We start from the raw sequence: 57,671 nt of genomic DNA, 5'->3' as shown, positions 1-57,671 counted from the left end.
TCTCTTTCGACAGCGAAAAATGCTGATATAGAAATCACTGATGAATCTGCATTTTCTGATTTTGTTGAGATGCTTGCCAGCCAATTTAAACAACATAAATTGGTGCTGCCGGGTGCAACGATTTCTCTGGATAAACTCACTCCCGCAACGGTTCGCTCTACAGAAGATAAGGTGCAGCTCAAAGAACAGATCCATGCGTTAGAGCATAGCTTGGAAGAGCTGGAGCAACTGGAAATCGTTTCTTTGAATATGGAAGAAAAAACCAAAGAAAAAGAATCCCTATACCAAGAGCTACTGAGCGCAGAGTCGGATATTTCTTCCTTCAAACGCTATCAAATCATGCTGGAAGACAAAGACACAAAGCTTGGATTGCACGAAGCACTGGAAGAAGAAGAGCAAACGCTCAATGCGTCACTGGAAGAGCTGCAAGCCAACATTGCGCGTATTGCCGATCAACGCAATACATTGCATGCCAAACAAGAACAGTTAAAACGTCAAGTAGAACGACTTGAGCAAGTGAAGTCCGAGCGCCTAGACGACCAAATTGATTATGTGTCCGGTAAAGTGACGCCTTATTTTATGGATATCAATGTTGAATACGACACACTGCCAGAAACCTTGCATCAGTACAATCGTGACTGCCAGGAACTGCGTAACTTCGATATCAACATCAAAAATACCTACTTACACATCTATAATGCCGGGATCACGAAATACGAGGCAGAAACTGACGAAGATGTGAAATACCAAAAGCTGGTCTCGGCTTATCATCATTTAGATCAAGAGCGTGACGCAGTTGAAAAACAAGCCAGAGTTGCCTTAACCGATGTCGCCGCCACCATCAAAGGTCTACGTGAAGATTTAGAGCGACTCAAGCGGGAAATGAACAGCTTTAACCGCGGCATTTGGCAGCATCAAATCTCAAACCTCAAATCCTTTAAAATCGAGGTGATTGAGCGTAAGCAACTGGTCTCTCACATCGACCAGATTATCGCGACTTCTGATTTATATGAGAATGGCGATACTTTTGATTTGCTCTCCTCAGAAGCATCAAAAGACGAAAGTCGCGTAAACGAAGCAAAAGACTACCTCATCACAATTGCCCAGGAAAAAGGTGGCCTCACACTCTCAGACCTCTTCGACATTCGTTTCCAAGTCGTCAATCGCAACGATGAAACCGAGTATTATGAAAAAATCGACTCCGCTGGTTCGAACGGGACACGTATCACCATTAAGCTCTTGTGTGGTATGCTGTTTATCCGTCATCTCATGGCAGAGAAAGAGCGAGATATCTATCGTATTCCGATTTATATCGACGAAGCAGCCGATATTGATCCATCCAACCAGCAAGCGTTGATCCGCATGGCCACCAGCTTTGGGTTTATTCCAATTTTTGCTTCGGTAAAACCGCAAACATCCTGTGACTATATCGTCCCCATCAGGACTGTGAATGCAGGGGCACAAAACTGGGTGGATGAAAAAGACTGGATCGAAGTCAGTCGAGATGAAGAAAATCAAGAAGAAAGCTTAGCGACGCCAGAAGTCGCCTAAGCTATGCTACAAGAGTATGAATTTAAAGATTTAAGGAGAAAATAATGGCAGGACTCAGCTACGCCGTCATTATCTTGGTTGTTGTTGCAATCATTGTGATTGTAAAGGCCATTCAACTTGTGCCACAAGGATATAACTATACCGTTCAGCGCTTTGGAAAATTTACCAAAACACTGACACCGGGTTTTAATTTCATCATCCCAATCATGGACTCAATTGGCCATAAACAAAATATGATGGAACAGGTCCTCGACATTCCTCCTCAGGAAGTGATCTCTTCTGATAATGCACAGGTTACTACGGATGCAGTCTGCTTCTTCCAAGTGATTGATGCGGTGAAAGCCTCCTACGAAGTCAATGACCTGTTCCGTGCCATGGAAAACTTGGTCATGACCAATATCCGGGCTGTCCTTGGCTCAATGGAATTGGATGAAATGCTGTCCAACCGAGATAAAATCAACATGATGTTGCTGGCAAAGGTCGATGAAGCCACCGACCCTTGGGGGATTAAAGTCACTCGTATTGAGATTTTAGATATTTCACCACCACGCGATCTCGTTGACTCAATGGCGCGTCAAATGAAAGCCGAGCGTGAAAAACGTGCACAAATTTTAGAAGCTGAAGGGGAAAGAGAAGCTGCGATCAAAGTTGCAGAAGGTGATAAACAGTCTCAAATCCTTAAAGCAGAAGGCCAGCTTGAAGCAGCAAAACGCGAAGCAGAAGCCAGAGAGCGTTTAGCACAGGCGGAAGCAAATGCTACCCGCGAAGTCTCTATCGCTATTCGCGAAGGCGACACACAAGCAATCAACTACTTTGTTGCAACCAAGTACGTCGAAGCGCTTGGTAAACTTGCGGAGTCAGAGAATAACAAAGTGATGATGATCCCACTTGAAGCAACGAGTGTGATTGGCTCGATTGCAGGCATTGCAGAAATCGCCAAACAAAGCTTTGGTGAGGATAAGAAGTAACGCGGAGGTATCGAGATGTTTGATACATTACATGCTTGGCACTGGCTCGTTCTCGGACTCGTCCTTATCGGCGCGGAAGCATTGGGGACAGGTGGCGTCTTCATTGGCACTGCCATGGCCGCATTTATTTCAGCCATTTTGAAATGGATTGTGCCGGATCTAGCCTGGGAAATGCAGTTGATTATCTTCAGTATCCTTGCTGTGATCTTCAGTGCAACTTACTACAAGCTATTTCGAAAACTCCCCAAAGATGCAGAAGATCACCCTAACCTGAATAATCGTTCTGCACAAATGGTGGGGAAAACCACAACACTGACTGAGGCACTACTAGCGACTGGTGGAAAAATTCATTTTGGCGACACTCTCTGGAGCGTTCAACCTGATCAAGCGTATGAAGCAGAGACCATCGTTCGCGTTGTTCGTGCCGATGGGATGACTTTGTTTGTCGAAAAAGCAGAGTAAATCGTTATCAAATTCTGACTTCTCAAAGCCGCTTTCACCCACCCTGGTGCAAGCGGCTTTTCATTCACTGAACTTCAATTATGACCTTGCTTAATACCGGACAACTACATCCCTTCTAAAACGCCCTTCACCGCTCGAAGTGCATCTTGCCAGCTGGTCGGTGTTTCATCCGACAGTGCGATAATGGTACCAAGTTGAATGATCATCTCCGGGCTATCTTCTAGGAAGACGTGAACGAGATCCTGGGCATCAGCCCACGTTTGCTCATACTTCAGCGCCACATCAATCGCTTGCATTGCCAGATTTTTATCAATAGCACTGAGTCTCTGAGCCCATTTAGGTGCTTGCTCAGAATAATCAACTTTTGTCCCTTTTGTCATTAAAGGGCTTGGTGATATATCTTCTTGTTCCTGAACTGACGGACGAATGATCTCACGTTTACCTGTCACATGGATCGCCTCAGAACTCCCAAAAGGAAGCTTTGCTTCATAGCCCATCAAATTGCGATAATTCGTTACAAGAATATCTTGAATACTGCGATCAAACTTATTATTTAAATTGATATTCCAGTTCACTGTTCTTAAGTCTTCGGTATCTGCATCAGGTGTCGCATCGTATTGTATCGTCACTTTAAATTGATGCGGATCATCCTTTGGCGTGACTTCAACGGAGGCAAGGTTTGGATGCGCCATAATTAATGTATCTTTGATCACCTGCTGCATCGCACGGGAATTATTTACCATCGTTGCTTCGAACAACTCCTCAGCAATATCATGACGCGACATCCCATTTGAGAACTTGTGATTTTCTAATGTCTGCCGTATTTCTGGAATATGCTTAAATACAGGCATATGTTTTGCACGATCGGATGCAATTGTTGTATCTGTCGAATCGCCATGATGGGAAGATAACCACTCTACTTTTCGAGCCATCATTGGGGCATTATCATCATGCGGTGTTTCATTCGCGCCATGCTTAGCCAAGGCCATCATGGCAGAGCGATCAAGATATGAAACATCTGAGATAAATTTTTCTTCCGAAGCACTAAGGCCTAAACTCGATAAGTCACCAAGCAACGCACCCATCGTCTGGATCTCAGTATTTCCGGATAGTTTTCCTTGGATAAACTCCCAAGGAATTGTCGGCGCTTTTACTGCTTTTGTATCACCAAGCCAGTTATCAAGCTGTTCTTTTGACTCTATATCTTCTGATATACCTCCGCGCAGTAGATCAACTGGGTGGATCTTCGCTTCCGAATAGCCATCAGCATTACCACGGCCATAAGCATTCATGCTATGACCACTTGTAGACCAAGCATCAACTGTAAAAGCGCGTGACTCAGAAGAAATCGTCGTAATATTGTGATCCGCGCCTTGTCCAGAATCTTCTTGGTGCGCCACAATATTTTCTGCATATTCTCTTAATGTTGCCAATGTGTCTTCATCACGAAGTTCACCGAGCTGTTCATCAGACATTTCAGCAACCAGCGGTAAGGCCTCTTTTAACTGCTCATTACTCAAATCAGATTCAAGCAGCTCAATCGCATTGTTCATAAAGCTTGTCATCATTACACTGGCTAATTCACTGATTGGGCCACATGTTCCAATCCCTTCACCATTGAGCATTTCGCTAAGTGCCAACACTGAACTAGTCTCTTTTTTCAGTTGTTTGTCACTCACACCTAATGCATTTAAGTTGTCTGCAATTTTTTGAGAGATACTCAATGCCTGCCCCATGACACCATTTTCTCTGACATCCAAAACACTGTTACGGCAACCTGTTTGAGAACAACCCAAAAAGGTATTGATTTTAACGGTCATTGAGTTGGTCAAATTCCCCGTATATTCACCAGCAACCATGGTAAACTTGTCAGCGATACTAAGCGGCTTTGCATCTGCAAATGTCGAAAACTGTTTATCTGTGATCTGTCCTAATCGATCATCACTTAAGTTCTGTGCAGCATTACGTAATATCGTCGCGTTGAGGTGTGCAATTCGGCGTTCTGCGGATGTACCAAAACTTTCAGCTGAGGTCCGTACCGTTTGCTCACGGATGGTTTTCGTTAATTTTCTCAAAGCAGGTGTTTGTGAGACCCCACCATACTTTTTCTTTTTTACCGTTTCCATTGCTGCAGCATCACGCTGTTTCAGTTGTTCTGCCGCTTCTAAGTTTCGTTTCTGCCCGATATTCTCCCGTTGCCCTAAATCTAATAAACGTTGTGAGCCTCTTTTACTCATCTGTTTTTTTAACAATTTTGTTTTTGGTGTCAATGGAGCAGGATCATCAACATTTTCTGCTGCAGATGAATCTCTCGGTGCAAATGAAACGCGCTTTGCGTCACTCTCTGTGGCTGGAGCAAATTGGTGTTGGCTTGGGCTTGCACTACTCATCGACGCAAAGTGCTGATCTGCGGGTAAAACTTTGTATGCTTTCGCGGCGTTTGCGCCCAAGTCTTTTAGAGCATTAATTGCAGCATCTTTTGACTCGAATGTCTTAAAGTTATTGTCATCAAATTTAGAAACAACAACATGTTGGACTGAGGAACTTGAAACTGTCATAAGGACTCCATTTTAATCTTCGTTCAATTAGCTCATGAGTAACAGCAACTTTTATTTAGTTTTGTAAAGATTTGAAAATAAAGATTATTTGATCTTTTTGTACACAAAATGCGAACAACTTCTCAGCAATTCGCATTCGTTTGTTTTTTTACCCTAAAAAAGAACCATCTTTTATTTCAACAGACAATGGTTCTCCATGTGGTAATGGTTCCACTTGTCGATACGGACCAGATAAATCACTGACATAAAAACGTAATTCTCCTGGTTTTTGTTGGAACTGTATCCCTTCAAACGGCCGTTCCCCGCAGTATGAAATCCGATCATACGGCACATGGATCACATGCTGGAATTCAGGGTTCTGATCTACAAGAGCAATCGATTGCTCTCCTGTCGCAATGACCCCAAGACTCTTGATTTCATTTGAGCCTTGTATCCGCTGCATTGCATGATGCAACAGTTCAGCATATGACGGTTCCCCAGCTTTTTTCGCACCCATGGCACCATATGCCATCGGAAAAATAGGCTCTTTGAAGTGTCTGGTCGCATGGTGCAAACGCCGGATCACCATCGCCTCAGTTTCAAACACAAGTCGTAAAACATGCCTGTCCCATATTGCGCTTAATTGAAGAGGTACCATCGGAATATCAGCCTCTTGAATGACTTTGACACAACAGACACTCACAATTTCACCCATTTCATCCAGTTGGTCTGAGGCAATTTTGAGCGTGACCATACTCAAACCACTATCAATGTATTCTTCAACAAGTCGCCCGAAAAGATCATCCAGGGTTTCACGAGTCAACCGCTCGCCATATCGAGTATTCTGGCGCAGCCAACTGATCATTTGTTCTCTTTCGCTGAACTGCTCCGCCACCAGTGATTTCGCTTCTTGAATTTGACGAGCGGTCAGTGCTTGACGACTGAATGGCCGATGACGATATTCAATCGTTGATGTCTGATTGATTCTTGCCAGGTAGTTTCGAGGGAAACGAGAAGCTATCGACTTTGGCAGAGCCAGATTATGAAAAGTTGGTAGTAACTTCGCACCTTGCCAGTTAAAATCGCCACTGTTATCCATATAAGCGGATAGACCGAGTCGTAATACAATGGTCTCTTGTGAGTACTTACCGAGATCTGGCAGCATCAGACGCAACCATTCTCCATTCACCTTTGGATTGAGTACGTCTGTTGAATCACAGCTTCGGCCATAAACCAGTGTTGGGATCACATATTCAGACTGAGGTAATTGTTCAGAGTGGCCACTTTCATTCACGACCCAAACTTCAGGATATAAAGTTAAATGACGCAGAATGCCGAAGTTCCAATTTCCACCATTCGTGACAATACGTTGTTCTTGTTCTGCGTAAATTGTTTTATAGCGGTGAGACCAAAGGACAGCCCCCCCAGGCAATGGAACGGAAATTTTGAGTTGTCGGTCTGGGTTTTCCCGCATTTCTTGATGTTCTACACGAATAAATGCCGAACCTGCGTTTCCGACATAGCCTTGCCCAATTTCTGACCAAACAGCAAAGTGATGCTGAAACCTTGCTTTTAATTGACGAAGACCTATCCCTAGGCGCTTTATTTGCTCATCAATTTGTAAAGTTCCTAAATACCTTAATCCAGTTTCACTCATGTCAAAGCCACCGCCAATATTCACGATATCTGGATAACATCCAAGAATTGAGTGACTCATCTGAAAAGCTTGATCGATCGCCAGGAAAATATTGTCATAGGCAGCAAAAAATTTTGCCCCCAAGCCAACATGAAAGGAGACACCAACAATAGGGATGTTTGCGACCTTCGCTTGCTCATAAATCGCCTGGATCATCCGAGGGTTCTTCAATACATCAATCCCAAATCTTCCCATCGATACACCAGCACCACCGAATGGCGTTGCAAGACGAATGATCAACCGCAGGCTGGATGAATCAAGATGATGTTTTTGACAAAATCCAATAATCCGAGTCAATTTTTGTAAATGATCAAAGCAAAATGCCGTCACTCCCAGATGATAAGCACCAAGAAATTCTCGTTCATTCATCGTTGGGTTTGCAAAGACAATATTCTCTGGTAAAAAACCAAGTGCGATTGCTTCTACTGCTTCAGGCAAAGAGGCTACTTCAAGGCCCGCATTTTCTTTTGAGTTCAATCGAGCATATTGCAAAGGTAAATTGTGGTTTGATTTGAATGCTGACATTTGACGAAATGAAACCGACTCGCCAATTTCCTGTCGCATTGCAGATTCAATCGCTTGTTCATTATCCAGCGCTGTTGCGATATTCAGATAGAAAAACCCAGGATAGTGTTTTGTAAATGGCGAATGCATCTCGGCCAGTTTTTGCGAGATATATTTCTCTTCTTCCTGCACCACAATTTCCGGGTGCTTCATATTGGCTGATAACGCTTCACTCGGAAAATGAAAACCTTCCAAACCGATTGCATGTAATTTCTGTTTTGTTTCTTGTCGCTTTTCTTGGGTCAGTGACCAAAAGTTTTCTAGCTGATGTGTTCGTTCTTGATCATTATCTTGCATCAGGTACTCCTAAGATTGAGCAGATATCGGGACGCGGTAAAATAGTGGAAATGTCTTGAAAAGTCGATGAAAAAGGGTTGAATATTAAGAATTCAACGACGTGAAATCATCTAAGGGCTTCCATTGGCCCAGCTTGCGGCATGGCCTGATGAAATCCCGAGACGATCCTTACCTGCATCAACATCAGGTGAAACTCAATCAGCGATTGCTTCAGGCTGGTACTCCCTTGCTGGGAAACTCAACCAGACTTTCGAGCATAAAAACGCTGCTAACCTAGCCTGATTTTTTGCGTTTATGCTGGAAAGAATATAGTGTTAAATCATAAAATAATGGGCGAATAACATGACGATTCATCAATGACCGCGTCTGGTAAAGAAACGATCAAACAGATAAAAAAGCAACTGCATGACTCGATTTCTGCCCGCCAAGATATTGAGCGAACTCACGCAGCTCAGTTCAAATTATTATTTCAATTGATTTCAAAACTCACCTTATTAAGCAAAGGTCTGGATAGTGATTTAGATAACAAACTTGCGGCTTTTCGAAAGTCCCTCTCTGCAGCAAAAGATATGGACAAAATTGAACCTTTAGTTCAAGAAATCAATGGACTGCTTAAGGAACAAGACAACAAGATATCTTCATCCATTCAATCCACCCAAAAAACGCTAAAAGTCGCAGGTAAACAACTTCAAATTCGTCCAGGCCTATCCGAAAAACTCAAACGGGATTTAAAAGGATGGATTGGCGAGGTTTCGGAAGTCCAAGGACCCATTCAATCCTATATTCCTCACTTTGATCGATTGGTTCATCTATATCAACAAGCGCTCGATACCTCAGAGCAACAAGGTAACGGTGACTCGGAAAGCTCGGCCATCCAACAGATTTCCCAAGAAGTATTGAACTTAATGAGCGAACTGACTTTTGAAGGGAAGCAAGGCCAGCAACTCGAGAAGCTCCGTAAAAACCTTCTCTCCTGCAATTCTCATTCTGATCTGATTGAAATTTGCCTGACCGTTCTCAAGATGATCATTGATCATATTACGCAGGAGCGCTCTTCTGCACAAAAGTTCATGTTATCAATTAATGATGCGCTCAATACTGTTCACCAAGCGGTCTCCACCTCGATTAATACATCAGAAACCATTAATAACGAGCTGCATGAAGTGAATCATGATATCGCAAAGCAAATGGCACAACTGACTCGGGAAGCACAAGAAGCCACTTCATTAGAAGTCTTAAAGCAGCATTTGACAGAGCAATTAATTGAACTCGGCGGTTCTATCCAAAAGAAAAATGGACTTGAGCAACAGGAATATGATGAGCTGCTTGCTAGCCTCACCGAAATGGAAGAGCGACTCACTGAACTAGAAGATGAAGCATCAAAGTACCGAAAACGAATGACAGAACAGAAGTTCAAAAGCCTACAAGACGAACTCACCAAATTACCCAATCGCGCAGCGTTCGAAGAACGGTTTTCATTTGAATACAAACGATGGCAACGATATGAAAACCAATTATCCATCGCGGTGATTGATATCGATTTTTTTAAGCGAATCAATGATACCTATGGGCATAGTGCAGGAGACAAAACCCTTCAAGCCATCGCAAAAATCCTGAAGCAAAATATACGAGAAACTGATTTTATTTCTCGCTATGGTGGAGAAGAGTTTGTTGTCATCTTTCCAGATCTCGGCTTGAGAGAATTAGGACAACCCCTTGAAAAACTTCGCCATGCGGTAGAAGATAAGCCGTTTATGTTCCGTGATAAGAATGTTCAAATCACCATTTCTATTGGCGCAACATCGATTCTTTCTTCCGATTCAAAGCAAGGCATTTTTGACCGAGCTGATGCCGCTTTGTATGAGTCAAAAAATAAGGGCAGAAACCGCGTCACAATTTGGTCCGAATAACTTTCCAATTTGACATTCCTCATTCATAATTACCCATCTAGCTCTGTCAAAAACATGTGATTATTCACTGTGTTAGCAGAGAACATGTTCCGAAGGAGAAACACATGCTGGTACAACTGAATCCGATAGGCGCAATGGACCTTCTTTCCCAGCTTGAAGTTGACAGCTTGAAGCAATCCTCCACCAGTGATTTATATCGTATATTTCGCAACTGCTCTTTGGCAGTTTTAAACGTTGGCAGCCATACGGATAGCTCAACCGAAATTTATGAAAAGTATAAAAGCTTTGACATAAACCTCTTGCGCCGAGAACGCGGGATTAAAATAGAACTCATGAATCCGCCAGAAACCGCCTTTGTTGATGACCAGATCATCAAAGGAATACACGAACATTTATTTGCCGTGATCCGAGATATTTTATATTTAAATGATCGCTATCAAAGCTCTGATAGCATCAACCTCACAAACTCCTCACACATCACCCATGTTGTTTTTGATATTCTACGCAATGCAAAAGCCATTAAGCCTACACGCGGTGCAGATATGGTGGTCTGTTGGGGCGGTCATTCCATTAATGATATCGAATATAAATATACCAAAGACGTTGGTTATCAGCTGGGGATCCGCGGCCTCAATATCTGTACCGGCTGTGGTCCAGGCGCAATGAAAGGCCCGATGAAAGGTGCCACGATTGGTCATGCCAAGCAAAGGATATCAACCGGACGATACCTTGGTTTGACGGAACCCAGTATTATCGCTGCAGAACCACCAAACCCCATTGTCAATGAACTCGTGATCCTGCCAGACATCGAAAAACGTCTAGAGGCATTTGTCCGCGTCGCACACGGGATTTTAATATTCCCAGGTGGCGTCGGGACTGCTGAAGAATTACTCTACATTATCGGGATCATGTCCCACCCGGAGAATGCGCGACAACAACTGCCCATCATCTTAACTGGCCCGAAAGAGAGCGAAAATTACTTTTACGAATTGAAAGACTTTATTGGTAGTATTTTGGGTGAGAAAGCAACGGATATGTTCCAAATCATCATTCAGGATGCACCGGAAGTTGCCCGCGTCCTCAAAGCATCGATGCCGGAAGTTCGCGATTATAGAAAAACTATTGGCGATGCGTATCACTTTAATTGGACTCTTAAAATAGAACCAGAGTTTCAGCTCCCTTTCATCCCGACCCATGAAAACATGGCCAAGTTGAATTTACATATGGACCAAAGTCTGGCACAGTTAGCAGCAAATCTAAGAAAGGCATTTTCAGGTATCGTTGCTGGCAATGTAAAAGACGAGGGTATTCAAGCAATTGCACGTCAAGGACCTTTCAAGTTAACTGGTGATGCAATACTGATGAAGCGAATGGACAAGCTACTCAAAGCATTTGTCAAACAAGGCCGAATGAAACTACCTGGTACTGAATATATCCCCTGTTATGAAATTGTCAGTTGAGTCACCTCCTTACCATTTACTCCTTGTTGATGCGCTGAACCTGATCCGGCGCATCTACGCGATCGCAGAACGTCCTTTTCAGCCGATCCGTGGTGAACTGTCTGATCAGACTCGCCATCAGCTGATCCACAATACGGCAACATCCACAGCATCAGCAATCAAAAAGCTGCTACAGCAGTTCTCGCCAAGCCACGCTTTAATGGTGTTTGATGCATCCAACACCAGTTGGCGTAAGACGCTTTTCCCAGAATACAAAGAAGGTCGCTCACCAATGCCAGAAGCGCTTGCCTATGGCATGGGACAAATTCAAGATCATTTACTGGATGTCGGCATTGATTCACTGTTACCTGAAGAAGATGAAGCCGATGATGTCATTGCGACTTTAGCGCTAAAAACAGCTGCCAAACAGATTCCCGTGACAATCATCTCCACTGATAAAGGCTTTAATCAACTCCTTCATCACGAACATATTCATGTTTACGACTACTTCCACCGGAAGTTCATTCAAAATGAAGATGTCATTGAAAAGTTCGGTATTCATAGCCATCAATTTTCCGACTTTTTAAGTTTGGCTGGAGATGCCACAAATAATATTCCTGGTGTGAGCGGAATTGGGCCAAAGTCAGCTTTAGAGATCCTATCCATCTGCCCGAAGCTGGACCATCTCGATTTGCACCGATTACCACCAAAATACAAGTGCAAAATGGAGGAAGAATGGGATAGCTGGCAGGTCTTCCGTCAAATCAGTCAACTTAAAACCGATATTGAGCTCGGTATCAACCTAAAACAACTCAGACTCCAACGAGATTAGTTCTTATGCAAAAAACAATTTTACTCACCGGAACCAACCGTGGTATCGGGTTAGGTTTCGTGGAACATTTTACTGCCCTCGGAGCAAATGTCATCGCAACACACCGCCCGGGCCACGCATCTGATCAACTTTTATCCTTGAATGAAACAAACGCAAACCTGACACTTCATGCACTGGATGTGTCTGATGTCGCTTCAATCGACAATTTTGCTCAGGCCCTACAAGGGCAAAATATCGATATTTTCATCAATAATGCGGGTGTTTATGGCTCTAAAGGACAGCAGTCTTTTCACAGTGTGGATTTGGATGAGTGGAAAGACGTGCTGATGGTCAACACGCTTGCTCCTTTACTTCTCACTAGAGCTTTGCACTCAAACTTAAAAATGAATAACGGCGCCATTTGTGGGTACATCAGCTCAAAAATGGGAAGTATTGATGATAATTCTTCAGGTGGACAATATATTTATCGTAGTTCTAAATCATCACTAAATTCGGTTGTTCGTAGTCTTTCGGTTGACTTAGCCGACGATCAGATCCAAAGTGTAGCACTGCATCCTGGGTGGGTGAAAACTGATATGGGCGGCCCAAATGCCTTGATTGATGTCAAAACATCTGTCAATGGGTTAGCGGATATTTTGCTTAATTTCAAACAAGCGTATAATGGTTCGTTTTTAAACTATGATGGTCAAACGATCCCTTGGTAAGGCCGTATGAATGGGTGAATACATGAATGAATGGGTAGATACAGATGTAAGACAGAAACAGGATCGTCGATCCATCATGACTTTATTGAAAGTTTTTCTGCTGGGCTCTGTAATGTATTTACTCATGACATTTCTTGTCAAAACATTCTATCAAGACAACCCGGATCAAATGGAGTGGCAGGTTCGGGAAGTCTACAACCAGAAATTCATTCAATCCCTTATCGATAGCAACAACACTTATCGACAGCAGGTGCTCTCAAAGCTCGGTGGACCAGATATCACTGAAGCAAAAAAGGTGAATGGCCATATCTGGCAAGTCTTTTTTTATCGAACGCAGCTCAAAGAGTCAGATGGATTTACTACCCGAGAGGAGTGTACTGCCCTACTATTTAAAGATGATAACTTGGTCTCCGTCGGCCCAATTGCCTACGAACAATATAACGAGATCTTATGAATGAAAACGCCGCGTTAAAAGCACTGATACAGTTTTGGTCTCAGATCAGCCAAAGATGTCCCAGTGTTTTAATTGCTGCTGAAGATATTCATGAAGAGCTGAATAGCGCCATTCAACGAACACGGCAGTTTTGCGAAGAAGAACCCTACACTGCTGCGTTTCTTCTTCACTTTCCGATTGCTGAGTTAAAACCACACAAAAATTTGATCCTGAGAACTTTTCTTCTCGCTTGTATTCTCATTCATCGTAGTGAGTTAACGCCACAAGCAAAAACAACACACCTGCATTGCTTAATGTTGTTTTTGATGTCTCACAGAGAACAAGACTGGGCAAAGCCAGATTGGAAGCATATTAAACTGGCCTTGGTAACCACCATTAAAAAAAACAAGACCATTACATGGGAAGATAAAAAACAGCTTCTCGGACTCATCAAAAGTAAGCCCTATTACCCCGGCTATTGGATGGGTTGCGTTTGTCATGTCCAGATTCTTTCAGCTACTTACCACTTGATCAATTTCCATCAAAAGCATCCCAAATTGACACTCTATGAAGCATGTCGAAAGCTCTCTGCAAAAATTCTCAATCCGGTTTTTCATGAAGCTTTATCTCATATCATCGCGCTGCTACAAGAACTACAAATCGGCAGTCCACTCAAAAAACCCAAAGACACCGTTTTACTCTTTCAGGATCACCCTTTATCCCTGGCTGTCGCAATGAGCCAACAAGGCAAATTTGGCTTAAAAAAAACCAAATCCGTCAGGCTGGATACATTTTCTGAGCACCAAGTCTTCCAGTTATCGACAAAGAATCTGCATTCTCTCAGTGTTGAATATATCCATAAGGCTTGCCAAAACATTCAAAACGAGAACCCCCGAAAACTTAAATTGATCCCCGAAGTTACATCACCACTTGATAAACAAGAATTCCAGCAGGATATGATGAATATCACGGAAGAAGCGCTTTATCCATTTTTAAAAGAAAACCCATCCTATCGCCATGCACTTACAGATAATGCAACCCAGCGAAGTAAAGAGAAACTTCCCATTGTGACTGCATTCCATGCCATCCGATTTTTAGGGATCATGAATGCACAATCCATTTTAGCCAATCACCAAAAGACACGAGTCTTATGTTGTGCTGCAACCACAGAAAAACAGCGCCATGCAATTTGGTTATTGGGCCACATTGCTGAACAACTCTCCCGACAAGTAAAGACAAAACACCTACCTACCCGGTTTAGCTATCTCATGACTGCATTCATTGCGCCCGTTTTGATGGCACAAAGTAAATCAATGGTATCGGAAAGTAGCGCAGCACCCCTTCAATCCAAGCCAATTCAGAATTTCTTCAAAGCGCTGTTTGATCTGCATAGCGATTTAACCCAATCCGCTTATCAGGAAGGCCAAAAAGCGTTGAAGTTACCCGGGACTTTACGAGTGGCCCTTCGTTCAAACTTCTGGCCAACGGATGATAAAATTCCAAACTCCCAGCAACAGGCCAACCAAATCCTGATGGCAGCATTGTTGATCGCCATTCCAATGCTCACATCAGAAAAAGACACCAAAGAATACCAAAAAGCTCTCAATTCTTCATTACGCCCCCTAAAAATCAACCCAGAAACGGTGCAACAGATTTCAGATCAACTTTTAAATTCAGGGCAACTTTGGTTACCGATCGGATAAATAAAGCGCATTAAGAACAAATATCGTTCAAAAACAATTCTTAAGAATGAAAGTTCCTGCACAATAGATAGATAATTGGGCGAAAAAATGACATAATCGCCCGCCATATTTTCCAGCTTCTACTACTCTGGATAGTAAAAATAGTCATTTAAGGGTAATTTCATGGCGGCACAAACAATTACAGTCATCAAGGGCGATGGCATTGGTCCGAGTATTATTGAATCTGCAATCGAAATCCTGAATAAGGTCGGTTGTGACTTTAACTACGAATATGTAGATGCGGGCTTAACTGCACTAGAAAACAGCGGTGAGCTACTGCCACAAGAAACACTAGACGCAATTGCGCGTAACAAGATCACATTGAAGGGCCCATTAACAACACCTGTTGGTGAAGGATTCACTTCAATCAATGTGACACTTCGCAAAAAGTTTAACCTATACGCAAACGTTCGTCCGGTCATTTCATTCAAAGGCACGAAATCTCGTTACGAAGACGTTGATATCATCACTATCCGTGAAAATACACAGGGGATGTATTCTGGCCTGGGCCAAACGGTGGCAGAAGATGGTAGCGAAGCAGAAGCACTATCCAAGATCACGCGTGAAGGCGCTGAGCGTATCGTTGAGTTCGCTTATGAGCTAGCACGTCGTGAAGGCCGTAAACGTGTGACTGCGGTTCACAAAGCGAACATCTTGAAGTCTACCTCAGGCCTATTTTTGAAAACTGCACGTGAAGTTGGTGAGCGCTACGCGGATATCGAATCTCACGAAATGATCGTAGATGCAACGTGTATGAAACTTGTGATGAACCCAGCTGAGTTCGACGTCATCGTCACAACGAACCTATTTGGCGACATCGTTTCTGACTTGTGTGCAGGTCTTGTCGGTGGTCTTGGCATGGCGCCAGGCGCAAATATCGGTAAAGACTGTGCAATTTTCGAAGCCGTCCACGGTTCTGCTCCAGACATCGCTGGTAAAAACCTCGCGAACCCATCTTCTGTCATCCTTGCATCAATTCAGATGCTTGAATATCTAGAGATGAATGACAAAGCAGAGCGCATCCGTAGTGCACTACGCGACGTGATCGAATCTGGCGACCGCACCACACAAGATTTAGGTGGCACAAGCGGCACAACAGACTTCACACAAGCTGTGATTGAACGTCTGTAAGACTGATTTATCTTAATAATGATTCTGATATGGGAGCTGTTGCTCCCTTTTTTATCCTCCGAAAACATATCGAAATGCGACACAGAGAAGACGACGTATAAAAATTGTTTTGCATCACACTGTGTACATGCCAGAAAATTCTAGCAACAATAAGTCGAAGCTGATCCGTACTAAACTTTACATAGTCATCAACAATAGACTCAAATTGAATGAAATCCATTATTGGTTTAATTTTCTGCATATGTGTCTTTTCTAGCACGGCTTGTTTTGCGGCCCAAAGACATTACCATTTTGCTTCCATAGAAAAACTCGTCGAGCAACAAGTAGGCAAAATCGTACTTCCAAAAGTGTACGCCAAACTCAATATCAATATCACTATTTCCCCGCTACCAGGGAAAAGAGCGCAACTTGATGCTGTCTCTGGACGTAAAGATGGTGAGATCATGCGGATATGGTCATATGGTGAAGAAAACCCGAATATGGTCCGGGTTCCAACTGCATACTATTCTCTAGAAACGATGCCTTTTTTTCTTAAAAACAGAGGGATCCAGATCCAGTCAAGGCAAGACCTTCTCAATTACAGCCTTGTCAAAGTCAGAGGTGTGAAACATACAAATAATATCACTGAGGGCATGAAAAATGTTTCTGATGTGAATAATACAGAAGAAATGTTTTTACTGATCACTCAGGGCCTAGCAGATATTGCATTGACCAATACACTGGATGGTAAACTTCGACTCAGCCGACTCGAAAACCATCAAATCATTTATCCGAAAAATCCGCTTGTTGTTTTAAAGCTTTATCACTATCTCAACCCAAAACATAAGCAGCTCGCATCAAGCATCGATGAGGAAATTCAAAAGATGTTCGCAAGTGGAGAGATGAAGGCCATCATTCAAAAAGCAGAGCAATCGGTGATCCAATCTTACAGTCAACAATAAGGCCAACACTGCACTGGCCTTCATCAATTTATCGAGGCAAAGCTCACCGATTTACTCAAGGTGCTCCGAAACTTGGGTCGGGATCACAGTCAACAATGCACGCTGTCCAATAGCAACATTGGCATTGGGGAAGATGATCGCTTCACCATCTACCTCAGCTATATGTTGAATATCCCCGTCTTCTGCGAGTACAAAGCCTTTTGAGTAGCCCGTGAAGTTATCCACATCATCCGCAAAATTTAAGCGGAAATCTTCGGTCTCTTTGTTAATCGTTCGATAGACTTCGAAGATCTCAAAATCTTGTGCATCGAATGGTTTCGCCTGAATCGATGACTCACCAATGAGCTGAGTCAGTGTTTGCTTCACTTGGACAAAGCGCGACATGTCGTTTTCACCAAATGGACGGACTTTACCAAGTTCTACAGTAAAAGAGTCCGCGCCAAAACTGTTGGATGAGAAATAGCTAAAAGTTGTTGCTGGAGCTTTCATCAATAAGATTGTATTCACCCCACATGCACCCATGAATTCAAATTGGCTTTTCTTCCATGGCTTACCATGAAGGAATGGGTAGACCGCAAACTTTTCGTTCTTCGAGCCACGGATCGCTGTATGTAAGTCGTAATGACAACGATAGCGCCCTTTTGGCACCGACTCAAAAAATCGCGCAACATAGCCTTCTAATTTTTTCGCACGTTCCCGCTCTGAGTTGTTCAAACCAGGTCCTTCTGAGTGTTGACCACTAAAAAGTCGGTTCATATTTTCTTCGACAAAACGCTGTCCAATATTGATCGAGGCAGGGTTACCGAAAATAAATAGCACCCGTTGTTTGAGTTTTATCTCACCCAAAATTGCTTTTTGAACAAGCTCAGAGACAATTTCAATCGGTGCGGTTTCATTTCCATGGACCGCGCATGATAGAACAATATCTTTCTTCAGGTCTTCCTCAGGCTCAATACAAATCACGCCTGTATCCCAAATTGAGACCTGACACCTGTCTTTCGTATGAAAAGAAAATGGGTCCAAGTGCCATTCGTGCGCACGTGTGATCGTGAGAAAATCTCCAGTCTCTCGGAGCTGTTGTTCAATCATGGTATTACCTTACTTCAGTCGTCTGAAACAGACGGTCTACAAACTGCTGCGCAGCAACCGTTAGCTCTTGAAGGTGCTCAGCACTCACAAAGCTTTCCAAGTAAATCTTATAGATATCTTCCGTCCCAGAAGGTCTTGCCGCAAACCACCCCTGTTTCGTCACAACTTTCAAACCGCCGATCGATTCATCATTCCCTGGCGCTTGTGTATGAATGCCTAGAATCGGCTCCCCAGCAAGCATCTTCTCGGATATCTCTTTTGCTTGGATTGATTTGAGCCGCGCTTTCTGTGCTGGTTGCACAGGTGCATCAATCCGCTGATAGTGAGGCTCGCCTAATGTCTTTACCAGCGCTTGATAATATTCACCAGGATCTTTTTGAGTCACGACATAAATTTCTGCTGCAAGCAAACCTAGGATGATGCCATCTTTATCTGTCGACCATGCTTTGCCGTCTTTTTGTAAAAATGAAGCACCTGCACTTTCTTCGCCACCAAAAGCCAACTGACCTGCTGCCATTTTCTCTACAAACCATTTAAAGCCAACCGGGACTTCGAAGAGGTCTCGCTGATTCGCAACGACAACGCGCTCAATCAGCCCACTTGACACAATCGTCTTACCAATTTGCAAGGTCTCAGCCCAATTTGGGCGATTTTTAAGCAAATAGTCAATCGCAACAGCAAGATAGTGGTTTGGATTCATTAATCCGCAGCTTTGGGTCACAATCCCATGACGGTCCACATCTGGGTCATTGCCGATAGCGATATGAAAGTCACCTTTTTGCTTCAACAAATCAGACATGACGAAAGGGGAAGAACAATCCATGCGAATGACGCCATCTTTATCAAGCGGCACAAAAGCGAATCTTGGATCAACTTCTTCATTCACAATCGTGAGATCAAGGCCATAGGTTTGTTTGATTTTTTGCCAGACACCGATGCCTGCCCCACCCATTGGATCGACTGCAATTTTTACCTTCCCTTGTTGAATAGCTTGAATATCAATGACACGTTCCAAGTGGTCGACGTATATTTGCTCTAAATCAAGCTGCTGGACATTCGAAGAAACAAGCGCTTTTTCATAAGGAACTCTTGGGGTTTGTTGCCAATCTCCCAGCAATATCTCATTTGCACGATCTTCTACCCACTGCGTTACAGTTTGGTCTGCTGGGCCGCCATTGGGTGTGTTGTATTTGATCCCACCGTCCGCAGGTGGATTATGGGAAGGCGTGATAATGATCCCATCAGCGTTGCAACTTTCATCGTTTAAAATACAGTGAGAAATTACAGGTGTCGGTGTATACCCAAACCCTTCCTGTATAATCACCTGAACATCATGGGCGACCAGTACCTCCAGCGCAACCATAAACGCGGGTTCAGATAAAGCATGCGTATCTTTACCCAGATAAAGTGGGCCTTGAATCGAGTTTGCTTGACGGTATTCAACGATTGCCAGCGTGATGGCTCGAATATGCGCTTCGTTAAATGTGCATTTCGTTGAACTTCCTCGATGACCAGAAGTGCCAAAACTGACTTTTTTTGAAAGGTCCTGATTGAGATCAGGTTGTTGCATATAAAACTGGCTGACGAGCTTTGGGATATTTTCCAAGCTCGTCACCGGCGGCTTTTGCCCTGAAAGTGGAGACAAGGGTTACTCCTTACAGCATTTCGCGGATTTTCTCGACCTCAGCAGGGGTATAGCCAAGAGCAATGGCAACATCCGTCAACATACTTTTTTTCTTTGTTGTATTCGAATTCGTGATCACCCAGTATTTTGAATCTGGGATTTGCTTTGGGTTTGTACTTGAGCCAGATTCCAACAAAGTGGCTTCGTTTGCAGCGAAATACAAACGATTGCGGCCTTTGATATCAAGAACACAATCAAATTTCTCGCGATGTACTTTTGCCAGTGCTCCTAAAATAAACAGAAAACGGCCGACGACACCCTTTTGCAGATTGAGTTCCTCAACATTTAATACATCAAAGACGCAAAGCTCATCTTGATTGATTGATACCTTAGGTGTTGCTTCGGTGCCTTTCTGTATCTGTGTTTGTGGCAAGCGATGCGGGGTTAAACCGAGAAGGCGTCGCAAAATCTCAGAAGCACTCTCTCCGATCTTCTCAGTTTTGCCTGCGATATGCTGATAAAGCTCCTCATCAACTTCGATTGTTTTCATTTGCTGCTCTCTCGTCTTTAATAAGCCCATGGATTATACAAATACTCTCGCCTGAGGGCCAGATGATCTTTCTTGTGATCTGCATTCAATGCAACAATTCGATTCGTTTCACGACTTGCATTTTGCAGCTGCTATAGTGGAGAATACGCGCCTGATTTAGACTGGCCGAACGCTGACAAAGGAAATAGACAACATGCAACCCGCCTTATTGAACTACAAAACGCGTGGTTTCAATACGCTTCAAGAAGATATCCATCAGAAAGAAACAACCCATCAAGCTATATTTGTCATCCATGGTCTTTTTGGTACGTTAGATAATTTAAATGGGATTGCACGGGCACTTGAAGAAGAGCATTACGTCATTTCTGTCGATGTTCGCAATCATGGAAAGTCTTTTCAAACACAAAGTATGTCTTATGCTGAAATGGCCAGCGATATTATTGTGCTTGCAGATCACCTGGGGCTTTCAACATTCGCTGTGGTTGGCCATTCAATGGGCGGAAAAATAGCCATGCAACTGGCCTTAGATCACCCTAACCGAGTGACAAAACTGGCTATTGCAGATATGGCCCCTGTTGGATACCACAGCCGACATGATGCTATCATCCAAGGTCTAGAGGCGATTCAAATACAACCGCCTTCATCGCGAAAGGAAGCGGATGACATCTTATCCACATATATTGATGAGCCTGGCGTACGGCAGTTCCTCTTAAAAAGTCTCGAGAAATCTGGGGATGTTTTTGGTTGGCAATTTCACTTATCTGCGATTAAGGAAAACTACTCGCTGATTATTGGGCCACTTGAAGAAGGCAAGTCCTTTCACGGCGAAGTGTTATTCATTAAAGGTGCTGACTCTGATTATATTCTTCCACAACACCGCGAAGAAACAATAAAACGCTTTCCAAATAGCCAAGCGAAAATTATTTCCGGCGCTGGTCACTGGCTACATGCGGAAAAACCTGCAATATTTAATCGCATTGTATGTAATTTCATAGCCTCAAAATAGCAATTGTTTATTGATTAACCTGAGTGACGTAAAAAGCATCTGTAAATTCAGAGAATTGGTGGTCCCAGTGCTAAATAAATTGAATTTTTTGTGGTATAGTTCGCGATTCATAAGTTCTGAGCTGTAGAAAATGCAAGTCGAAACAATTGAACAACTCGAATCCTTTTTTATGAACCTTGCTTTTGCTGGGTTATTTGCCTTGATTGGACTCGCGATCAAAGATGTTCTCGACCAGGCAGATGTCCCTAAGTTTGGTCGATGGATGGTGTGGCTTGTGCTATTTCTAGGCTGTGCAGGTTTCCTTGCAAAAGGGGTGATCCAATTAGTCTGGTCGTCCATGGGGACTGGTTAATGGCAAAAGCGACTACTGATAGAACGACCATTGATTTATTCGAGCATATCAAGCGTCCGGGTCGGCCAAAGACCAACCCGCTCCCTCGAGAAATACAGCTCAAAGTCAATAAACGCAATCAACTTCGCCGAGATAAAGCGCGCGGTTTAAAGCGAATTGAATTTAAAGTCTCTGGAGAGCTTTATGATGCACTCAACGAAGCAGCAGAGCAGCAAAACATGAAGCGCAGTCAACTGATCGAAAATGTACTGCAGCAAATGTTTTTGGCATCGGATGTAACTAAATCCTAAGACAAGGTTAAAATGAATCATGGCAAGTGTAGGTATTTTCTTTGGTAGCGACACTGGTAATACAGAACATGTTGCAAAGCAGATCCAAAAAGAATTAGGCAAGAAGCTCGTCGGTGTTCATGACATCGCAAAAAGCTGTAAAGAAGACATTGCAGAGTTCGATCTGCTCCTATTCGGGATCCCAACTTGGTATTACGGTGAAGCGCAATCTGACTGGGATGATTTCTTCCCAGAACTTGAGGAAATCGATTTTAACGGAAAGCTCGTTGCTATCTTCGGGTGTGGTGATCAGGAAGACTATGCAGAATACTTCCTTGATGCAATGGGAATGGTCCGTGATATCGTTGAAAGTAAAGGTGGTTTGATCATTGGTCATTGGCCAACTGAAGGCTATGACTTTGTTGCTTCAAAAGGTCTTGCAGATGACGATCACTTCGTCGGATTAGGAATCGACGAAGATCGGCAACCAGAACTTACGGATGAGCGGATTAAAAAGTGGTCTCAGCAGGTTTACGAAGAAATGTGTCTTTCTGAGCTAGAATAATGAACGCGATGCCAAAGGCATTTGATAAAAGCCGCGATTGAACTCGCGGTTTTTTGATTAAACTTATTTTCTAACATTCTACCTCTCATTTTTGTCCCCTAGCTTGCGAATTCCCCCCTTTTTGTATTAAGTTATTTCTCCATCAGTGACTATCACAGGGTCTCGTGTGAACGAAAGCCCACAAAAATATACTCAATAAGCTTATTTCTGGGAAAATCATGAATAGAATAATCATTGCGGGGCTGCTGGCATTGGTAAGCCACTCAGCACTTGCAGCGCAACTCAAATACCCCGAAACCAAAACGATACAGCAAGTAGACAACTATCATGGAACCTATGTTTCCGATCCATACCGCTGGCTGGAAGACGATGTCCGTGTATCAAAAGATGTTGCTGCATGGGTCAATGCCCAAAATAAAGTCACACGCCAATATCTTGAGCAGATCCCTGCAAAAGGCCAAATAGCTGATCACCTCAAAAAGTTATGGAACTATGAAAAAAGAAGCGTGATTTTCCAAAAAGGCGATAAATTCTTTTTTTACAAAAATGATGGATTGCAGAATCAGTATGTCCTCTATGTTCAAGACAGTATTGATGGTAAACCTCGCGTCTTGATTGACCCAAATTCTTGGTCAAAAGAAGGGACCGCTGCACTCGGTGGTATTTCTGTTCACCCTGATGGAAAGTATATTGCCTATGCCATACAAGAGTCTGGATCAGATTGGCGTACCTGGAAAATCAGAGATGTTGCAACAGGTAAAGATCTAGAAGATGAACTTCAATGGTTAAAATTTACCAGTGTAAAATGGTTTAACGACGATCTGATCTATGCTCGCTATCCACGCACGCAAAAAGGCCAAGAATTCCAAAGTCTCAACCAAGACATGAAGGTCTATCGGCATCGTCTAGGTCAAAAACAAGCGCAGGATCAGGTTATCTATTTTGATCCCAAACAGCCAAATGCTTCCTATGATACTTCAATTGCAGATGATAAAAAGCACATTGTGATCACCTCTCGATTAGGCACTGACAGCCGTGAAGAAGTTGTTGTTTTAAATCTTGCGGATCCATCTTCAAAACCAAACAAGATCGTTTCCGGGTTTGATTATGAATACAGCGTTTTTGACAGCAAAGATAGCTTTCTTTATGTCAAAACAACCGAAAACGCACCAAAGGGGAAAGTACTCCTCATTGATTTGAAAAAACCAGAGAAAAAATACTGGAAAACACTCATTCCTGAACAAGCAACTGTATTGAGACAAGTCGAGAAATTACAAGACTTCTTTGTCACCAGTGCCTTGGAAGACGCCAAATCTAAGCTGACATTATTCAAATTAGATGGAACAAAAATCAAAGACATCAACCTACCAGGAATCGGTACAATCAGTTCAATTTCCCCATTAAAAGATTCCAATGATTTTTTCTACAGCTATACGAGCTTTAATCGCCCATCAAGTGTTTATCGCTATGACGCAGCATCAGGGAACTCAAACATTCACTTTGAACCAAAGCTAGCGTTTAACCCTGATCAAATTACAGTCAAACAAGTTTTCTATAAATCGAAAGATGGCACACGTGTTCCGATGTTCATCATGCACAAGAAAGGGCTAAAACTGACAGGAAATACACCAACACTCCTATACGGATATGGTGGCTTTAATATTTCAATCCTCCCTTCTTTTAGTCCAAGCCGTATCGCATGGATTGATATGGGTGGTGTTTATGCAGTTGCGAATATCCGTGGCGGTGGTGAATACGGGGAAGCATGGCATAAAGCTGGCACAAAACTGAAAAAGCAAAATGTCTTCGACGACTTTATCTCTGCTGCGAAATACCTTATCGAGGAAAAATATACGTCATCGAAAAAGCTGGCTGTTGAAGGTGGTTCAAACGGTGGACTTCTTGTTGGCGCTGTAACAACACAACGTCCAGACCTGTTCGGTGCAGCAATCCCTCATGTTGGTGTCATGGATATGCTTCGATTCCAAAAGTTTACCGCAGGTCGCTTCTGGGTTGACGACTTCGGTTCATCGGATAACCCAACAGATTTTGCGAACCTTTATCGTTATTCACCATATCATAATGTCCGACCTGGTGTGGATTACCCAGCAACACTTGTGATGACTGCTGATACAGATGATCGCGTTGTCCCAAGTCATAGCTTTAAGTACATTGCAGCACTGCAAAAAGCACATGGTGGTCAAGATCCCGTCTTAATTCGAATCGAGTCCAGCGCTGGACATGGTGCAGGCACACCAACTTCAAAACGAATCAACAGTGCCGCTGATATTTGGGCATTTCTGGCGAAAAACTTTGGAATGAAGGTCAACCTTTAAGCCATTGATTCATGATCGAGGGAGTATTCTCCCTCTTTCATCCCTCATCACAATGGGTGAGATACTCCCCTGCTTTAACTTGCTCATAGATCTTTTGGAGCCCACCTGACTTACTCAGCTTTTCAAGGCCCGCATTAAAGTTTCGGACGTGGTTTTGTGACCCGGCAACTTTCTTTGAAAATAAGACATGAACACTGACGGTATTTAAAGGTGGTGTTAACCAAGAAAATCGTAACCTTTTTTTGTTGTAATAACAGTGGATCAAATGGTGAGCCACATGCGGATCAATCGGCAAGAGATCGATTTTTCCTGCCACAAGCTTTTTCATGTTGTTTTTATCTGATTCATCTTCTTCAATCTTTAGCCATTTACGTTTTTTGGCATTCCAAAAATCTTTTGTATAGGTATAACCACTTGTTGCCCCGATGCGATATTTTTGTAAATCAGATAATCGTTTCCATGTATGAGGAACCTTCCCATCATAGGTAAGAAATGTCGGGACATCATCTCCGACAGCATCACTGAAGTGAAAATGAGCCTGATGTTTTTTATTAAGAGCCCATGTAAAAGTACCTGCATAATTTCCCTTTTTTGCTTCAGAATATGCCTGTTTCCAAGGCATAAATTTCACTTCAATTTCAACAGGATCTGGGGCAAGCCGGAATGACTCCTGAATCATACGTGTTAAAAAACCATTGTGTTTCATACTATGTGAAATATATGGTGGGTATTCACTTGTTGAAAAAACGAGCTTTTCTTCCGCATTTAATACAGCCAAAGGTAAAACACATAAAATGACTAGCAACAGTTTTATTCTAAACATCTTTCCCTCAGTCCATCATCTCATCAAAATGACCGTCTATATTTTCAAAGAATAGAAGATAAATGAGAAAATACTGCTTAGAGAAATCACTTGATAACATTGACTCCACCAGCAGTTTTTGTTTATCTCCTTATATGGTTTCATGTCTGTTTGTTGAATTGAGTTATCTATCCATTTCGTATGAATCAAAAACAAAATTCACTCCGCACTAGATGTGTTCACTGCGACTTCCCATTACGAGTCTGCATCTGTAAACATATTTGTCAGATTGAATCAAACATCAAGGTGTTTATACTCCAGCATCCATCGGAAGCAAATGTTGCCAAAAATACGGCAAAGCTGGTCAATTTAACCCTCACATCTGCACAAGTTATTGTTGGGGAAACGCCTGCGGATTTCGCAGCGGTTATTGCGTCCATTCAACCAGAATATACTTATCTAATTTATCCGGGGGAAGCAGCCATTTCGGTTGAAACATTTTCACCATCGACCATGCCCGCACCTAAGTGCCTCATTTTTTTAGATGGTACTTGGAAGAAAACTTACCGCCTAATGCAGTCTAACCCTTGGTTATCTTCACTCAAGCAGATTTCATTTTCAAAGGCGCCAAAGACGCGCTATCAAATCCGAAAGGCACACAGGGAAGACTCCCTCTCTACAATCGAAGCTGTTGCTTACTCTCTGCAACAATTGGAAAAAATCTCGCCACTGCCATTTATGAAAATTTTGGATGCCATGATTGAAACACAAATGGCCTTTATGCCAGAAGAAGTGAAAAAGAGGTATTCATCGTAATGATATCCGGCTCATTACGATGAAGTTGCTTTTGACGAGTATTACTTATTATAGGTACTGACTTTTATGCGTATTCAAGGCTTGTTTCCAGGCCTTTCGTATTATAATTTTTGTTCCAGTTCTGGGAGGACACTAAATAAATCTGCGACGAGGCCATAATCGGCAACTTGAAAAATTGGCGCATCTTCATCTTTGTTAATAGCCACAATGACTTTTGCATCTTTCATCCCAGCTAAATGCTGAATTGCACCGGAGATCCCGACTGCAATATACAAATCTGGCGCAACAATTTTACCTGTCTGACCCACTTGCATATCGTTCGGGACGAACCCTGCATCAACCGCAGCTCTGGAAGCCCCAATCGCCGCATTGAGCCGATCTGCGATCCCTTCAAGCAACTTGAAATTTTCCGCATTTTGCATCCCACGACCACCCGAGATCACCACACGTGCAGCCGTGAGTTCAGGTCTTTCTGACTTTGTCAGTTCTTCTCCAACAAAGCTGGACAGGCCAAGATCTTTGACCAAAGCGATTGATTCTATTGGCACCTCATCCCCTTGTGAAACAGCTTCAAAGGCAGAGCTACGTACTGTGATCACCTGAATCGGATCTGTTGTTTGAACCGTTGCAATGGCATTTCCAGCATAAATTGGGCGTGTATACGTGTCAACACTCTCCACAGAAATAATGTCTGAGATTTGATTCACATCCAGCATTGCAGCAACGCGTGGCATAAAATTTTTCCCGCTTGTCGTCGCCGCTGTCAGAATATGCGAATAATCTCGGCCTAGCTCGACGACTAGTGCCGCTATATTTTCTGCTAATTGCGCTTGATAAGCCGTATCGTCTGCAACAAGAACCTTTTGCACATTTGCAAGTTTTGCGGCCTCAGTCGCTGCGCCCTGACAGTTGGAGCCAGCAACGAGGACATGAATATCACCACCAATCTGCTGTGCTGCATCGACCACTTTCGCGGTTTCTGCCCCAAGGTGCTGATGATGGTGCTCCGCTATGATTAAAATCGCCATTAGATCACCTTCGCTTCGTTTTTCAGTTTCTCTAACAACTCATCAACTGAGCTAACTTTAATCCCCGCTTCTCGGCTTGCAGGTGGCGTGACCTTAAGCTGCTTCAGTCCAGAAGCTTTGATGTCTACACCCAATGAACCAAGTTCTAGCGCCTCAAGCGGCTTTTTCTTGGCTTTCATGATATTTGGGAGTGTGGCATACCTAGGTTCGTTGAGCCGGAGATCAGTCGTCACAACAGCAGGCAATGATAAAGACAGTGTTTGTAATCCACCATCCACTTCGCGAGTGACTTGGGCTTTATCCCCTTCCAGAACAAGTTTGGATGCAAATGTCCCTTGCGGATATCCGCATAACGCAGCCAGCATCTGACCTGTTTGATTATTATCCGAATCGATTGATTGCTTGCCCAATATGACTAGCTGAGGCGCTTCTTTTTCAACAATTTTTTGCAAAATTTTGGCTGCATTGAGCGCATCTGGCATCTCATCAGAGATGATATGAATAGCACGATCGGCACCAAGCGCCAGTCCGGTTCGCAATTGCTCCTGACAAGTATTCGGTCCAATGGAAACAACAACGACCTCAGAAGCATGTCCTGCCTCTTTCAAACGAATGGCTTCTTCGACAGCAATTTCACAAAAAGGATTCATTGCCATTTTGACATTTGCCAAGTCTACATCCGTTTGATCTGCTTTCACACGAACCTTGACGTTATAGTCAATCACACGCTTGATCGGTACGAGAACTTTCATTTTCTCCCCCTGTCTCCGTCGATTCTTCGATTTAATTTGAGGAACAGACTACTTACTGTTGACGTAAACGTCAACCTCAAATAATCTTGTCAAACAAATCGAGCGGAATAGATGGGGAAAGTGTATTTCTATTCCAATCAACCCTATTTTGAATAAAAACAAAGGTGAATGGCATGGAAAGAGAGTCGATGGAAGTTGATGTCGTCATCGTAGGTGCCGGGCCATCAGGATTGTCGGCAGCAATTCGATTGATGCAGTTAGCAAAAGAAAAAGAACAGGCGCTTTCTGTTTGTATTGTTGAAAAAGGATCTGAAGTTGGTGCTCATATCTTATCTGGTGCAATATTAGAAACAAAAGCACTCGACGAGCTCCTACCAGAGTGGCTATCTTCAGAAGCACCAATCAACACAGAAGTGACTCGCGACGAATTCTATTATTTATTGAACGAAGAAAAATCCATCCAATTACCCAATCTCTGTTTGCCTAAGCCAATGCACAATCACGGTAATTATATTGTGAGTATGGGCAATGTCTGTCGTTGGCTGGCTGAACAAGCAGAAGCGCTTGGCGTCGATATTTTTCCGGGTTTTGCAGCTCAGTCCTTAATCATTGAAAACAACCGAATCGCCGGGATCGTCACTGGGGATATGGGGCTGAACAAATCAGGAGAACAGAAAAGCAGTTTCGCACCTGGTATGGAACTTCGGGGTAAATATACACTGCTTGCAGAAGGAAGCCGTGGTCATTTAGGAAAAGAAGTGATCCGACAATTTCACCTTGATAAAGGAAAAAGCCCGCAACACTACGCGATTGGGTTTAAAGAAATCTGGGATATTCCACCTGAGCAACATCGAGAAGGAAAAGTCGTTCATACTGCTGGCTGGCCCCTGTCCTCAGGTGCCTCAGGTGGTGGTTATTTGTACCATGCAGAAAAGAACCAAGTCTTCGTTGGGCTGATTATTGATTTAAATTACCACAACCCCTACTTAAACCCATTTGAAGAATTCCAAAGGATGAAACATCACCCAGCCATTGCAGCAACATTGGCTCAAGGCACTCGGGTTTGTTATGGTGCTCGCGCCATCACAAAAGGTGGTTACAATTCACTCCCTAAAATGGACTTTCCTGGCGGCTGCTTGATTGGTTGTGATGCAGGGACATTAAACTTTGCAAAAATCAAAGGCAATCACACAGCAATGAAATCTGGAATGCTTGCTGCCGAGTCCGTCTTCCAGGCGATACAAGACAATTGGAGTGATGCAGAGTTTGAACAAGGCTTAACAACAAAACTAAACGAAAGCTGGCTTTATCAGGAATTGCACACTTCCCGAAACTTCGGGCCGACATTGCATAAATTTGGGCCTTTGGTTGGCGGGGCTTTGAATTCTATCGATCAAAACTTGTTTCGTGGAAATTCCCCCTTTACGATTACGGATGATCAGTCGGATCACCTTCAAACGAAGAAGTCTGATACCCAAACACCGATCCAATACCCAAAACCAGATGGGAAATTAAGCTTTGACCGACTTTCTTCCGTATTCTTATCCAATACCAACCATGAAGAAGATCAGCCCTGCCATTTACAGCTCATGGATGTAAAGATACCAATCGAGGTCAACTTACCTTTATTTGATGAGCCAGCACAGCGTTATTGCCCAGCAGGTGTCTACGAAATAATAGAAGAAGGTCACGAACCAAAACTACAAATTAATGCGCAAAACTGCATTCACTGTAAAACCTGTGATATCAAAGACCCAACTCAAAATATCAATTGGGTCCCACCGGAAGGCACTGGTGGACCAAACTATCCAAATATGTGATGAGATAACGTAAAGCGAAATCTTTCAGGAGTGTGACAAAGGAAGATAAAAGAGCGGCAAACCGCTCTTTTTACAAAATTTAACTTTCTTGCTGCTTCTTACGGCCAAATAGAAGCTTCGTAACACCGAATAAGCCTGCGACAATTACAAACCAGAATTTCTTCAAGAATAAAACTGCCGCAGCAAGTAAGCCTGTCTTCGCCAGCACTTTCCCTGCCACTAAAGCACCGATGCCATAAGCTGCGACTTTATCAACAGATGGATCAAAATCTTCGTAGCGCATCCCCTCATTGAAATTTGCCATCGCGAGCACTTTTTCACGATTGAGTTGGATCTCTGTCAATTGTTCCATACCTGCAATAAAGCTCATATTCAGTACACCTTTGCGACCGAGAATTCGAATATCATAGTTCAAGGAGTGATCTGGTGAATTATCAAACTTCAATTCCTTTGCCCAATAAAGCTTTTTGGTTTCTTGGTCGTAATACGGCTTGTCAGCCCAACCCACCAGCTCAATACTTGGGTAACCTTGTTTCACGCGATATTTGCTTGTTTGCGCAGTATCCTTTTTCATCTGCTGCAGCATTTCTGAATAGTCGATTTCTGCGGCATCTTTATCAGAAATATAACCTTCTTCTTCGTAGCTGATCTCTACGCCCCAAGCTTCTGGGTCAATTGGCGTATATTTCACAGGAAACAGCATACCCAGGTTTTTTGAACCTGGAGGATTGCCCCAAAAAGCAGTGAGAACTAGGTTCGCATCTTCTGGCCCAATATAAACAAAATCTTCAGGGACCGTTAGCGTTGCGACGCCATTGGGTAATTCAATTGATCCCGTTTTCTTTTCAAAGGCCTGCCATTCACCGAGTAGTTTTAAAACATATTGCTTTTCTTCTTCAGACATTGTTGTGTCTGTCTGCTCAGAGGCAAAGGAAAAGCAGGAGAATAAAGCAAACATGGCGAGAAAAGAACGAAGCCAGAATTGTTTCATATATTTAACCTACCACAAATAACGTCAATAAAAATTCAAATCAATAAGGGCAGTGATGGTAACACTTGTCTTGGTGATATGCCACTCAGCGGGTCATTTATTTACAATTTTGTAATAAATTTTTAGACGTGCGGAAGAAAGAAAGCCGCATCAAATGCGGCTCTCACATCAAACGAAATATGATTAAAAAAAAAGCATATTTGAATTATACATTCTGTCCATTTCTTGCTGACTTTAATGCGTCAGCTAAGATAAAGGCCATCTCAAGCACCTGATTTGCATTCAATCTTGGATCACATTGTGTCTGGTAGCATTGAGCCAGATCTGATTCTGACAATCCATAAGCACCACCAGTGCATTCGGTGACATGCTGACCAGTCATTTCTAAATGAATACCACCAGCGTACGAGCCTTCGGCTTGGTGTACAGCAAAAAACTGACGGATTTCTTTCAAAATCGAATCAAAATTACGAGTTTTCAGGCCATTGCCTGCTTTGACTGTGTTTCCATGCATTGGATCGCTTGACCAGACCACTTGACGTCCTTCTTGTTGAACGCGACGTACAAGTGCAGGCAGCTTATCGCCCAGAACATCTGCACCCATTCTCGTAATCAATGTCAGACGACCCGCATCATTGTTTGGGTTCACTGCATCAATGAGTCGGATCAGATCATCTTCCTGCATACCAGGGCCAATTTTTACACCGACCGGGTTTTTAATCCCACGGAAAAACTCTATGTGTGCATGATCAAGTTGACGCGTCCGCTCACCAATCCACACAAAGTGTGCAGAGCAATCGTACCAGTCATTTGTTAAATGATCACAACGCGTCAGTGTTTCTTCATAGTTCAATAGGAGTGCTTCGTGCGAAGTAAATACTTGCGTCTCTTTAATTGAAGGTGAGTTCTCTGAAGTGATCCCACAAACTTCCATGAAACGAAGTGCTTGCTCAATGCGATCCGCCAAATCCTGATATTGCTCTTTCAGCGGGTTATCTTGAACAAAACTCATATTCCAGGCATGGACCTGATGCAAGTCTGCCAAACCGCCTTGTGCAAATGCGCGCAACAAGTTTAACGTTGCGGCCGAGTGATGGTAAGCCGTCAAGAGACGTTGTGGTTCAGGTCGACGTGCACTTTCACTGAATTCAAAACTGTTAACAATATCACCGCGATAACTTGGATAACTCACACCATCAATTGTTTCGAGATCTGCTGAACGGGGCTTCGCATACTGTCCTGCCATCCGCGCAACTTTGGTAACAGGGCAAGAGCCTCCAAACGTGAGCACCACTGCCATTTGTAGCAGAGTTTTAAATGTGTCACGGATTTTTGGCGCAGAAAATTCGCTAAATGATTCCGCACAGTCACCACCTTGTAGCAAAAAACCGTTTCCTTGGGATACATTGGCCAATTGCTTATAAAGCTCCCTTGTTTCTGCTGCAAAAACAAGGGGTGGAAAACTTTTTAGCTGTGCTTCAACTGAGGCAAGCTCTTCTAGATTCTCATAATTTGGTTGTTGCTGGATCGGAAAATCACGCCAGCTCTGGGGAGTCCAATTTTTCACTGTATTGTTACCTTACCTTCTAAACTCGTATAGACCTCTAAGTTGCAGTCCCGTCATTGAAAGTAATGTGAATCCTCCTGAAATGCAACCAAAATTGTTGTTTTTTTACGTTCTCGAAAAAAATATCTTAAAAACAACTGAAATCATTGGCTAATTTCATTTAACAACCCACGGGATGCATCTTCTATCAAGTCTAGAACATGTTCAAACCCACGTTCACCACCATAATAAGGATCTGGCACTTCTTGTTCGGAGAAGGTTACAGAATAATCAAGAAATAACTTTACTTTATGCTTTTGGGCTTCTGGGCATGACTTGAGTAGTTCTTTTAAGTTGTTCTTATCCATGGCTAAAATAAGGTCAAATTTTTCAAAGTCTTCTAAAGTGACGCCTCTGGAATAGATCCCTTGAAATGAATAACCTCGCCGTTCGCCAGCAGCTCGTGACCTGGGATCTGGCCCTTCTCCGGCATGATATGCAGAAGTACCAGCAGAATCGATGTCTAATTTCATCGACGCATTTTCCGCAATCTGACGAAAAACAGCATGTGCCGTTGGAGAACGACAGATGTTGCCTAAGCACACAAAAAGAATATGGTTACAGTGCATCTTCATACCTTATTTATTCGCTTTCATTGAATACAAATAACTTTTAAGCCAACCCAACTGGTTGAACCAATTCGTTTTTTCAAAAAATATTCTGGACATTAAAAGGTATTTCCCTATAATCCTGCCAGTCAGTTCGCCACTAGAAATCGTAATGTCATTTCAAAGTCAAAAACCACAAAGCCACCTTCAGTACTGCTTACCTTTCCTTATGGCCAGCTTACCGACAACCACAGCAATTTATATCACGATTATATTGGTTTCGATATCTTCCAAACATGCTGGTGTCTTTTTCTCAACAGAGTGTCAGGGCTTGTATACGGTTGGCGTTGCTTCCTTCCTGGCTGGCATTTACATTTTATGTTTTCTCTTTCCAGTTTTTTGGTTGATTCGAAAATTGAATTGTTTTAACTGGCCTTTGTTAACCAGCCTTGGGTCCCTTAGTGCAATGATTTACGTTGCGCCTGAGTTTGCCTCCATTCCCTTTATGTCTCATTTAGTCGCTGCTTTTCTGGGAGCTGGCTTTGTTGGGTTTATTGCGGCATCTTCTTTGTGGGTGATGTGGCAAGAAGTCACAAAAATCCCTTAAGTAACAACCAGTAAATTCTTCAATTCAAAATCAACAGACACATCTGAAATTGTTTTGCAACAATCCTATCAATCTGGTTACATAATAGACTGATCGGACTTCTTAGTGATTTAGAATTAATCAATTGATCGAGAACTTCCATCTCTGTAGAATTCCGTCCTTTTTTAAACTACTTCTAATTCTTTTTTATTAACAAAAGCAAACTATAGGCAATATGGTCAACTTTTTGTACGGATAAATATCAGAAGTACTTTGCATGTTTAATGAACTCAGGTAAGTGAAATTGAAGTTATACTCCCTTGTTGTACTGAATAGCCTATTCGCACTCAGTGGGCTAAGCCAAAATGTGCTAGCCAAACCGTTGTACCAAACAGAAATCAATGTTGATTTTCCAAATCAAACTCTTCCTGTTGGGATATCTCGTGATGAACAAAGCTTAGCACTCAGTGCCCTTGATCAGCTGCGAGCAAAATTGCCCATCTCTGAAAACTCACAGTTTCAGCAAGTTGCTGTAAAAGAAAGCCTAAGTGCAAAACACTTTCATTTTGTGCAACAAATCAATGGCACACCAATTGCGAACACAGCCCTGACCATTACGATTGGTACAAAAGCAAGCCATGTGCTGCGCACATATCAGCACATCGTACCAACCAAGGATCTGCATGTACCATCACAGAATATCTCGATCTCAGAAAAGCAAGCAATCCGTCTGGCCTATGAAAACTTAAAGCCGACAGGAGAGTTATTAGCATTACCTGAAGCTCTGCTTGTTTACCTTCCGACGCAAAAAGGACTACTGCTAAGCTATGAAGTCAAAATTAGCCTCACTGCGCCGCAAGGTGGCTGGTTACAATATGTCGACGCAACGACTGGTAAAATTTTAAGCTTGGCGCAACGAGAGTTACACCAAAAGCTCCAACAACAAAGTACTCTGGGATCAGACCAACTCCCTCCAGATCACTTTCAACAAACATCAACAAAAAAAATGGTTGACTTTGAAGCCTCCATGCAAGCTTTTCAGTCCAAATCCGCTCAACTTTCTCGCTCAAATACATCTTATGTGCAGGGAAAAGGAAAAGTCTTTTTAACCAACCCCCAAGTTGAACTGAACTCAACACATGTTCGATATGACTCTCCAGAATATATGTTTGACAGTGCCTACACAGAAGTTGTGTTACCTGAGATCACCTTATCTCACACGAACACTGGTAAAGAGGAATATCACTTAACCGGTCCTTGGGTTCATATCGCTGAATTACAAAAGCCACTAGCGAAACCAACAACCTCGACCAATGGCGAGTGGTTATATACCAGAGATCAACAGGCATTTTGGGATGTGAATGCTTTTTACGCGATCGATCAGAACCAACGATATCTTCAATCACTCGGATATGTCGGTCGTAAAGGGATCCAATATCGTTCTATCCCCGTTGATACAAATGGGCTCGATGGCGAAAACAACTCTCGTTATACAACACACAGAACCATCGTATTAGGCGGTAGAGACATTATGCATGCAGAAGATAGTGATATTATTCTTCATGAATACGGACATGCAATCGTTGACGATATTGTAGGGAATACAGATGGTGGCGACTGGGGCGCGATGAATGAAGGGTTTGCTGATTATTGGGCAATGAGCACCCGAAAAGCACCAAAGCACATTGATGATTACTTTATCAATCGTATTGCAACCTGGGGAGAGTCAAGAACTTTGGAAGGCTATTTGAGGATCATGGACCATGACTCTGCACGCTACGATCCAACGAAAACCTATGCCGCTCACAAGCGTCTGGGATCATACAAGATGGGAACTGACCAATTATGGTCCACCCCGCTTTACCAAAGTATGTTAGAAATCCAAAGCAACGGCGATCCAAAAGAAGATGTCGATAAAATCATCTTAAATTCAATGTATGGATTATCAAACTCTGCGACAATGCCAATTTGGGCCAAATCAATCGTCAAGACTGCAAAAGCTGATTACCCAAACAAGTCCTATGCCGATATCTTTGAAAAGCATTTTATCAAACACAATATCCTCAATAAGAAACTGGATATTATACATGTTGAACAAAGTGAAGTTCTCCTTCCTGGCCACTCTGCATGGTTTAGACCAGTCCTTTTCAATGATTCTGTAAATCCACTCAAAAATATCCTGGCAGCGGTTACACAAGCACCTGGACTCACTGTACAACAGGCACAACTTCAGCAAAGCACACTACTTACTGAGAAAACATCACAGTTCTCAGATAAAATCCAAGTGCAAGTGCCGAGCAATGCTGACTGCACATCCCCTGTTGATATCCTTTTTGAGGCAGAAGGTGAATACCCTGATGCAGATATCCTTCGTGGCGATAAAAAAGTCACTCGGCAGATTGGTTATCCAAATGAGAGTTATTGGATTAACTTAGCGAATCAACCACTCAGCCCAATTGGTGACACAATTTCCAGCATCGAAATTTCTGGAACAACTCCGCAGAAGGCCAACCGCCTAAAACTTTGGATAGACATAGAAGGTCATCAATCAGATAGCGTTGAAATCCGACTACAGCATTCTGATTATGTAGTCCCATTACTCATATCTAGAACAAAAACTGATAAGAATGGTCACTTTCAAGCCACAATCCCAAATGTGACTGAGCAAAATGATGGACTCTCTTATTTTAAGAATTTTCCATTAGACGGAACCTGGTCGCTCTTTATTCGCCCATCTTCAACAGGTAAAGCTGGTAAGCTACGCAAGTGGGGTCTGATTAGTGATGATCATACTTTCTCTTGCAAACCTCAACCCCGTCAAATCAAGAAAGTGATCATCGGTGAAGGTGAATCCCACACGATCCCAACTTTATTTGCTCAAGACCCTGCAAATACTGCGCAGTGGCAACAACGTACCACTTCATCTCCATCATTACGACTAACACAAGCAAATGGGACAGATTTTCGTATTGAAGCGCCAGTTGTAAACCAAACACAAACCATACTGACTGACATCACACTCAGCAATGGTCCACAAGAAATCAATCGCATTCAAGTTCCAGTAGAAGTACGCAATACACAGGCATCATTTCAGTTGAAGCCGATCCCAGCACAGTGGGTGATGCAACACATGACGCTCAGTCTCTATGCAAGTAGCGTAACCCCATCCAAGCAACCTTTAACATACAAGTGGGAAGTACTGAAAAATGCTGGTTTGAAAATCGATTTAAAAAATGCAGATCGTGCAAATGTCAGCTTTGATGCGCCCAGTGTATCCAAGTCAACCAAAGTCGTTCTGCAAGTAATCGCAAGAGATGGCCCTGAACACAGTAAACCACTCCATGTTGAAGTGACGATCACTAAAGATAATGGACTGTTTATTGCACCGATGAAGACGACCGAAACGCAATCAGGTGAAACTGTTGAGATTGTCGCACATGCTCATGCAGCGGACCGCCAGAATGCTCATGTGTCATACGACTGGGCACCTGTCAATCCCATTTTGGCACACCAAATTACAATCCAAAAAGACCAGAATACGATGAGCTTCATCGCCCCTGAGGTAGACCGTGAAACAACATTGATTTTCGCTGTTACCGCAATCGATAGCTTCTATCAGAACAAGGAATACGCTTACGTCCTGGTAAAACCAAAGAAAAAGCCTGTCATTCATCCATTTCCTGATTCTGGATTCGAAGCTTTCTCAGGCCAGCAAGTCCGTATTCCTGCAAATGCTGAGGCTTTTAATGGACAACCAATACAATATCAATGGAAAGTTTTGCCTTTAATTCGCTTTGAAGCTGGCTTGATTGATGGGCAGGAAACGAACAGTGACATTCAATTCGAAGCGCCTGATGTTAGCGAAGAGACTTCTTTGGTCTTTGAGCTAACAGTCTCTGATGGTATCAGTACGAGTGAGTCAGTGCCTGTGATGGTCCGAGTCAAACCATACCAAGCGCCAACATTAAACCCATTCAATGCGGTCACTGTTCAGGCTGGTCAACTGATCCAGCTCACCGCCAGCGGTAAATCGATGATAAAATCGGCGCTAACTTATGAGTGGGAACAGATGAACTCGACAGGGGTCGATTTGATGTCGGGCATGAAGACAGGTCAAACGATGTCAGTCTCAGCACCAATGGTGACCAAATCAACAACAATGAGACTGCGTGTGATTGCAAAAGATAGAAAAGGACAAAGTCAGCCGCAATTTGTTCAGATCACCATTCATCCAAGACCTGTATCACCTGTGACTGATGATGAGGAGGATCCATCTTCTCCAGTTTCGCCAGTCTCTGACGATGAGACAGAAACGGGTCCAGGTACTGATACAACTCGAGATTCAGGAACACCAAGTACTGAAAACAATGATGAAGCAGGGAATGAGCCTGCATCAACGTCTGCAACGAGTGACAGTGGCGGTGCAATATTCTTATTATTTGCATTCGGATTATTTGGATGGCGTCGCCGCGTTTAGACCAACGATAAGAAAAGCCGCCTTAGGGCTGTCTTTTATAGAGAAGTCCCTCACATCATGTGAGGGATTTTATTATCAGTTACTGTTTCTGAAAAAAAATTGTCACTTTACCGACTTCAACACCAAACTTCTTTATTGCTGTGAGATTAAAGAGATGTTTACTATCTTGACGATACATCCAATCATCAAAATCGACCTCGTAATCTTTGCCATCTACCGTTAAAACCATGGCATATTGCCAATGCAGTGCGTTGCCAACCACTTTCCCTTGAGCAGTACCCAAGATATCATTCGCTCTTCCGGTATAGTATCCATCACCAACATCCTTGATCTTCCAAATACGTGTTTGTTTCTCGCCATCACTAAAGACAAACCTTTCGTTCAGGATCAGTTCGTTATTTTCAATTGTTCCTTCGATGAGGACCTCAAATCGACGAGTTTGCTTTTTTGAATAATCTTGCACCATACCCCAGGCCAGTGTCTTCCCTTCAAAATACTCGAATAGCCGAAAATCAGGCTGATTTCCACGATAGTCTTCTATCGATGTACTGCAACCCGCCAACAGGATGATACATATTAAAATGCATCCTCTCATGACTTCACTCCAATTAACTTGTTTCTTAGTTCTGGGTAGGCAGTCTTAGGTGATAACCAAATGCTGATAAATGCATCACTCATTGCTTCCTCTGTTAACTCACCAATCCGGACCACTGTGTGCCCACGGCGATGAAAAAAAGTACCGCGTTGGCCATCCGTCTTATAAATGAGTTGGTCATCTTCTAAAATATCTGGCCACATGCCAGAAAGTGTTTTTGCCCACTTTTGACTTTGTTGCTCTGAAAGGCCAAGATGGACCCATTGGGAAATCGTTTCCTCAACTAAATCCTCACTATCAATATCTCGGCGGTAGGTGATTTCTAAAGCCAGTGTTTGTTTTAAATCTAGCTCTGGATACACTTTGAACTGTTCACCCTTCACATAAAGTGTCGAGTCATAGATGGTCCAAAACCCCCAGCTCAGCGTTGCTTGGCCAACTTTCTTCCAGGATAACCATTCCTGCTGTTGGGCCTTTGCTAATCCTGAAAACACCAATACACTCAGGCAAAGCCATATCAGTGCAAGCCGCCTATATCGACAATGCCTATTGCGCATTCGCATCGTAAGACTCCTCACGGTTAGCCAGATAGCCACTCAAAGGCAAAAATACAGCCCACCATGTACCAAGAACGATTAAAGTCAGCTTAATATCAACAGGCCATACAACAGCGTTAAACTTTACCCCGGCCCAATAGCTGAAAGGACCAAGCGTCGACCCTAAAATAACGAGTGCAGGCCATCCAGCCCAACGAAGCAAATGGCGCATTTGTACGAGATACCATGCAAACGCCAGCCATAAACCCATTAACCAAAGTGGTAATCCGGGCTCTTTGAACTGAAACAACCCAAGAGATGTAAACAACATATCTGCAAATAAACCAATACTAAATATCCACGACGTCGCCCATAGGTTGCGAAATGCAAATAAGTAGGTCAGCCCAACACAGAGGAGCAATACCATTTGAAGCTGATATTGCCCAACGACTGCCATCACCCACAAGCATTGAAACCAAATAGACGCAAAGAGTGTGGGTTGCTTTCGGATCAGTTGTTTCATGTTGATACTTAAGGACTCACATATGCTGGACGCTGCAAACAAACCTGAACGGCACTGGTTTTTTTCTCCAAAAAGCCGCCCTCACAATAACAAAGATAGAAACGCCACAATCGAATGAATCGCTCGTCGTACCCAAGTGCAATGATTTCCTCACGACGCTGACTAAACCGCGCATGCCAGTTTGCCAATGTCATTGCATAATCCTGACCCATATCGATCAGATCCCGTATCACAAAGTCAGTTTTATTCGTGAATGTGTTTAATAAACGCGTTACCGATGGCAAAAAACCACCTGGAAACACATGCTTTTGGATAAAATCAACATTCTTGCTGTATGAGTCATAACGCTGATCGGCGATTGTGATCGCTTGGATCATGAGTAGCCCACCAGGCTTTAACAGTGCCTGACATTGTTCGGCGTAGCTATTCAGGTACTTCTTACCTACCGCTTCTATCATTTCAACCGAGACAACCTTGTCAAACTGGCCGTACAGTTCACGATAGTCTCTCATCAATAACGTGACTCTATCTGACAATCCTGCTGCTTTGATCCGTTCCCGAGCCAAATCATGCTGCTCTTGCGAGATAGTCGTGGTCGTCACCTTGCATCCATAATGACGCGCCGCAAAAATGGCTAGCCCCCCCCACCCCGTTCCAATTTCAAGCAAATGATCACTACTCTTTAGCTCGAGCTTTTCACAAAGCCGCTTCATTTTATTGTATTGAGCCATCTCTAATGTATCGTGTTCGCTACAAAATAGTGCACTCGAATAGAGCATCTCTGTATCTAAAAACGTCTGATATAAGTCATTACCCAGATCATAATGCGCGGAAATATTATCTTTTGCCTGACTGACCGAGTTTCGCTTGCGCCAGTGTCTCAATTTTTCAACTGAACCGGATAACCAACGAAATCGGTCTTCAATCTTATCAAGTGTCGATAAATTACGTGCAAACAAGCGAATGACTTGTGTGAGGTCAGGAGAATCCCATTGTTTTTCAATATAAGATTCACCAGCACCAATACTCCCACCAAGCAAGATCCGGGTATAAAAATCTGGGTGATGGATTTCCATTGTGGCGTGCAAATCAGAGGATTCATCGCCAAATTGACTCACTTCACCATTTAAACCAATCAATGCGAGATAACCATGCGGCAATCGTTGAAGAACCTCATGCAGTGCCTTTTGTGCGAGTCTTTGCGAAAGACTTAACTCAAGAGATCCAATACAAGCTAAGGGGTAGGTCACTTTATTTGATGATTGGGACGAGTTATTTAACATGTGTACTCCTAATTTTTTGTAGCGGATCCAACTTTGTCGTCATATCACCAGGGTGATCATAAAAAGGCGCTTTTTTAATCCAAAGCCGAAAAGCCTGCCAATAAATACCAATCACCGTTTTCAAAGTTATCATCGGGGTTTTTCTAAGAAGGAAAGATAATGTTTGACTATCAAATGGTTGTGCTTTCATCACTAAGGTTGCATCAAATTCTTTTGATGCCTGATGTGCTTCCAAATGAACCATCATTGCATCTTTCGGTTCACGCAATTTCCACTGGTAAGTTTGTGAAATAGGGTTGAATGGTGAAACATGAAACATTTTGGCATTTTCCCAACTTCTTCCTGCGGGGATTGCATAGTAATGCCTTTCGTTCCAGGGTGTATTACTGACCTCAGCCAGCATAAAACGCCAAGTTTCACGCTCATCATACAAGTAATAAAAGTTAACCGGACTAAAATAAAATCCAAAATATCGCAAGTGGCATAACATCATGACCCGACCTTGGACTCGCTCTCCAGTCAGCTCTTCCACCTTGTCTTGTACAGCCGTTTTAAGACTTCCCTGTCCGAGATAATCATCACGAAAAAAGCTCGCAGGTTTCCATTTACCCATACCAAATCCGCGTACTTTTTCATTCAGTGTTGCCAATTCATCCAAGTCAATAAAAGGCATAAACATTGGATATTCAAAAGCATGCTTTACAGGGGTAAAACGTCGATGCCTGACGGTTCCAACAAAAATTTGGCTATTCATATTGCCTGCCTCAACGCTTGTTGGTTGATGATATCCATCACAACATCTAAGGCACTTCTGACGCCATCTTCATGAAATCCGTTATACCAATACGCACCTGCAAACCACGTTTTATTGACTCCCTGAATGAGGTGCTTTTGCTTTCTTGCGCTCAACCCTTCAGCGGTAAACACGGGATGACTGTAATGAAACTTCCTAAGGATCTTATCTTCTTGAATAGCTTCTGTTTTATTTAATGTTACGCAAAATGTTTCCGGTGATTGGATCCCTTGCAAGATATTCATGTTGTAGGTCACAGAAGGTAAAGCATGCTCCGCGCCAAATTCATTTGGTAACCAGTAGTTCCATGAAGCCCATGCAACGCGAGCTTTTGGTAATAATGATGTATCCGTATGAAGCACCACTTCATTGTCACGATAGGGAATTTTAGAGAGTAACTCTACCTCATCTTTTGAAGGGTCTTCGAGCATTTGCAGCGCTTGATCGCTGTGACAACAAAAAATGACCTGATCAAACTGTTCATCCCCATCCTGTGATCTCACCAATACACCATGTAAACCACGAGATACTGTATAAACAGGACAATTGAGCCGGATTTGAGCCGAGAGCTTTGGTAACATTTTTCTGATATATTCTCTTGAACCGCCGGGAATAACACGCCATTGAGGTCTGTCGGCTACATTCAATAATCCATGATGCTCAAAAAATCGAACAAAGAAAGTTAATGGGAATCCCCGCATATCAGACATAGAAGAGGACCAGATTGCAGCGCCCATTGGCAGGATATAGTTTTCACAAAAGTAATCACTGAATTGGTAGGCTTTTAAGAAATCACCAAGTGTGACATCTTGTTCCGCAACATCATCGATATCCACCTTTTTGGCAAGTTGATTAAAGCGTAGAATTTCTTTAATAAAACCATAAAATTTAGGGTTGAATATATTCCTTTTTTGCGCAAATAACGTTGCGATTGTGTGCCCGTTATACTCTAATCCATTCTTATCATTGTGCACACTAAAGCTCATTTGCGTTGGACGACCTCGTAGACCCAATTCATCCAGTAATCGAATGAAGTTTGGATATGTTTTATCGTTGTAAACAATAAACCCTGTGTCGATGGCATAGGTGCCACTTTCTACCTCAACATCGACTGTTGCTGTATGCCCACCAACATAATCATTCGCCTCAAAAATGGTAATTTGGTGCTCATGATGAAGGTAATTCGCACATGTTAGTCCTGAAATACCACTACCGATAATTGCAATCTTCATTGTGCACCTATTTTGCATCCTAATTTAAACTGTATAAATTGAGGTAAAAGAGATATTGACTTCAGTAGGTAGGAAAAACGTTTTGGAAAATGAATTTCTCTCTCCCTTTTTGCTAACCCTTTTTGAATGGCGACTGAAGCCTCTTCAGCTGAGATCCGCATCGGCATCGCAAAGGTATTTTTATCTGTCAAAGGTGTCTTCACAAACCCAGGTGAGATCACACTGATGTTGACTTCAATACCTGCCCAGTCAATAGCAAGAGAACGGGCTAAATAACTGATTGCTGATTTAGAAGCACCATAAGCCTCAGCTCTCGGCAATGGGATGTAACTGGCAGTTGAACTCATCAATGCAACTTGGTCACCAGGCTCCACTCTCTCTTGAATCGCTTCTAAGCAATGAACGACACCAAAAAAGTTGACTTCAAAGACGCGACGAAAAAGTTTCGCCTCAATACGGCCATCATCAATATATTCACAATCTCCAGCATTCAGTATCCAAACATCCACATGCGTCTTTACCGAATGAATCGCCTGATTGACTTTCATTTGATCTGTAATGTCAAAACAAAGGCCCTGAATGTTCGTAGAATAGCTTTCCAGTTCCTTTAACTTTTCTTCTCGACGGCCACAAGCAATGACCTTCGCACCGGATGCTGCATAATCCATTGCAAGCTGTCGTCCGATACCCGAAGTTGCACCAGTAATGAAGTAGGTTTTCATCACTCACTCCTCATTCTGCGTTTTATCCAACGGATAGCTTGACTAAGAACAGGCAGGTGTTCATAGAGCATCTGCCCCATATCAAAATAATCTCGATGGTAGATCACGCGTTCATCAAACATCTTTAAATGACTACTTCCTGAAACGACAACGGGTTCACCATTTGAAATCTTGGGGTGTTCAAAGGTCATTTCCCAAACCAGAAAAGCTTCATCATTCTCTTGATGATGACTTTGGATATTGAAATGACAGAACGATAAATTCTCCATCAGCCCTTCAAAGTAGCGATAGAAATCATGCCATCCTGTGATCTCATGGGCTGGGTCTTGAAACACAATATCTGGGTGATAAACATCTGAGAGCTGTTCGATGCTGTTTTTATCCAGTTGCTCGTACAACGAAATAAAACGCTTCACAACCGTCGTCATTGGTTGACCTCCTCAAGCGATTGATCTTGAAAACACTGTTTTGCTTGTTCAAACATGATTAAGGTCTCTTTTCTGGCGACTGCATGGTCAACAATGGGCAGCGGATACATCAGTGCAATTCCAACCTTTTTTGCCCACTGGCTAGGTTGATGAATATATTTTTGAGGGACACTTGAAAGCTCTGGGATCCATTGACGAATAAAGTCACCATTTGGATCAAATTTTTCACCCTGTGTTGTTGGATTAAAGATTCGGAAATAAGGTTGTGCATCACACCCCGTTGACGCAGCCCATTGCCATCCGCCATTATTGGCCGAGAAGTCACCATCGATGAGCTGCGACATAAAATAGGCCTCTCCTTTTTTCCAATGGATCTGCAAATCCTTCGTTAAAAAAGAAGCGACTATCATTCTTAGTCGATTATGCATCCAGCCCGTCTGGTTTAATTGACGCATCGCTGCATCAACAATGGGATAACCTGTTTGCCCATCTTTCCATGCTTGAAAAAGCTTATCGTCATCACGCCAAGGAATTAAAGATGTCCATGCTTGAAAAGCATCACCTTTGATTAACCCCGGAAAAGCAAACATCAAATGTTTATAGAATTCTCGCCAAATCAATTCATTCAACCAACTAAATGCCCCACTGTTTCTTGCTTCGACGACTTCTGGAAAATGGTGTTGCAGACGATGTAAACATTGTCGTGGTGATAAAGCCCCAATGGCCAGATATGGTGAAATTTGACTTGTACCATGAAGCGCAGGAAAGTCTCGGTCTTGATGATAATCTTCTGCTCTATCCTTACAAAAGTTTCTCAGCTGTTGGATAATCGACTGTTCATCCAACGGCCAATGTGTATCTTCAAACGTGATATTTGTGAGCGTTAAGGCTTGATCCAATGGCATCACATGGCTTTGTTGGTGCGCAATGAGCGATTTTGGTTTGGGTAAACATTGAATGTCATATTGGGGTAGACATGACAGCCATTTCTGACGAAATGGGGTGAATACTTTGTACATTTCACCCTGAGCATTTGTTACAGAGCTTGGCGGTATCAACAACTGATCATGATAACCATGTATTTGTAATCCCAAAGCAGCAGTTTTGAGAATGAGTCGCTCATCACGTTGCCATTCATTCAGCTCATATTGGAAATTTAAAAATAGATGGCGAACCTTGTGTGATAGGCAAAATTCATAAAGGTAATTTTCTGCCTGTTGGTGATTATCTTGAATGATGCAATGCAGTGGTATCCCCAAGCTGTTTAAGTCCTTTTGCAACGCATCAACTCGGCTTTGTATCAGTGATTGTTGCCTGGAAGACATGAAATAACTCTCCCATAGTTTTGGCGTTGCAATGTAGCAACAAACGAGGGGTTGCCCTGTTTCAAGAGCAAGATGAGCTGCTTGAAAAAGCGCTCGGTTATCCGTCAACCGTAAGTCTTGGCGAAACCACATCAGGATCATGACTATTCTCTCTAAATGAATTCATCCGAATAAAAGCGTTGAAAGTGGATCGTGTGAATACTGCCCACCAGCTCCACTTCACAATTCAACTGTTTCTTTAAAAGGACTAAACCGGAAAGTGTTTCTTCAGGCAGTTTGTTCTCACCAACTAAAACGATTTTTTTGATTGGGTATTCTTGAAGTAATTTGCCTAGCGGTGCTGTTTTACCCTGGACGCCTTCGAGTAAGGTCACGCGGTATTGCTGATTGGCACAAGCTAATGCCGTAACCCAAGCCAACGATTTTGCATTTTCACCGAAATGCATCACCCAACAGTCATCTTTTTGAATTCGGTTTAGCGCATGTATGACACTCCCGCATTGTTCTGTCAGGAGCGCTTCCCATAAGGAGTACTGTAGATTGAAATGAGGCAAAACGCCTTGAAGTAAACGTTTTTCAACGTATAAGAAAAATTTCTCATAGAAGGTAGAATAAGGATATTCTTTAAGAATTTCCGCTAAACACGCGATTGCTTTAGAGCGGTTTAAAGCAGCTAGATGCTTTAAAAATTCATCAACTTCTTCCAACGCTTGCTGCTCTTGGACGATAGATTGATTACTTTGCTCTAACAAAGGCTTAATTTTGCCGACAGAGACCCCTTTGTCGAGCCATGCGAGAATTTCGTGGATTCGGTCAATATCTTCTGGACGAAATAGCCGATGTCCCTTTTCTGTTCTCAGCGGTGTTAACAACCCATATCTGCGTTGCCAAGCCCTGAGCGTGACTGGGTTTACCCCAGTCAAGTCTGAGACTTCTTTTATGGTATATAAAATGTCTTGGTCAATCACTGTCATACGTCAAAGCCCATATCTTAATTTTAATTCAAGCGGATGCGGCCTAAGATAAACTTGCTTGGACAAATAGTCATTTGGATATTTTTGTAAGTAGTGACTCAATAGCGTTAGCGGTGCCAAGAGTGGAACAAAACCCTGACGATAATCATGGATCAATTGGCTTAACTCTTGTTTTTCCTGTTTGCTTAAGAACTTCTTAAAATATCCTTGGATATGGAACAAGGTATTTGCATGCGTCTTTTTATTCGATCGTTGTTTCATCAAGTCCATGAACGACTGACGATAATATAAAAAGAATGATTCGAGGTCAGCGTCATTGAGAGCCGCAATATCACGACCTAGAGATTTATATTGATCCGGAGCCGTTGCCATTAACATCAGCTTGTATTTCGAATGGAAGGAAATAAACTTTTCGACTGTGAGTCCACCTTCCATGCATTCATAGAAGTGATGAAGTGCGAAAACACGAGCGATAAAGTTTTCTCTGAGGATTGGATCATTCAGCCTTCCATCTTCCTCTACAGGTAACCAAGGCATTTGCTTCATCAATTCCGCAGCATAGAGACCCGTACCACTCTTATCTCCACCTTCACTGTTGAGTGAATAGACTGGGACACGTTCCATACCGCAAGTCGGTGACTTGGCACAAAGAATATAACCGCAAAGATGATGAAGTTGAGCAATTTTCTCTTTTGAAAACTGAGTAACTTGTTCTGTCACTTCAAGCGTTTTGTCTCGACTTCCCATTAATCGCATTCTTTCCTCATCACGAATGAGTCTTATTGTTGGTCGTGGCGCTGGCATTCCCGCCCCCATTTCTGGACATACAGGTGTAAAAGTCATCAAATCTGTCAACTCTTGACAAACAAATTGACTACGTTTGTGACCTGTATCAAAACGTACATTCTGACCAAGTACACATGCGCTAATACCAACAGGGATCTTATTCATCTCCATCTCCTTTGTACGAAAAATTTATTTTGTACAACTAAAGAGTAAACCAATCCGAATAATTGTACAAGTTTTTATTTGTGTACATATCATATGATTAATAAGCTGCAATTAAAAATAATTTAACCTTATTTATGAATAGCTTAATACAAAGCAGCCAGATGACAATTAGACAGGATAGAAAGTCTTGTACAACTTTAATGTGAAATTTAAGGTAAAAAAGAATCTTTCAAGGAGATAAAAAGGCGCATGAAGGATGATGCGCCTTTTTGATGATGAAGAAATAAATCGTTAAGCTTGGCTTTGTTTCACCATCGATTGTTGGTATTGGAAGTAAATCACAAATGCCATCGCAGCCAATCCAAGATAAGGCGCAATTGTCATTGGTGATGGCAGTGGCATGACGAATGCTGCAATCACCGCAATCAAGACACCCATCAGTGCTTCACCCGTGATCAAACCTGAGGCAACAAGCAGACCTGAGTTCTCACGATCTTTCTTAACCGTTTCTGACTCATTCGCACTCTTCTTCTGAACATAATGCGCCAGTAAGCCACCGATAAAGATTGGCACCGATAACCCCAGAGGCAAGTATATTCCCACAGCAACAGCAAGTACTGGGAAGCGGAATGACGAACCACGTTTTTCCTGAAATTTATCGAGGAGAATCAGCGCTACAGCTAATACAAAGCCCATGTAGATAAATTGCCACTCTATCCCTGCACCGAAAATACCAGTCGAAAGGTCTTTCATAAGTCCTGCTTGGGGGGCTGAAAGGAATGACTCCGACGCACCTGTCGGACTTGGGCGACCAATCCCGTAGCCTGCATCCAAGATTTGTAGAATAAGGGGAATGATAAAGGCTGCCGCAACAACACCAACGACCTGGAAGATCTGTTGACGCCATGGTGTCGCCCCAATGATGTGACCACACTTCAAGTCCTGCATATTATCCCCTGCAATCGCCGCCGCAGAACAAATCAATGCTGCTAGATAAATCACTGCAACTGGACCCAGTTTACCTGCAATGCCGTCATTCCCCATCAGTTGTAATAAGATCAGGGAAGAGATGATCACCGTGGCAATTGTCACACCAGAAATCGGGTTATTTGAAGAGCCAACAAGGCCCGCCATATAGCCTGCAACTGAGGCAAAGATAAAACCAAAGAACAGCATCAGGACAGTCATAACTAGCGAAATACCCAAACGTCCCGGATATTCAGCAAGCCCTGTATAGAATACAAAGAACAATGGAATTGTGCCAAGTAATGCTACGATCAGAACATAAGGAATTGGCGTATCCATTTCGGTTCTTACAATTTTTCCTTCGTCAGAACCAAGGGCTTTGTATGCTTCAAAGCTTGCCTTGATCCCTGCCATTAATGGCTTTAATAATGAAATCAATGACCAGATCCCGCCAACAATCATCGCACCCACACCGATACGACGGTTCTTGGACCAAGCTTCATTGGCAATCGCTTCCCAGTGCTCCATCGTATAATTTGACACCGCAAGATCTGGAGAAATCCCCGCAGCGTGAATGAGTGCATCGCTATTGAAAATCCAGTTCAGTGGAACACCAATCAAAGTACCGATTGCACCACCTAAGAAAACCAGAAACGCGATATTGAGTCCTACGATATAACCGACACCCACAAGTGCTGGCGATAAAGTGATATCCCCCATAAAGAGGTAACGACCGGAGAGCCATGACGACACATTTGCCACACCACTGGCAATCATTCCAAAGCCTGATTCGAGTGCTTTATACACCGCACCCAGTCCTGCTGCTACCAGGAGTTTTTTAAAGCCTTTGCTGCCCGCTTCCTTTTGCTCAGCTTGCGTCTCAGGAGAGGTTTCGATACCACCCGTTTTGAGTACCTCTGCCGTTGCAACACCTTCAGGGAATTTCAGTTTTGCTTCGACAATCAACGCACGCCGAAGCGGAATGGTGAATGCAACCCCCATGATCCCACCGAGCGCTGCGACCGTCACTAGCGGCCAGTAATCATAGTCCGACCATGCCCCCATCAGTACCAGAGCAGGAACCGTAAATATCATCCCGGCAACGAGAGATTCACCCGCAGATGCCGCGGTTTGTACCATATTATTTTCGAGGATATTGGAACGTGGGAATAATCTGAGCAACCCCATAGATACGGCGGCTGCAGGAATGGAAGCAGAAACAGTCAAACCGACAAGTAAGCCAATATAAGCATTCGCCGCAGCCAGTACAATAGAAAGAAAAGCGCCTAATAATAGTGCCTTGATCGTCAACTCATGGAGCTGTTTTTCAGGCGGCACTAGTGGCGTGTGTTGATTCGCCATACGATGGTCCCTTATTTTATTTTTATCAATTGGATCTGCTGGTCTTTCAGCTATCAAATGAAATTTCCGAAAGATCAACAGATATTTGGCGAAATATTCTCAAGGAGGATGCCAGAAGCGTCAAGATAATTGAGAAATTAGAATGAGAAATAAGACGAATTGAAATAAGAAGCGCACAAAATTGCACGCTTAAGTAAAACAGATGCGTAAAAATTGATACTTTTTTAGGCTGATTTACTCGCCAGCCAGTGGGTCGACGTAAGAAAGCTCCATATCCCACGGCAGGTTGATCCAAGTATCTTGATCAACATCAATCACGTATTTATCGACAAGAGCTTTCCCTTGTGGCTTAGCGTAAACTGCAACAAAAGTCGCTTTTGGGAATTTTTCACGGATCACTTTCGCAGTCTCTCCCGTATCAACCAAGTCATCTACAACCAAAAGCCGAGCTGAATCATCAAGGACGTCTTTCAACACTTTCAATTCTCGTTGGTGTTCATTATCGTAACTGGAAATACAAATGGTATCGATCATACGGATGTTCAACTCGCGCGCAAGAATTGCGCCGGGTACCAAGCCACCTCGACTGACTGCAATAATTGCATCCCATTGGTCATTGGGCATGAGACGCTTTGCTAGCACCTTCGTCGTCCGGTGTAGATCTTCCCAGGATACAAAGAATTCTTTGCGTTCATTTAATTCCATGAGGACTCGCCTTTTTATTTTTATCTTTTTGATGTTCTGATTGTACAAAGCGCGCATTTCGTCAAAGACAAAACACGCGCTTTTTTAATAAGTTAAGCTGTTCAGTTAGCTTATTCTGCGATGGCTGTTTCCAAAGCGATTTCAACCATCTCGTTGAAAGTCGTTTGACGCTCTTCTGCAGTTGTTTGCTCACCAGTCAGAATGTGATCGCTTACTGTGAGGATTGTCAACGCTTGCGCGCCAAATTCTGCTGCAACACCATACAGACCAGCCGCTTCCATTTCAACTGCCAATACACCGTATTTATTCAGTACAGAGAAAATTTCGCTGTCAGGAGAATAGAACAGATCCGCAGTAAAGACATTACCAACTCGCACATCTACAGATTTTTCTTTCGCAGCATTCACAGCTTTTTGCATCAAGTCGAAATCTGCGATTGCAGCAAAATCATGGCCTTTTAGACGTGAACGGTTGACACCGGAGTCCGTGCTCGCACCCATTGCAACCACAACATCTCGAAGTTGAATGTCATCACGAACCGCGCCCGCACTACCAATACGGATGATTTTCTTCACACCGTAGTCTTTAATCAACTCAGTTGCGTAAATTGAGACAGAAGGAACACCCATTCCGTGACCCATAATGCTAATACGCTTGCCTTTATATGTTCCTGTAAAACCGAACATATTCCGAACGTCTGTGATTTGCTGGACGTCTTTTAGATATTTTTCTGCGATATATTTTGCGCGGAGTGGATCGCCCGGCATCAAACAAACTTCAGCAAAATCACCCGGGTTCGCATTAATATGAGGAGTGGCCATTCTATTTACCTCTTCACTTCTTATGGCTGGCACATATGGCAATATGCCAGCTTCAATATTTAATTTTAAATCAAATCTTTTAAAAACGACTTGCCGTAATTCATCGGCTCAAGGTCAAAGTATTCCGCAATCGTCTGACCCATATCGGCAAACGTATCACGTAGACCCAACGATCCTGGTTTGACATTCTTACCAAACATCAACACAGGCACATGCTCACGCGTATGGTCGCTGCCATGCCAAGTTGGATCGCAACCATGATCGGCAGTCAATAACAACAAATCACCATCTTCCAGCTGATTTAAAAGCTCTGGAAGGCGTTGATCAAAATGCTCAAGCGCACCTGCATAGCCAGGTACGTCACGGCGATGGCCGAAGTTTTGATCAAAATCGACAAAATTGGTGAAAATCAATGATCGGTCACCCGATAATTCCATCTGCTTGAGTGTCTCATCAAACAACGCATCCAATCCAGTCGCTTTAAACTTCTGCGTGATCCCTTGATGGGCATAAATATCAGCGATTTTACCGATACTGATCACTTCACCACCGGATTGTGCCAGCTTATCCAGCATGGTCGGCTCAGGTGGGAGCACTGAAAAGTCACGACGATTACCAGTACGGTTAAAATCTGATGTGTTTTTTCCAATAAATGGACGTGCAATCACACGGCCAATGTTTAAATCATTAAGCAACTCTCGAGCGACTTCGCACATTTCGTAAAGCTTCTCGAGGCCAAATGTTTCTTCGTGGGCTGCGATTTGGAAAACACTATCTGCTGATGTATAACAGATTGGCTTACCCGTTTGCATATGCTCTCCACCAAAGCGTTCGATAATGACCGTTCCTGATGAATGGCAATTACCAAGAATACCCGGCAAGTTGCAACGTTCAATTAAAGTATCAATGAACTCTTGCGGAAAGCATGGCTCTTCCTGCGGGAAGTATCCCCAGTCGAATAGAACTGGCACGCCTGCGATTTCCCAATGACCACTTGGCGTATCTTTACCTGAGCTGATTTCTGCGGCCCAGCCATAAGCACCAGTGATCTCGGCATCTTCATCCAGCCCAGGGGGGAATGTTCCCCCTGCACCTTCACATGCTTTACCTAAACCAAGTTTGGATAAATTGGGGAGTGTCAGTGGTCCTTTGCGGCCATTGTCCGCGTCTCCAGCTGCACACTGATTTGCAATACTGAGCAGTGTATTGGCTCCGATATCGCCAAATTTCTCCGCATCAGCGGTATGGCCAATCCCGAAAGAATCCATCACTGCAATAATGACTCGTTTTTTCATCACACCACTCAACTAATTTTTTCAATCACTGCCACTTCAGTGCTTGGTTGTTCTGCACTGATTTTGATGGTTGTACGAACCATCTCGGCAATACGCTGCGCATCCGCATCATTGGTTGCACGAATATAACAAAGCGGCGTATCCGCTTGCACTGGTGCACCGACAGGAAGCATTGCTTCAATTCCAACACTTAAGTCCAATTCTTGATCTGGATGTGCACGGCCGCCTTTTAATTGGACAACAGACATACCGATTTCTTTCACATCAATCGTTTGGACAAAGCCTTCTTGCTGAGCGTACACCGGATATTTCACTTCTGATAGTGTTAAATATTCATCATAACGTTCAACAAAATCAATTGGACCACCATGGGCAGCAACCATTTTAGAGAAGACTTCTAAAGCTTTTCCTGACGTCAATGCATGCTCAATGCGTTTTTCTGCATCATGGATATCATTACAGATACCACTGATCACAAGCATTTCCGCGCCAAGTGCGACTGTGACAGACTTCAGCATTGGGTTGATGTTTTGGTTCATTAAGAACTCAACCGCTTCTTTCACTTCCAATGCATTGCCTGCATTATGCGCCAATACTTGATTCATATTGGTTAATAATGCAGTCGTCGGCGTACCATATGCTTTCGCAACATCTACAATACTTCTTGCTAATGCACGGCTCTCTTCAAACGTTGGCATAAATGCGCCGGAGCCGAATTTTACATCCATCACAAGATTTTCTAAACCCGCAGCGAGTTTTTTCGACAAAATAGACGCAGTAATAAGTGGAATCGAAGCAACGGTTGCCGTCACATCACGGATGGCATAGATTTTTTTATCGACTGGTGCGAGATCGGATGTTTGACCGATGATAGAAACACCAACTTCTTTTGTAACTTGGCGGAACTGTTCGATCGAAAGATTTGTGTTGTAGCCTGGGATCGCTTCAAGCTTATCAATCGTGCCTCCTGTGTGACCTAAACCACGGCCGGCAATCATTGGCACATAGCCACCACAAGCTGCGACAAGTGGACCCAACATCAAACTGACCACATCCCCCACACCACCGGTGGAGTGCTTATCAACTATCGGCCCATCAAATTCAGCATCAGACCAGTCTAATGTGACGCCAGAGTCTTTCATCTGCCCCATCAGGTTTGCAGTTTCTGTTGGTTGCATACCATTGATATAAACAGCCATCGTAAATGCACCAACTTGTGCATCTGCAACTTCACCTGACTTGATTCCCTGAACAAAATAAGCGATTTCTTCAGGTGTTAAAATTTGTCCATCACGTTTCTTTTGAATGACGTTTTGTGGAAGTAACATGGGATCTCCCGAACTGCTAATAGTTAGATTTTTGTTGTTCTGTCGGTGCCAGACCCATTGTATTTTTTAGGTCGTTCACCAGGCCACTTGCACCAAAACGGAAATGATCAGGCGTGACCCAACCCTCTCCCATGATTGCTTGTGCAAGTTGAATATATTCTTGTGCTTGTGCGGTGGTCCGAATGCCACCAGCAGCTTTAAAACCAACTGGTTTACCACTTGCTTTGATTGTTTCTAGAATCACTCGCGTCGCTTCAATCGTTGCGTTCACTGGGACTTTGCCAGTCGATGTTTTTACAAAGTCTGCACCGCCTTCTATACAGATTTCAGCGGCACGCTTGATCAATGCTGTATCTGCAAGTTCACCAGATTCAATGATCACTTTGAGTTGTGCTTGATTACCACAAGCCAGTTTACAACGCTTCACGATTTCTAAACCGATGCTTTCATCACCTGCTTGGAGCGCTTTATAAGGAAACACAACATCGACTTCATCTGCACCATCACTCACCGCATGCGCAGTTTCTAAAACAGCTTTATTTAAATCGGTCGAACCCTGTGGGAAGTTCGTGACTGTCGCAACTTTCACGGAAGATAAACCCGATCCTGCAAGTGCATCTTTGGCGGTTTGGATAAATTGCGGATAAACGCAGACAGCGGCGGTATGCGTCTGCCCAGCAGCAGCCTGCTGGCATAAGGTTTGGATGGTTTGTTCTGTATCCGTCTCATTTAAGCTCGTGAGATCGGTCATTTCCAGCGCCTGGCGCGCAATTTGTTCTAAGGGCAACACATGCATTCCTTATTTTTTCAATCAAAAAGCCAGCGATCGATGTGAAAAATCAACATCAATCCATTTTGTCTCTTTGAGAATATCAGTGAATACCAATTTGTGTGTTGATGCCAATCAGACAGACACACGTTCCCGCTATGCGTCACTGCTGTGACAACAGGCGAGTATCGGCTCAGTCGCTGTGAGTAGCACATCGACTTTCAGGTGTAGGGTTTTAACGCTTGTTGTTCGTTATTGTTGGAGTCGTTAGCATCTTTGTGCCAGGAACAACAAGGGGAGGCCTAAGCCTCCCCTCGATTCTACTCGAATTTGTTATCAAATTAGAAGTTATATTTGATAGAGTAGATAAATGCGTCGATATAGGCGTTCGAACCAAGCTTATAATCAGCGTAGCGGTATTGGAAACCAGTGGTCAATGCATCAGTCATGTGCCACCAGATAGATACTGCACCGTTATGACCTTCAGAGCGACCATCACCAAACTCGTTTACACTACCATCTTCGTTTTGATAGTGCTGGCCATCGCGCTTGAACTCATATTCATGCCATTGTGCTGCCATAAACTTCTCACCAAATAGTTTGAAGTTATAAGTCCATGTCACACCACCCATGAAGCCATTGTCACCACTGTATGACTTAGCACCTTCGAATCCATTAGATTGAATTTGGTAGTGCTTACCAAGCCAAGGACGGATCCAAAGTCCACCATTACGGTAGTCATATGCAGCACCACCAACCACGTTTGTTACAGAGAACTTATGGCTAGAAAGGTGATAAACCTGACCATATGCTGAAAAACCTGTTTCACCAAGCTTACGTGTCCCAACGATTTTCGCTGCGATACGGTGTGCATCACTTGGATCTTTATCTGAGTCTTTGTCAGCGAACAAACGATCTGGGCTTTCGAAATCAATAAAGCCGTACAGGTCACCCCAAGTGAATCCAGCACCAGCTTCTAGCTCGATGTATGGGAAATCATCTTTACCGTGAGTGTTTTCTGTTTTTGCATCCCAATCAAGGTAGTTTAATGAAACATTACCCCAGGAATATTTATGATCAGCTGATGCAGTTGCGCTAAATAAAGAAGCAACTGCGACAGTTCCAAGTGCAAGGTTAGTTAGCTTTTTCATGTCTTTTCCGCCTAAATGCTTTTACTACAGATTTTTTGAACAAGTACCGGCCGATGGACGTATCTCTCTCACAAGGTTCCATGACACAAACACACAGCGACAACGTGCTGCGTCTGGTACTTAAAAGCGAGCGGAGGATACCACTTTATCGTGGGATTGAAAAGAAAAGTTCATAAAAAACCCATTTTACCGTAATTTTTAGTCGTCTAATGTTGCTTTTTCTGGCAAAATTGAATGAATTTGTCTTCTGATCGAGAAATCCATGGCTGAACAGGTTCAATCCATCATTGCGATTGCGGGTGCCTCCGCGTCCGGCAAAAGTTTGCTGGCAAAAAACATAGTATGCGAAATTGCCGAAGAAATCGGCAACGATAAAATTGCGGTAATTAAAGAAGATGCCTACTACCGCGATCAAACCCACCTCTCGATGGAAGAACGGGTTCAAACCAACTACGACCACCCAGATGCATTTGAGCACGAATTATTGATGCAACACTTGCAAATGCTTCGCGATGGTGAGTCCATCGAAGTCCCGACATACTGTTATACCACACATACACGGATCGAAGAAACCACCCGCGTCGCCCCAAAACGCGTTGTCGTGATCGAAGGCATTCTGCTCTTGAGCGACCCAGCCCTTCGCAGACAGTTTGATATCTGTGTCTACGTCGATACCCCACTGGATATCTGCCTCTTACGCAGAATGCAGCGCGATATCCGCGAACGCGGCAGAAGCCTGGAGTCGGTCATCGAGCAATACCAGGACACCGTCCGCCCGATGTTCTTCCAATACATCAAACCATCAAAGCACCACGCCGATCTGGTCGTCCCACGTGGTGGCAAAAACCGCCCTGCGATTGAGCTATTAAAAGCGAAGATTAAGCAGTTGGTTGCGGAGTAATCTCTCCCTCCACACTCTAGAATGGGCTTGTTGTTTTTTTGCATGGGCCCATTTTTAATCCGGATATCCCGCCAAAGCCGTCCTTTTTATTCATTTCAAACCAAATGTGTGATTTTTAGGAGTGTTTAGATACGCTGAATAACATATATCTTCACATTAGCACAACCAGACCTCCCTTAGTTAATTATGGATACTGCAATCCCGTGTTCATAAGAAGTAATCAATATCAAAACTCCTCAACAAAGCTAGGCCTATAACCACTAGAAAAGTAAATTTTATGAAAACTCACAGAAATTAAATTGAAACTGTAATCCCCCCGAAAAATCGTAGCGGTTTTAAGTAGAGAATTCCGGTACTCTATAACAAAGGAGTTTTCTATGCGTAAATCTAAATTCAGCGATGCTCAGATCATCGCGATCCTCAAACAAAACGAAAATGGTGTTTCTGTTCCTGAGCTTTGTCGGGAGCATGGTATGAGTTCAGCTCTTTTTTATAAATGGCGAGCCAAATACGGCGGGATGGATGCGTCGCTCATGAAGCGGTTAAAAGAATTGGAAGAAGAAAATAAACGGCTCAAGAAAATGTAC

Annotated in this window: 51 protein-coding genes (1 of these 51 running past the window's edge); 22 read left to right on the top strand and 29 right to left on the bottom strand. The window is 43.2% G+C overall.

The annotated features are described in order from the left end of the window. The 3 genes in view from C505_RS0114290 to C505_RS0114280 are tightly spaced (at most 44 nt apart) and all read left to right on the top strand, a layout consistent with a single transcriptional unit that may run on beyond the window. Nucleotides 1–1,551, top strand: partial view of a coiled-coil domain-containing protein gene (locus C505_RS0114290; RefSeq protein ID WP_018693310.1) — the 3' portion only. Its footprint begins 1,284 nt before the window's first position; only the last 1,551 of its 2,835 coding nucleotides appear in the window; its start codon lies beyond the left edge, outside the window; its stop codon occupies nucleotides 1,549–1,551. Nucleotides 1,552–1,595: 44 nt separating this feature from the next. After that, the gene (locus tag C505_RS0114285) at nucleotides 1,596–2,519 is read left to right on the top strand and encodes an SPFH domain-containing protein (RefSeq protein WP_018693309.1); all 924 of its coding nucleotides are present in this window, start codon (nucleotides 1,596–1,598) and stop codon (nucleotides 2,517–2,519) included. Between the two features lie 15 nt (nucleotides 2,520–2,534). Further along, nucleotides 2,535–2,981: an NfeD family protein gene (locus C505_RS0114280; protein WP_018693308.1), complete on the top strand. Its 447-nt coding sequence runs from the start codon at nucleotides 2,535–2,537 to the stop codon at nucleotides 2,979–2,981. 104 nt (nucleotides 2,982–3,085) lie between these two features. Here C505_RS0114280 and C505_RS0114275 read toward each other — a convergent pair whose 3' ends face one another. Further along, the gene (locus tag C505_RS0114275; protein ID WP_018693307.1) at nucleotides 3,086–5,539 is read right to left on the bottom strand and encodes a hypothetical protein; all 2,454 of its coding nucleotides are present in this window, start codon (nucleotides 5,537–5,539) and stop codon (nucleotides 3,086–3,088) included. Between the two features lie 148 nt (nucleotides 5,540–5,687). After that, nucleotides 5,688–8,075: a type III PLP-dependent enzyme domain-containing protein gene (locus tag C505_RS0114270; protein WP_018693306.1), complete on the bottom strand. Its 2,388-nt coding sequence runs from the start codon at nucleotides 8,073–8,075 to the stop codon at nucleotides 5,688–5,690. A 356-nt stretch (nucleotides 8,076–8,431) separates the two neighbouring features. Between C505_RS0114270 and C505_RS0114260 the strand changes: the two genes are divergently transcribed. The 8 genes from C505_RS0114260 (at nucleotide 8,432) to C505_RS0114225 (ending at nucleotide 17,207) form a co-directional block, all read left to right on the top strand. Then, complete coding sequence (locus C505_RS0114260; RefSeq protein ID WP_018693304.1) at nucleotides 8,432–9,985, top strand: GGDEF domain-containing protein; 1,554 nt, start codon at nucleotides 8,432–8,434, stop codon at nucleotides 9,983–9,985. A gap of 104 nt (nucleotides 9,986–10,089) precedes the next feature. Further along, a complete protein-coding gene (ppnN, locus tag C505_RS0114255; protein ID WP_018693303.1) occupies nucleotides 10,090–11,445 on the top strand; it encodes a nucleotide 5'-monophosphate nucleosidase PpnN in 1,356 nt (451 codons plus the stop codon). Beyond that, entirely contained in the window at nucleotides 11,429–12,256 is an 828-nt protein-coding gene (gene xni, locus C505_RS0114250) for a flap endonuclease Xni (protein ID WP_018693302.1), read from the top strand. The genes ppnN and xni overlap by 17 nt, the downstream gene beginning before the upstream one ends. Before the next feature lie 5 nt (nucleotides 12,257–12,261). Further along, nucleotides 12,262–12,960, top strand: a complete 699-nt coding sequence (locus C505_RS0114245; RefSeq protein WP_018693301.1) for an SDR family oxidoreductase — start codon at nucleotides 12,262–12,264, stop codon at nucleotides 12,958–12,960. 22 nt (nucleotides 12,961–12,982) lie between these two features. After that, a complete protein-coding gene (locus C505_RS0114240) occupies nucleotides 12,983–13,414 on the top strand; it encodes a DUF3192 domain-containing protein (protein WP_018693300.1) in 432 nt (143 codons plus the stop codon). Next, nucleotides 13,411–15,096 carry a hypothetical protein gene (locus C505_RS0114235; RefSeq protein ID WP_018693299.1) on the top strand — a complete coding sequence of 562 codons (1,686 nt, stop codon included), beginning with the start codon at nucleotides 13,411–13,413 and terminating at the stop codon, nucleotides 15,094–15,096. Before C505_RS0114240 ends, C505_RS0114235 begins: the two co-directional genes overlap by 4 nt. Before the next feature lie 162 nt (nucleotides 15,097–15,258). Beyond that, complete coding sequence (locus C505_RS0114230) at nucleotides 15,259–16,266, top strand: isocitrate dehydrogenase (protein WP_018693298.1); 1,008 nt, start codon at nucleotides 15,259–15,261, stop codon at nucleotides 16,264–16,266. A gap of 209 nt (nucleotides 16,267–16,475) precedes the next feature. Then, nucleotides 16,476–17,207 (top strand): substrate-binding periplasmic protein, encoded by a 732-nt coding sequence (locus tag C505_RS0114225; RefSeq protein ID WP_018693297.1) that lies wholly within the window; start codon nucleotides 16,476–16,478, stop codon nucleotides 17,205–17,207. A gap of 51 nt (nucleotides 17,208–17,258) precedes the next feature. Here the strand turns inward: C505_RS0114225 and astE are convergent, their stop codons facing one another. From astE to seqA, 3 genes are read right to left on the bottom strand one after another with little or no spacing between them, the layout of a single operon-like run. Continuing rightward, nucleotides 17,259–18,296 carry a succinylglutamate desuccinylase gene (astE, locus tag C505_RS0114220; protein ID WP_018693296.1) on the bottom strand — a complete coding sequence of 346 codons (1,038 nt, stop codon included), beginning with the start codon at nucleotides 18,294–18,296 and terminating at the stop codon, nucleotides 17,259–17,261. 4 nt (nucleotides 18,297–18,300) lie between these two features. Beyond that, complete coding sequence (pgm, locus tag C505_RS0114215; RefSeq protein WP_018693295.1) at nucleotides 18,301–19,941, bottom strand: phosphoglucomutase (alpha-D-glucose-1,6-bisphosphate-dependent); 1,641 nt, start codon at nucleotides 19,939–19,941, stop codon at nucleotides 18,301–18,303. 10 nt (nucleotides 19,942–19,951) lie between these two features. Then, nucleotides 19,952–20,470 (bottom strand): replication initiation negative regulator SeqA, encoded by a 519-nt coding sequence (gene seqA / locus C505_RS0114210; RefSeq protein WP_026317982.1) that lies wholly within the window; start codon nucleotides 20,468–20,470, stop codon nucleotides 19,952–19,954. Nucleotides 20,471–20,663: 193 nt separating this feature from the next. On the opposite strand from seqA, the gene C505_RS0114205 reads away from it, so the two are divergent. The 5 genes from C505_RS0114205 to C505_RS0114185 all read left to right on the top strand — a co-directional run bounded on the left by C505_RS0114205 (nucleotide 20,664) and on the right by C505_RS0114185 (nucleotide 24,998). Then, nucleotides 20,664–21,476, top strand: coding sequence for an alpha/beta fold hydrolase (locus C505_RS0114205; protein WP_018693293.1), 813 nt, complete (start codon nucleotides 20,664–20,666; stop codon nucleotides 21,474–21,476). A gap of 130 nt (nucleotides 21,477–21,606) precedes the next feature. Then, nucleotides 21,607–21,828, top strand: coding sequence for a DUF2788 domain-containing protein (locus C505_RS0114200; protein ID WP_018693292.1), 222 nt, complete (start codon nucleotides 21,607–21,609; stop codon nucleotides 21,826–21,828). Further along, nucleotides 21,828–22,118 (top strand): LexA regulated protein, encoded by a 291-nt coding sequence (gene ybfE, locus C505_RS0114195; RefSeq protein ID WP_018693291.1) that lies wholly within the window; start codon nucleotides 21,828–21,830, stop codon nucleotides 22,116–22,118. The genes C505_RS0114200 and ybfE overlap by 1 nt, the downstream gene beginning before the upstream one ends. Nucleotides 22,119–22,137: 19 nt before the next feature. Continuing rightward, nucleotides 22,138–22,662 carry a flavodoxin FldA gene (fldA, locus tag C505_RS0114190; protein WP_018693290.1) on the top strand — a complete coding sequence of 175 codons (525 nt, stop codon included), beginning with the start codon at nucleotides 22,138–22,140 and terminating at the stop codon, nucleotides 22,660–22,662. A 218-nt stretch (nucleotides 22,663–22,880) separates the two neighbouring features. After that, on the top strand, nucleotides 22,881–24,998 hold the full coding sequence (locus tag C505_RS0114185; protein WP_018693289.1) for a prolyl oligopeptidase family serine peptidase: 2,118 nt from the start codon (nucleotides 22,881–22,883) through the stop codon (nucleotides 24,996–24,998). Between the two features lie 37 nt (nucleotides 24,999–25,035). On the opposite strand, the gene C505_RS0114180 is transcribed toward C505_RS0114185, so the two are convergent. Further along, nucleotides 25,036–25,821 (bottom strand): substrate-binding periplasmic protein, encoded by a 786-nt coding sequence (locus tag C505_RS0114180; RefSeq protein WP_018693288.1) that lies wholly within the window; start codon nucleotides 25,819–25,821, stop codon nucleotides 25,036–25,038. Between the two features lie 180 nt (nucleotides 25,822–26,001). On the opposite strand from C505_RS0114180, the gene C505_RS0114175 reads away from it, so the two are divergent. Beyond that, on the top strand, nucleotides 26,002–26,616 hold the full coding sequence (locus C505_RS0114175; RefSeq protein WP_026317980.1) for a tRNA-uridine aminocarboxypropyltransferase: 615 nt from the start codon (nucleotides 26,002–26,004) through the stop codon (nucleotides 26,614–26,616). A 101-nt stretch (nucleotides 26,617–26,717) separates the two neighbouring features. Here C505_RS0114175 and C505_RS0114170 read toward each other — a convergent pair whose 3' ends face one another. Then, on the bottom strand, nucleotides 26,718–27,644 hold the full coding sequence (locus C505_RS0114170) for an electron transfer flavoprotein subunit alpha/FixB family protein (protein WP_018693286.1): 927 nt from the start codon (nucleotides 27,642–27,644) through the stop codon (nucleotides 26,718–26,720). Then, the gene (locus C505_RS0114165; RefSeq protein ID WP_018693285.1) at nucleotides 27,644–28,396 is read right to left on the bottom strand and encodes an electron transfer flavoprotein subunit beta/FixA family protein; all 753 of its coding nucleotides are present in this window, start codon (nucleotides 28,394–28,396) and stop codon (nucleotides 27,644–27,646) included. The genes C505_RS0114170 and C505_RS0114165 overlap by 1 nt, the downstream gene beginning before the upstream one ends. A 173-nt stretch (nucleotides 28,397–28,569) precedes the next feature. On the opposite strand from C505_RS0114165, the gene C505_RS0114160 reads away from it, so the two are divergent. Next, nucleotides 28,570–30,216, top strand: a complete 1,647-nt coding sequence (locus C505_RS0114160) for an electron transfer flavoprotein-ubiquinone oxidoreductase (protein ID WP_026317979.1) — start codon at nucleotides 28,570–28,572, stop codon at nucleotides 30,214–30,216. Between the two features lie 79 nt (nucleotides 30,217–30,295). Here the strand turns inward: C505_RS0114160 and C505_RS0114155 are convergent, their stop codons facing one another. The 3 genes from C505_RS0114155 to C505_RS0114145 form a co-directional block, all read right to left on the bottom strand. Further along, nucleotides 30,296–31,207, bottom strand: coding sequence for a DUF2167 domain-containing protein (locus C505_RS0114155; protein ID WP_018693283.1), 912 nt, complete (start codon nucleotides 31,205–31,207; stop codon nucleotides 30,296–30,298). 205 nt (nucleotides 31,208–31,412) lie between these two features. After that, a complete protein-coding gene (locus C505_RS0114150; RefSeq protein WP_018693282.1) occupies nucleotides 31,413–32,774 on the bottom strand; it encodes a class II 3-deoxy-7-phosphoheptulonate synthase in 1,362 nt (453 codons plus the stop codon). A 143-nt stretch (nucleotides 32,775–32,917) separates the two neighbouring features. Further along, nucleotides 32,918–33,382, bottom strand: coding sequence for a low molecular weight protein-tyrosine-phosphatase (locus tag C505_RS0114145; RefSeq protein ID WP_018693281.1), 465 nt, complete (start codon nucleotides 33,380–33,382; stop codon nucleotides 32,918–32,920). A 151-nt stretch (nucleotides 33,383–33,533) separates the two neighbouring features. On the opposite strand from C505_RS0114145, the gene C505_RS0114140 reads away from it, so the two are divergent. Together C505_RS0114140 and C505_RS0114135 are read left to right on the top strand one after the other, a co-directional pair. Next, entirely contained in the window at nucleotides 33,534–33,968 is a 435-nt protein-coding gene (locus tag C505_RS0114140) for a hypothetical protein (protein ID WP_018693280.1), read from the top strand. Nucleotides 33,969–34,245: 277 nt separating this feature from the next. Further along, nucleotides 34,246–38,424 carry a hypothetical protein gene (locus C505_RS0114135; RefSeq protein WP_018693279.1) on the top strand — a complete coding sequence of 1,393 codons (4,179 nt, stop codon included), beginning with the start codon at nucleotides 34,246–34,248 and terminating at the stop codon, nucleotides 38,422–38,424. Nucleotides 38,425–38,503: 79 nt separating this feature from the next. Here C505_RS0114135 and C505_RS0114130 read toward each other — a convergent pair whose 3' ends face one another. From C505_RS0114130 to C505_RS0114045, 18 genes are all read right to left on the bottom strand, one after another. Next, entirely contained in the window at nucleotides 38,504–39,019 is a 516-nt protein-coding gene (locus C505_RS0114130) for a DUF3833 domain-containing protein (RefSeq protein WP_018693278.1), read from the bottom strand. After that, the gene (locus C505_RS0114125) at nucleotides 39,016–39,582 is read right to left on the bottom strand and encodes a hypothetical protein (protein ID WP_040440006.1); all 567 of its coding nucleotides are present in this window, start codon (nucleotides 39,580–39,582) and stop codon (nucleotides 39,016–39,018) included. The genes C505_RS0114130 and C505_RS0114125 overlap by 4 nt, the downstream gene beginning before the upstream one ends. Then, on the bottom strand, nucleotides 39,566–40,078 hold the full coding sequence (locus C505_RS23755) for a DUF2878 domain-containing protein (RefSeq protein ID WP_018693276.1): 513 nt from the start codon (nucleotides 40,076–40,078) through the stop codon (nucleotides 39,566–39,568). The genes C505_RS0114125 and C505_RS23755 overlap by 17 nt, the downstream gene beginning before the upstream one ends. 8 nt (nucleotides 40,079–40,086) lie before the next feature. After that, the gene (locus C505_RS0114115) at nucleotides 40,087–41,361 is read right to left on the bottom strand and encodes an SAM-dependent methyltransferase (RefSeq protein ID WP_018693275.1); all 1,275 of its coding nucleotides are present in this window, start codon (nucleotides 41,359–41,361) and stop codon (nucleotides 40,087–40,089) included. Continuing rightward, nucleotides 41,351–42,115 carry a DUF1365 domain-containing protein gene (locus tag C505_RS22450; protein WP_018693274.1) on the bottom strand — a complete coding sequence of 255 codons (765 nt, stop codon included), beginning with the start codon at nucleotides 42,113–42,115 and terminating at the stop codon, nucleotides 41,351–41,353. Before C505_RS22450 ends, C505_RS0114115 begins: the two co-directional genes overlap by 11 nt. After that, entirely contained in the window at nucleotides 42,112–43,386 is a 1,275-nt protein-coding gene (locus C505_RS0114105) for an NAD(P)/FAD-dependent oxidoreductase (protein WP_018693273.1), read from the bottom strand. Before C505_RS0114105 ends, C505_RS22450 begins: the two co-directional genes overlap by 4 nt. Continuing rightward, nucleotides 43,383–44,108 (bottom strand): SDR family NAD(P)-dependent oxidoreductase, encoded by a 726-nt coding sequence (locus tag C505_RS0114100; RefSeq protein ID WP_018693272.1) that lies wholly within the window; start codon nucleotides 44,106–44,108, stop codon nucleotides 43,383–43,385. Before C505_RS0114100 ends, C505_RS0114105 begins: the two co-directional genes overlap by 4 nt. After that, nucleotides 44,108–44,536 carry a nuclear transport factor 2 family protein gene (locus C505_RS0114095; protein ID WP_018693271.1) on the bottom strand — a complete coding sequence of 143 codons (429 nt, stop codon included), beginning with the start codon at nucleotides 44,534–44,536 and terminating at the stop codon, nucleotides 44,108–44,110. The genes C505_RS0114100 and C505_RS0114095 overlap by 1 nt, the downstream gene beginning before the upstream one ends. After that, nucleotides 44,533–46,002, bottom strand: coding sequence for a deoxyribodipyrimidine photo-lyase (phrB, locus tag C505_RS0114090; protein ID WP_018693270.1), 1,470 nt, complete (start codon nucleotides 46,000–46,002; stop codon nucleotides 44,533–44,535). Before phrB ends, C505_RS0114095 begins: the two co-directional genes overlap by 4 nt. Before the next feature lie 11 nt (nucleotides 46,003–46,013). Continuing rightward, a complete protein-coding gene (locus C505_RS24850) occupies nucleotides 46,014–46,835 on the bottom strand; it encodes a MerR family transcriptional regulator (protein ID WP_018693269.1) in 822 nt (273 codons plus the stop codon). Between the two features lie 3 nt (nucleotides 46,836–46,838). After that, nucleotides 46,839–47,786, bottom strand: a complete 948-nt coding sequence (locus C505_RS0114080; RefSeq protein ID WP_018693268.1) for a YbgA family protein — start codon at nucleotides 47,784–47,786, stop codon at nucleotides 46,839–46,841. Between the two features lie 291 nt (nucleotides 47,787–48,077). Next, on the bottom strand, nucleotides 48,078–50,114 hold the full coding sequence (locus tag C505_RS22440; protein WP_018693267.1) for an OPT family oligopeptide transporter: 2,037 nt from the start codon (nucleotides 50,112–50,114) through the stop codon (nucleotides 48,078–48,080). A 234-nt stretch (nucleotides 50,115–50,348) separates the two neighbouring features. Next, nucleotides 50,349–50,819, bottom strand: a complete 471-nt coding sequence (gene gpt / locus C505_RS0114070) for a xanthine phosphoribosyltransferase (RefSeq protein ID WP_018693266.1) — start codon at nucleotides 50,817–50,819, stop codon at nucleotides 50,349–50,351. A 110-nt stretch (nucleotides 50,820–50,929) separates the two neighbouring features. Next, nucleotides 50,930–51,640: a purine-nucleoside phosphorylase gene (gene deoD / locus C505_RS0114065; RefSeq protein WP_018693265.1), complete on the bottom strand. Its 711-nt coding sequence runs from the start codon at nucleotides 51,638–51,640 to the stop codon at nucleotides 50,930–50,932. A 65-nt stretch (nucleotides 51,641–51,705) separates the two neighbouring features. Further along, entirely contained in the window at nucleotides 51,706–52,935 is a 1,230-nt protein-coding gene (locus tag C505_RS0114060; protein ID WP_040440017.1) for a phosphopentomutase, read from the bottom strand. Nucleotides 52,936–52,943: 8 nt separating this feature from the next. Next, the gene (deoA, locus tag C505_RS0114055) at nucleotides 52,944–54,263 is read right to left on the bottom strand and encodes a thymidine phosphorylase (protein ID WP_018693263.1); all 1,320 of its coding nucleotides are present in this window, start codon (nucleotides 54,261–54,263) and stop codon (nucleotides 52,944–52,946) included. Between the two features lie 16 nt (nucleotides 54,264–54,279). Beyond that, on the bottom strand, nucleotides 54,280–55,053 hold the full coding sequence (gene deoC, locus C505_RS0114050; protein WP_211215080.1) for a deoxyribose-phosphate aldolase: 774 nt from the start codon (nucleotides 55,051–55,053) through the stop codon (nucleotides 54,280–54,282). 320 nt (nucleotides 55,054–55,373) lie between these two features. Beyond that, entirely contained in the window at nucleotides 55,374–56,183 is an 810-nt protein-coding gene (locus tag C505_RS0114045) for an outer membrane protein OmpK (RefSeq protein WP_018693261.1), read from the bottom strand. 262 nt (nucleotides 56,184–56,445) lie between these two features. Between C505_RS0114045 and udk the strand changes: the two genes are divergently transcribed. Further along, nucleotides 56,446–57,084 (top strand): uridine kinase, encoded by a 639-nt coding sequence (gene udk, locus C505_RS0114040; protein ID WP_018693260.1) that lies wholly within the window; start codon nucleotides 56,446–56,448, stop codon nucleotides 57,082–57,084. 377 nt (nucleotides 57,085–57,461) lie between these two features. Next, nucleotides 57,462–57,671: transposase (locus tag C505_RS0114035; protein ID WP_018693259.1), on the top strand; the 210-nt coding region annotated here is incomplete at its 3' end.

It is taken from the genome of Algicola sagamiensis DSM 14643, from assembly GCF_000374485.1.
GTDB classification, from domain to species: Bacteria; Pseudomonadota; Gammaproteobacteria; order Enterobacterales; family Alteromonadaceae; genus Algicola; species Algicola sagamiensis.
The sequence above is the reverse complement of the archived record's forward strand: the minus strand, read 5'-3'. Positions and strand labels throughout refer to the sequence as shown.

Excerpts from the sequence above, each read along its gene's own strand:
- C505_RS0114285 (WP_018693309.1), top strand. The coding sequence starts at position 1,596 with ATGGCAGGACTCAGCTACGCCGTCATTATCTTGGTTGTTGTTGCAATC.
- C505_RS0114280 (WP_018693308.1), top strand. The coding sequence starts at position 2,535 with ATGTTTGATACATTACATGCTTGGCACTGGCTCGTTCTCGGACTCGTC.
- C505_RS0114275 (WP_018693307.1), bottom strand. The coding sequence starts at position 5,539 with ATGACAGTTTCAAGTTCCTCAGTCCAACATGTTGTTGTTTCTAAATTT.
- C505_RS0114270 (WP_018693306.1), bottom strand. The coding sequence starts at position 8,075 with ATGCAAGATAATGATCAAGAACGAACACATCAGCTAGAAAACTTTTGG.
- C505_RS0114260 (WP_018693304.1), top strand. The coding sequence starts at position 8,432 with ATGACCGCGTCTGGTAAAGAAACGATCAAACAGATAAAAAAGCAACTG.
- ppnN (WP_018693303.1), top strand. The coding sequence starts at position 10,090 with ATGCTGGTACAACTGAATCCGATAGGCGCAATGGACCTTCTTTCCCAG.
- xni (WP_018693302.1), top strand. The coding sequence starts at position 11,429 with ATGAAATTGTCAGTTGAGTCACCTCCTTACCATTTACTCCTTGTTGAT.
- C505_RS0114245 (WP_018693301.1), top strand. The coding sequence starts at position 12,262 with ATGCAAAAAACAATTTTACTCACCGGAACCAACCGTGGTATCGGGTTA.
- C505_RS0114240 (WP_018693300.1), top strand. The coding sequence starts at position 12,983 with ATGAATGAATGGGTAGATACAGATGTAAGACAGAAACAGGATCGTCGA.
- C505_RS0114235 (WP_018693299.1), top strand. The coding sequence starts at position 13,411 with ATGAATGAAAACGCCGCGTTAAAAGCACTGATACAGTTTTGGTCTCAG.
- C505_RS0114230 (WP_018693298.1), top strand. The coding sequence starts at position 15,259 with ATGGCGGCACAAACAATTACAGTCATCAAGGGCGATGGCATTGGTCCG.
- C505_RS0114225 (WP_018693297.1), top strand. The coding sequence starts at position 16,476 with ATGAAATCCATTATTGGTTTAATTTTCTGCATATGTGTCTTTTCTAGC.
- astE (WP_018693296.1), bottom strand. The coding sequence starts at position 18,296 with ATGATTGAACAACAGCTCCGAGAGACTGGAGATTTTCTCACGATCACA.
- seqA (WP_026317982.1), bottom strand. The coding sequence starts at position 20,470 with ATGAAAACAATCGAAGTTGATGAGGAGCTTTATCAGCATATCGCAGGC.
- C505_RS0114205 (WP_018693293.1), top strand. The coding sequence starts at position 20,664 with ATGCAACCCGCCTTATTGAACTACAAAACGCGTGGTTTCAATACGCTT.
- C505_RS0114200 (WP_018693292.1), top strand. The coding sequence starts at position 21,607 with ATGCAAGTCGAAACAATTGAACAACTCGAATCCTTTTTTATGAACCTT.
- ybfE (WP_018693291.1), top strand. The coding sequence starts at position 21,828 with ATGGCAAAAGCGACTACTGATAGAACGACCATTGATTTATTCGAGCAT.
- fldA (WP_018693290.1), top strand. The coding sequence starts at position 22,138 with ATGGCAAGTGTAGGTATTTTCTTTGGTAGCGACACTGGTAATACAGAA.
- C505_RS0114185 (WP_018693289.1), top strand. The coding sequence starts at position 22,881 with ATGAATAGAATAATCATTGCGGGGCTGCTGGCATTGGTAAGCCACTCA.
- C505_RS0114180 (WP_018693288.1), bottom strand. The coding sequence starts at position 25,821 with ATGTTTAGAATAAAACTGTTGCTAGTCATTTTATGTGTTTTACCTTTG.
- C505_RS0114175 (WP_026317980.1), top strand. The coding sequence starts at position 26,002 with ATGAATCAAAAACAAAATTCACTCCGCACTAGATGTGTTCACTGCGAC.
- C505_RS0114170 (WP_018693286.1), bottom strand. The coding sequence starts at position 27,644 with ATGGCGATTTTAATCATAGCGGAGCACCATCATCAGCACCTTGGGGCA.
- C505_RS0114165 (WP_018693285.1), bottom strand. The coding sequence starts at position 28,396 with ATGAAAGTTCTCGTACCGATCAAGCGTGTGATTGACTATAACGTCAAG.
- C505_RS0114160 (WP_026317979.1), top strand. The coding sequence starts at position 28,570 with ATGGAAAGAGAGTCGATGGAAGTTGATGTCGTCATCGTAGGTGCCGGG.
- C505_RS0114155 (WP_018693283.1), bottom strand. The coding sequence starts at position 31,207 with ATGAAACAATTCTGGCTTCGTTCTTTTCTCGCCATGTTTGCTTTATTC.
- C505_RS0114145 (WP_018693281.1), bottom strand. The coding sequence starts at position 33,382 with ATGCACTGTAACCATATTCTTTTTGTGTGCTTAGGCAACATCTGTCGT.
- C505_RS0114140 (WP_018693280.1), top strand. The coding sequence starts at position 33,534 with ATGTCATTTCAAAGTCAAAAACCACAAAGCCACCTTCAGTACTGCTTA.
- C505_RS0114130 (WP_018693278.1), bottom strand. The coding sequence starts at position 39,019 with ATGAGAGGATGCATTTTAATATGTATCATCCTGTTGGCGGGTTGCAGT.
- C505_RS0114125 (WP_040440006.1), bottom strand. The coding sequence starts at position 39,582 with ATGCGAATGCGCAATAGGCATTGTCGATATAGGCGGCTTGCACTGATA.
- C505_RS23755 (WP_018693276.1), bottom strand. The coding sequence starts at position 40,078 with ATGAAACAACTGATCCGAAAGCAACCCACACTCTTTGCGTCTATTTGG.
- C505_RS0114115 (WP_018693275.1), bottom strand. The coding sequence starts at position 41,361 with ATGTTAAATAACTCGTCCCAATCATCAAATAAAGTGACCTACCCCTTA.
- C505_RS22450 (WP_018693274.1), bottom strand. The coding sequence starts at position 42,115 with ATGAATAGCCAAATTTTTGTTGGAACCGTCAGGCATCGACGTTTTACC.
- C505_RS0114105 (WP_018693273.1), bottom strand. The coding sequence starts at position 43,386 with ATGAAGATTGCAATTATCGGTAGTGGTATTTCAGGACTAACATGTGCG.
- C505_RS0114100 (WP_018693272.1), bottom strand. The coding sequence starts at position 44,108 with ATGAAAACCTACTTCATTACTGGTGCAACTTCGGGTATCGGACGACAG.
- C505_RS0114095 (WP_018693271.1), bottom strand. The coding sequence starts at position 44,536 with ATGACGACGGTTGTGAAGCGTTTTATTTCGTTGTACGAGCAACTGGAT.
- phrB (WP_018693270.1), bottom strand. The coding sequence starts at position 46,002 with ATGATCCTGATGTGGTTTCGCCAAGACTTACGGTTGACGGATAACCGA.
- C505_RS24850 (WP_018693269.1), bottom strand. The coding sequence starts at position 46,835 with ATGACAGTGATTGACCAAGACATTTTATATACCATAAAAGAAGTCTCA.
- C505_RS0114080 (WP_018693268.1), bottom strand. The coding sequence starts at position 47,786 with ATGAATAAGATCCCTGTTGGTATTAGCGCATGTGTACTTGGTCAGAAT.
- C505_RS22440 (WP_018693267.1), bottom strand. The coding sequence starts at position 50,114 with ATGGCGAATCAACACACGCCACTAGTGCCGCCTGAAAAACAGCTCCAT.
- gpt (WP_018693266.1), bottom strand. The coding sequence starts at position 50,819 with ATGGAATTAAATGAACGCAAAGAATTCTTTGTATCCTGGGAAGATCTA.
- deoD (WP_018693265.1), bottom strand. The coding sequence starts at position 51,640 with ATGGCCACTCCTCATATTAATGCGAACCCGGGTGATTTTGCTGAAGTT.
- C505_RS0114060 (WP_040440017.1), bottom strand. The coding sequence starts at position 52,935 with ATGAAAAAACGAGTCATTATTGCAGTGATGGATTCTTTCGGGATTGGC.
- deoA (WP_018693263.1), bottom strand. The coding sequence starts at position 54,263 with ATGTTACTTCCACAAAACGTCATTCAAAAGAAACGTGATGGACAAATT.
- C505_RS0114045 (WP_018693261.1), bottom strand. The coding sequence starts at position 56,183 with ATGAAAAAGCTAACTAACCTTGCACTTGGAACTGTCGCAGTTGCTTCT.
- udk (WP_018693260.1), top strand. The coding sequence starts at position 56,446 with ATGGCTGAACAGGTTCAATCCATCATTGCGATTGCGGGTGCCTCCGCG.